Source organism: Prevotella brunnea (assembly GCF_008016795.1).
Taxonomy (GTDB): domain Bacteria; phylum Bacteroidota; class Bacteroidia; order Bacteroidales; family Bacteroidaceae; genus Prevotella; species Prevotella brunnea.
Map to the genome: position 1 here is coordinate 1 of NZ_SDIK01000054.1, position 57,671 is coordinate 57,671.

At 41.6% G+C, this 57,671-nt stretch carries 43 protein-coding genes and 1 pseudogene (1 of these 44 running past the window's edge); 25 read left to right on the plus strand and 19 right to left on the minus strand.

The window, feature by feature from the left end:
* Nucleotides 1–506: transposase (locus tag ETF27_RS07165; protein WP_240048149.1), on the plus strand; the 506-nt coding region annotated here is incomplete at its 5' end.
* Nucleotides 507–997: 491 nt separating this feature from the next.
* Here the strand turns inward: ETF27_RS07165 and ETF27_RS07170 are convergent.
* From ETF27_RS07170 to ETF27_RS07185, 4 genes are all read right to left on the minus strand, one after another.
* A complete protein-coding gene (locus tag ETF27_RS07170; RefSeq protein WP_130828646.1) occupies nt 998–1,924 on the minus strand; it encodes a DUF4465 domain-containing protein in 927 nt (308 codons plus the stop codon).
* Between the two features lie 619 nt (nt 1,925–2,543).
* On the minus strand, nt 2,544–3,116 hold the full coding sequence (locus ETF27_RS07175) for a GNAT family N-acetyltransferase (RefSeq protein WP_130828645.1): 573 nt from the start codon (nt 3,114–3,116) through the stop codon (nt 2,544–2,546).
* Between the two features lie 6 nt (nt 3,117–3,122).
* On the minus strand, nt 3,123–4,607 hold the full coding sequence (locus ETF27_RS07180; RefSeq protein ID WP_130828644.1) for a phosphohexomutase domain-containing protein: 1,485 nt from the start codon (nt 4,605–4,607) through the stop codon (nt 3,123–3,125).
* Between the two features lie 55 nt (nt 4,608–4,662).
* Nucleotides 4,663–5,241, minus strand: coding sequence for a DNA-3-methyladenine glycosylase I (locus tag ETF27_RS07185; RefSeq protein ID WP_130828643.1), 579 nt, complete (start codon nt 5,239–5,241; stop codon nt 4,663–4,665).
* 96 nt (nt 5,242–5,337) lie between these two features.
* On the opposite strand from ETF27_RS07185, the gene ETF27_RS07190 reads away from it, so the two are divergent.
* Nucleotides 5,338–8,037, plus strand: coding sequence for a 3'-5' exonuclease (locus tag ETF27_RS07190; protein WP_130828642.1), 2,700 nt, complete (start codon nt 5,338–5,340; stop codon nt 8,035–8,037).
* A gap of 856 nt (nt 8,038–8,893) precedes the next feature.
* Here ETF27_RS07190 and truA read toward each other — a convergent pair.
* From truA to ETF27_RS07205, 3 genes are read right to left on the minus strand one after another with little or no spacing between them, the layout of a single operon-like run.
* Nucleotides 8,894–9,676: a tRNA pseudouridine(38-40) synthase TruA gene (truA, locus tag ETF27_RS07195; protein ID WP_130828641.1), complete on the minus strand. Its 783-nt coding sequence runs from the start codon at nt 9,674–9,676 to the stop codon at nt 8,894–8,896.
* A 25-nt stretch (nt 9,677–9,701) separates the two neighbouring features.
* The gene (locus ETF27_RS07200) at nt 9,702–11,255 is read right to left on the minus strand and encodes a ComEC/Rec2 family competence protein (protein ID WP_158635982.1); all 1,554 of its coding nucleotides are present in this window, start codon (nt 11,253–11,255) and stop codon (nt 9,702–9,704) included.
* Nucleotides 11,256–11,294: 39 nt separating this feature from the next.
* On the minus strand, nt 11,295–11,783 hold the full coding sequence (locus ETF27_RS07205) for a 3'-5' exonuclease (RefSeq protein WP_130828639.1): 489 nt from the start codon (nt 11,781–11,783) through the stop codon (nt 11,295–11,297).
* A 239-nt stretch (nt 11,784–12,022) separates the two neighbouring features.
* Here ETF27_RS07205 and ETF27_RS11815 point away from each other — a divergent pair.
* From ETF27_RS11815 to ETF27_RS07220, 3 genes and pseudogenes are all read left to right on the plus strand, one after another.
* Nucleotides 12,023–12,184 (plus strand): annotated as a pseudogene (locus tag ETF27_RS11815) (IS110 family transposase); the annotation flags it as partial.
* Nucleotides 12,185–12,409: 225 nt separating this feature from the next.
* Nucleotides 12,410–13,240 carry an EFR1 family ferrodoxin gene (locus tag ETF27_RS07215; protein WP_130828638.1) on the plus strand — a complete coding sequence of 277 codons (831 nt, stop codon included), beginning with the start codon at nt 12,410–12,412 and terminating at the stop codon, nt 13,238–13,240.
* Between the two features lie 15 nt (nt 13,241–13,255).
* Nucleotides 13,256–15,022: a M6 family metalloprotease domain-containing protein gene (locus ETF27_RS07220; RefSeq protein WP_147785634.1), complete on the plus strand. Its 1,767-nt coding sequence runs from the start codon at nt 13,256–13,258 to the stop codon at nt 15,020–15,022.
* A gap of 127 nt (nt 15,023–15,149) precedes the next feature.
* On the opposite strand, the gene ETF27_RS07225 is transcribed toward ETF27_RS07220, so the two are convergent.
* Nucleotides 15,150–15,821 (minus strand): YggS family pyridoxal phosphate-dependent enzyme, encoded by a 672-nt coding sequence (locus ETF27_RS07225; protein WP_147785635.1) that lies wholly within the window; start codon nt 15,819–15,821, stop codon nt 15,150–15,152.
* A gap of 38 nt (nt 15,822–15,859) precedes the next feature.
* Nucleotides 15,860–16,342: a DUF4494 domain-containing protein gene (locus tag ETF27_RS07230; RefSeq protein ID WP_130828635.1), complete on the minus strand. Its 483-nt coding sequence runs from the start codon at nt 16,340–16,342 to the stop codon at nt 15,860–15,862.
* Nucleotides 16,343–16,548: 206 nt separating this feature from the next.
* Between ETF27_RS07230 and ETF27_RS07235 the strand changes: the two genes are divergently transcribed.
* Nucleotides 16,549–17,796, plus strand: a complete 1,248-nt coding sequence (locus ETF27_RS07235) for an ABC transporter permease (RefSeq protein WP_130828634.1) — start codon at nt 16,549–16,551, stop codon at nt 17,794–17,796.
* Between the two features lie 609 nt (nt 17,797–18,405).
* On the opposite strand, the gene ETF27_RS07240 is transcribed toward ETF27_RS07235, so the two are convergent.
* The 3 genes from ETF27_RS07240 to ETF27_RS07250 all read right to left on the minus strand — a co-directional run bounded on the left by ETF27_RS07240 (nt 18,406) and on the right by ETF27_RS07250 (nt 24,162).
* Nucleotides 18,406–19,107: a hypothetical protein gene (locus ETF27_RS07240; RefSeq protein WP_130828633.1), complete on the minus strand. Its 702-nt coding sequence runs from the start codon at nt 19,105–19,107 to the stop codon at nt 18,406–18,408.
* A 227-nt stretch (nt 19,108–19,334) separates the two neighbouring features.
* Nucleotides 19,335–22,895, minus strand: coding sequence for a pyruvate:ferredoxin (flavodoxin) oxidoreductase (gene nifJ / locus ETF27_RS07245; RefSeq protein WP_130828632.1), 3,561 nt, complete (start codon nt 22,893–22,895; stop codon nt 19,335–19,337).
* A gap of 82 nt (nt 22,896–22,977) precedes the next feature.
* Nucleotides 22,978–24,162, minus strand: a complete 1,185-nt coding sequence (locus ETF27_RS07250; protein WP_130828631.1) for an ATP-binding protein — start codon at nt 24,160–24,162, stop codon at nt 22,978–22,980.
* Nucleotides 24,163–24,305: 143 nt separating this feature from the next.
* On the opposite strand from ETF27_RS07250, the gene ETF27_RS07255 reads away from it, so the two are divergent.
* Complete coding sequence (locus ETF27_RS07255) at nt 24,306–25,367, plus strand: hypothetical protein (RefSeq protein WP_130828630.1); 1,062 nt, start codon at nt 24,306–24,308, stop codon at nt 25,365–25,367.
* 246 nt (nt 25,368–25,613) lie between these two features.
* Here ETF27_RS07255 and ETF27_RS07260 read toward each other — a convergent pair whose 3' ends face one another.
* The 5 genes from ETF27_RS07260 to ETF27_RS07280 all read right to left on the minus strand — a co-directional run bounded on the left by ETF27_RS07260 (nt 25,614) and on the right by ETF27_RS07280 (nt 32,793).
* Nucleotides 25,614–26,726 carry a porin gene (locus ETF27_RS07260; RefSeq protein WP_130828629.1) on the minus strand — a complete coding sequence of 371 codons (1,113 nt, stop codon included), beginning with the start codon at nt 26,724–26,726 and terminating at the stop codon, nt 25,614–25,616.
* 546 nt (nt 26,727–27,272) lie between these two features.
* The gene (locus ETF27_RS07265) at nt 27,273–29,420 is read right to left on the minus strand and encodes a peptidylprolyl isomerase (RefSeq protein WP_130828628.1); all 2,148 of its coding nucleotides are present in this window, start codon (nt 29,418–29,420) and stop codon (nt 27,273–27,275) included.
* 99 nt (nt 29,421–29,519) lie between these two features.
* Nucleotides 29,520–30,779, minus strand: a complete 1,260-nt coding sequence (locus ETF27_RS07270; protein WP_130828627.1) for a hemolysin family protein — start codon at nt 30,777–30,779, stop codon at nt 29,520–29,522.
* A 7-nt stretch (nt 30,780–30,786) separates the two neighbouring features.
* Nucleotides 30,787–31,419: an LPS export ABC transporter periplasmic protein LptC gene (gene lptC, locus ETF27_RS07275; RefSeq protein WP_130828626.1), complete on the minus strand. Its 633-nt coding sequence runs from the start codon at nt 31,417–31,419 to the stop codon at nt 30,787–30,789.
* Nucleotides 31,420–31,485: 66 nt separating this feature from the next.
* On the minus strand, nt 31,486–32,793 hold the full coding sequence (locus ETF27_RS07280) for a hypothetical protein (protein WP_147785636.1): 1,308 nt from the start codon (nt 32,791–32,793) through the stop codon (nt 31,486–31,488).
* A gap of 138 nt (nt 32,794–32,931) precedes the next feature.
* Between ETF27_RS07280 and ETF27_RS07285 the strand changes: the two genes are divergently transcribed.
* The 3 genes from ETF27_RS07285 (at nt 32,932) to secA (ending at nt 37,913) form a co-directional block, all read left to right on the plus strand.
* Nucleotides 32,932–34,125, plus strand: coding sequence for an Lnb N-terminal periplasmic domain-containing protein (locus tag ETF27_RS07285; protein ID WP_130828624.1), 1,194 nt, complete (start codon nt 32,932–32,934; stop codon nt 34,123–34,125).
* On the plus strand, nt 34,118–34,471 hold the full coding sequence (locus ETF27_RS07290; RefSeq protein ID WP_130828623.1) for a hypothetical protein: 354 nt from the start codon (nt 34,118–34,120) through the stop codon (nt 34,469–34,471). Before ETF27_RS07285 ends, ETF27_RS07290 begins: the two co-directional genes overlap by 8 nt.
* 85 nt (nt 34,472–34,556) lie before the next feature.
* Nucleotides 34,557–37,913 carry a preprotein translocase subunit SecA gene (gene secA, locus ETF27_RS07295; RefSeq protein WP_147785637.1) on the plus strand — a complete coding sequence of 1,119 codons (3,357 nt, stop codon included), beginning with the start codon at nt 34,557–34,559 and terminating at the stop codon, nt 37,911–37,913.
* Nucleotides 37,914–39,039: 1,126 nt separating this feature from the next.
* Here secA and ETF27_RS07300 read toward each other — a convergent pair.
* Nucleotides 39,040–39,855 carry a DUF5715 family protein gene (locus tag ETF27_RS07300; protein WP_130828619.1) on the minus strand — a complete coding sequence of 272 codons (816 nt, stop codon included), beginning with the start codon at nt 39,853–39,855 and terminating at the stop codon, nt 39,040–39,042.
* Between the two features lie 108 nt (nt 39,856–39,963).
* On the opposite strand from ETF27_RS07300, the gene ETF27_RS07305 reads away from it, so the two are divergent.
* From ETF27_RS07305 to ETF27_RS07375, 15 genes are all read left to right on the plus strand, one after another.
* On the plus strand, nt 39,964–40,929 hold the full coding sequence (locus ETF27_RS07305; protein WP_130828618.1) for a PhoH family protein: 966 nt from the start codon (nt 39,964–39,966) through the stop codon (nt 40,927–40,929).
* 4 nt (nt 40,930–40,933) lie between these two features.
* Nucleotides 40,934–41,884 carry a phosphoribosylaminoimidazolesuccinocarboxamide synthase gene (locus ETF27_RS07310; protein ID WP_147785638.1) on the plus strand — a complete coding sequence of 317 codons (951 nt, stop codon included), beginning with the start codon at nt 40,934–40,936 and terminating at the stop codon, nt 41,882–41,884.
* A gap of 87 nt (nt 41,885–41,971) precedes the next feature.
* The gene (gene ubiE / locus ETF27_RS07315) at nt 41,972–42,706 is read left to right on the plus strand and encodes a bifunctional demethylmenaquinone methyltransferase/2-methoxy-6-polyprenyl-1,4-benzoquinol methylase UbiE (protein WP_147785639.1); all 735 of its coding nucleotides are present in this window, start codon (nt 41,972–41,974) and stop codon (nt 42,704–42,706) included.
* Between the two features lie 15 nt (nt 42,707–42,721).
* A complete protein-coding gene (locus ETF27_RS07320; RefSeq protein ID WP_147785640.1) occupies nt 42,722–43,471 on the plus strand; it encodes a shikimate dehydrogenase family protein in 750 nt (249 codons plus the stop codon).
* Between the two features lie 31 nt (nt 43,472–43,502).
* Nucleotides 43,503–44,669: an AIR synthase-related protein gene (locus ETF27_RS07325; RefSeq protein ID WP_147785641.1), complete on the plus strand. Its 1,167-nt coding sequence runs from the start codon at nt 43,503–43,505 to the stop codon at nt 44,667–44,669.
* Between the two features lie 14 nt (nt 44,670–44,683).
* Nucleotides 44,684–45,793 carry a peptide chain release factor 1 gene (gene prfA, locus ETF27_RS07330; protein WP_147785642.1) on the plus strand — a complete coding sequence of 370 codons (1,110 nt, stop codon included), beginning with the start codon at nt 44,684–44,686 and terminating at the stop codon, nt 45,791–45,793.
* Nucleotides 45,794–45,842: 49 nt separating this feature from the next.
* A complete protein-coding gene (pyrF, locus tag ETF27_RS07335; protein ID WP_130828612.1) occupies nt 45,843–46,664 on the plus strand; it encodes an orotidine-5'-phosphate decarboxylase in 822 nt (273 codons plus the stop codon).
* 48 nt (nt 46,665–46,712) lie between these two features.
* Nucleotides 46,713–47,933, plus strand: coding sequence for an HD domain-containing protein (locus tag ETF27_RS07340; protein WP_147785643.1), 1,221 nt, complete (start codon nt 46,713–46,715; stop codon nt 47,931–47,933).
* Nucleotides 47,934–47,976: 43 nt separating this feature from the next.
* Nucleotides 47,977–49,017 (plus strand): UDP-3-O-(3-hydroxymyristoyl)glucosamine N-acyltransferase, encoded by a 1,041-nt coding sequence (gene lpxD, locus ETF27_RS07345; RefSeq protein WP_130828610.1) that lies wholly within the window; start codon nt 47,977–47,979, stop codon nt 49,015–49,017.
* 6 nt (nt 49,018–49,023) lie between these two features.
* Nucleotides 49,024–50,409, plus strand: coding sequence for a bifunctional UDP-3-O-[3-hydroxymyristoyl] N-acetylglucosamine deacetylase/3-hydroxyacyl-ACP dehydratase (locus ETF27_RS07350; RefSeq protein ID WP_130828609.1), 1,386 nt, complete (start codon nt 49,024–49,026; stop codon nt 50,407–50,409).
* A gap of 10 nt (nt 50,410–50,419) precedes the next feature.
* The gene (lpxA, locus tag ETF27_RS07355; protein WP_130828608.1) at nt 50,420–51,190 is read left to right on the plus strand and encodes an acyl-ACP--UDP-N-acetylglucosamine O-acyltransferase; all 771 of its coding nucleotides are present in this window, start codon (nt 50,420–50,422) and stop codon (nt 51,188–51,190) included.
* A gap of 7 nt (nt 51,191–51,197) precedes the next feature.
* The gene (miaA, locus tag ETF27_RS07360) at nt 51,198–52,112 is read left to right on the plus strand and encodes a tRNA (adenosine(37)-N6)-dimethylallyltransferase MiaA (RefSeq protein ID WP_130829713.1); all 915 of its coding nucleotides are present in this window, start codon (nt 51,198–51,200) and stop codon (nt 52,110–52,112) included.
* Between the two features lie 47 nt (nt 52,113–52,159).
* Nucleotides 52,160–54,667: a transglycosylase domain-containing protein gene (locus ETF27_RS07365; protein ID WP_130828607.1), complete on the plus strand. Its 2,508-nt coding sequence runs from the start codon at nt 52,160–52,162 to the stop codon at nt 54,665–54,667.
* 2 nt (nt 54,668–54,669) lie between these two features.
* Nucleotides 54,670–56,451, plus strand: a complete 1,782-nt coding sequence (locus tag ETF27_RS07370) for an AAA family ATPase (RefSeq protein WP_130828606.1) — start codon at nt 54,670–54,672, stop codon at nt 56,449–56,451.
* Between the two features lie 5 nt (nt 56,452–56,456).
* The gene (locus tag ETF27_RS07375) at nt 56,457–56,957 is read left to right on the plus strand and encodes a hypothetical protein (protein ID WP_130828605.1); all 501 of its coding nucleotides are present in this window, start codon (nt 56,457–56,459) and stop codon (nt 56,955–56,957) included.
* Between the two features lie 398 nt (nt 56,958–57,355).
* On the opposite strand, the gene ETF27_RS07380 is transcribed toward ETF27_RS07375, so the two are convergent.
* Nucleotides 57,356–57,671 carry part of the coding region annotated (locus ETF27_RS07380; protein ID WP_240048151.1) for a transposase on the minus strand (this coding region is incomplete at its 5' end). Its footprint extends 113 nt past the window's final position, so 316 of the 429 annotated nt are shown.

Here is a 57,671-nt window from a genome sequence, read left to right on the forward strand (position 1 = left end):
ATGCCGTCTGTGCAGCCTTTCCCGGTGCCGCACACCAGTTCTGCGTGGCACACGTCAAGCGACAGATACTCAGCGGCGCATCACATAAAGACAAACCGGTAATGGCGCAGCAGCTCAGTGAAGTGTTCCAATTGGAGAACAACGAGATGAATTCCTTGCAGGGATACGAACAATTCATTACCTTTGTCGAGAAATGGGAAAGGAAATATCCTGCACTAAGAAAGTACAAGGCTGAACGCAACAGTGCCTACTTCACGTATATGGACTTCCCGCCCCAAGTGCAGAGGTGCATATATACGACCAACTGGATTGAAAGGCTCAACAGGAAGTACAGGAGAACCATCCAAATGAGGACATCCATGCCATCAGAGAAGTCTGTCATCTTCCTCCTGGCAGCCGTGGCGATGGAGGAAACAAAGACAACATATGAAAGAAGAATATATCAATTCAAAAACTGGAAAGAAAAGAACAAAATAACAGTGGAAGTACAGAGAAAGGAAAGATGAATTACACACTTTTAAGGACACTACCGCTTTTGAAAAGTGAAAGCTAAGCTTTGGATAGATGAATAAAGAAAATTTAGGACACTATTGAGCTTTTCCCATATCGCCCGAGGAAGAATTTTCGCGTTTTCAACGACCTGCGCAAATAAAGAATATGTTTGTTTTTGTCCTGCCCGGATAGACAGGAGTTGATATGAGTGCATAGCGTATGGTGGGGGGTAATCAGTAAACTGCCGAATAACAAACCCACATCATTGAATTTTTCTAATGGCGGTCATTAGAAAAAAGAACTAAAGTGGGCTCTAATGATCGATTGGGGTTTAAGTTTTTCGCTTCGTTTGCAAAGTTAATACAGATATTTTAGAACCAAAAAAGATATAGTTCTTTTCTTGTTATGGTGTCTTGAAGTCAATAAAAATCCCACTATCCAAATAAGGTAGTGGGATGTATAATGCTTAATCCGTGTTTTGCATCGCCGCGGATAGGTCTTTATCTTATTTTATCATTTCCTTGCGAGTTGTTCCATCGCTCATCTTCACGATGTTCAAGCCGTGTTGCGGGGCATTCAACCGAACGCCGTTGGCATTGTAACGAGCCACCTCCATAGCATTGGAATCCTTGCTGACAACACCTTCAATGCCTTGAGTCGGAGAAACCAGCAACGTAATGTTATCAATGCAAGCACAAGGAGGAGTTTCGGATGCGCTGCCGTTGAAAGAGAATATTACATAGTCAATGTTTTTATCCATGAAATCCGCGAGATCAACCCATGTCCAATCTTTAATGTATTGCAACGAACCATCCTTAAATTCAGCCATCGTCACTTCTTTTTGTGCAAGTTTTGTGTCGTCATCATCTTCGGTTTCTCCGTATGCAAATCCCTCTATAACCAGCTTAAAGTAATCTCCGTCTTTGTTTAATGCAGGTGTGTAAGAATCGCCATTTAACATCTTTTCAAGGGTATAAGCTGAATTGTTGACATATAAACCTTTGATTTTTGTATCCTTTGCCAACTCGATAAATGTGTTGTTTCCGTTAATAATGCCAAAGGTTTCCGAATTGTATCCTCCTCCTTTTACATTATTATAGTAGTTGTAAGGATATTTTGCCGAATTGTCTGTTCTTTTTGAGATCGCAATACCGGTAAAGGACTCAATGTTGTTTTTCGAGTCCAAGGTGTAATCAAGTTGGAAAAGAAGTGGTCCTTCATAATATTTGCAATCATAAGTTGTAAGATCCTTGAGAAATGGATTTGTCACACCTTTTCCCTTCTTTTCTCCCAAATAATATCCATCAGCATTTAAGGTGATACCATCCAAGTTCTCGAATCCCTTTGCAACTTCCGTTAAGTCGTTCTGTGCCATGACCGGCATAGAGAAAACAGCCATGGCTGCTACCATTGAGTAAAAAATCTTTTTCATACGCTAAATAATATAAATTATAGTTTGATTGTTAATATTGATTAGGTTTGCCTGCTTACTCTTTTTTCAAAATGGCATTTTTCGCTAAGCCTCTCTTTGAAAGCAGACTGCTTACCATTTTTACTTAACATAAGTCTGCTCTTCTTTCATCGAAAAGCAGGTACGAGCGTGTTTTTGTAGCTCTGTGTCTGCATTAAAGTTTATTGGCTCTGTTTGCAAAGTTAATATAAAATTTTTAATGTGCAAAAATGTTGTGTTTTTATTTCTTCTACATTATAAATGAACTGTCTTTGTTGAGACACTTTCGCTCATCGAACCTCAAAAAGAGCAAGTAAACGAGTTTTTATATTCTCTTTTGACAAGCAGAAATCAGGTGTTTTTTAACTCTGCCTCATGCGAAACCATTGAAGCCATATCATCGACGCGAACAAATGCTTATCTCTTGCGGGGAGGGGATGAGCTTTTACCTCGCAAGGGCTTACCTTTCCAAAAGCGAAAACTCACGTTTATTAATTTATCTGCCTTATTTCTTTCTTTTGTCCCTACATCCTCTGTTCTTGGAACAGTTTCGAGCTTTGTGTACCAAGAAGAGCAGAAGAGTTATTTGACTTTACAAATATCAAATGGGGTACAACAGATGTCGCATGGGATGTCCGCCCCATTCGTTATCATCCACATATTGAAATCCGAGCCGCGAATACAGTTTTTCAGCTTTGGGATTGCCTTTATCAACGAGTAAGCCGGTCGGGAGATGGAGCATTCTTCCCTTTTCGATAGTGGCAAGGAGGAGTTTCGAGGCAATTCCTCGTCCACGACAGTTTTTATCCGTGCATAGCGAGTCTATGTAAAGTTCGCCACTTTGCGTCTCGTCCGGCATATCTGAATGGTCTATGCCGAACGATTGTTTTGCTCCTTCAATGAAAGCGCGTCGCAATTCGTGAAGTTTTGATCCTTCATAGCTAACACAAATACCCACAATTGTGTTGTCTTTTGTTTTAGCTACTAACGTGTTACGATAAGAATATTGAGAGTCCTCTTGTTCAACAAGCCGTTTCATCAGTCGATGGAAATCTTGCAAGGAGTGATGAGATCCGGCAAACCATTTGCAGCACTCGTGATTCATCGCCTCCATGATCATCTTGGCAATCATGGAAGCCTCTTCAGCGCGTGCGTTCACGATGTTTACAGTCATTGGTTTTTATTTCTTTAGGTCGTCAAACGCAGAGAGCAATTCTATGATTTGTTCCTCTATTCGCTGCACACCGCCTTTTACGTCCGATTCTATGTTGAGCGGTAAAACGGGATCGTGTAATGATTGGCGTAGCAAGAACCAGCCTTTTTCATTCTCTGCAGTGCAAGCCACGCGCACCCCCTCATAGTTAGGCATTACTATTTCCCATCCTTTATGTTTTCCAACAGATAGCTTCAACTCGTTAAGCACTTTTATGCCATAGTCCTTAAAGTCGTCAGCGGTTATCTTGAATCTTATCTCCTCACTTTCTTCGGGCTCTTTTAAGTCGGTAATCAAGTCTTGAAGTTTCTTGCCCTCTGTCTGCATTCGCGCTACCTCAATGAGCAGTTTTGCCACAAGATAGGCACCATCGTCAAGGAAATGGTTTTCTTTGAGCGCGGCATGCCCCGATGTCTCAATGGCAAGCCATGCTTCCTTACCTTCTTTGTTTAACCGCAACGCCTCGTTAATCACATTCTTATATCCCCTGCGGAAACGATGATGAATACCTTTTCTTTTAGAGATGAATTCCGAAAGTCCTTCTGACGTAACCGAATCGGTAACAATCGTACTGCCCGGGTGTTCGCGTAATATGATGGATGAGATTAGCGCAATGAGTGCGTTTCGGTTGATGGGCGTTCCGTTCTTATCTACAATGGCGGAGCGATCCACATCGGTATCGAAGATAATGCCAAGATCGGCTTTACTATCCGTTACCGCCTTACAAACGGACTCCATCGCATTTTTGTCTTCCGGATTGGGAACATGGTTCGGGAAATGTCCGTCCGGTTCTAAAAACCGGCTTCCTCGTGTGTCGGCTCCTAATTCCTCCAACACCTTGTGGGCAAAAAAACCACCTGCTCCATTCCCCGCATCAACAATGATTTTCATCCCTTTCAAAGGCTGAGTGCCAAGATTGGCACCATGCCGGATATAATCTGTGAGAAATCTGCTGTAGTTTTCCATGAAATCCACTTTCTGTATGTTTCCTTCTTCTCGGGTTTCTGTCTCCAGAAATTGTGGCGCGAGCTGCAAAAGGCTTGTGATGTCCGACTTATTTAATCCACCTTCGGAGGTAAAGAACTTCAATCCATTCCTGTTCCAAGGTAGATGACTGGCAGTAATCATAACCGCGCCGTCTATCTTTAGATTTGCATCAATGGTGGACATGAACATCGCGGGAGTCGAAGCCATACCGAAATCCAACACTTTGGCACCTGTTTCCGCTACTCCCATTGCGAATGAACGCAACAGTTCAGGACCGGAAATTCGAGAATCACGCCCTACGGCTATCGTCGGTTTTGTCTTTCCGTTCTTTTCCTTCAACCATGTAACAAAAGCCTTTGCCAATAATTTCACCACCTTTGTGGTGAGATTTACGTTCTCCCCTTCAATGCCTTCCAACGCTATGCCGCGAATGTCAGAGCCATTCTGTAGTTTTTTCCAATCCATTATAGTGTTGTTTTTCCTTTTATAATATCTTTATCTTCACTGCTTTGCAAAGATACTAAAAAGATTTGAGATTATGCCATCTGTCATGGTACTTAAAGCAATATTCAAAATGATCGTCAATGATGCCTATTGCTTGTAAATAGCTGTAGATGATGACAGTTCCGACATATTTGAACCCTCTCTTTTTCATGTCTTTTGCTATTTTGTCGCTTAACGCGTTGCGTGCGAAAGTCTTGTTTCTATGAGAGGGATAAACCATTGACTTTCTCTTGGTGAAGTTCCATATATAATGATCGAATGTGCCAAACTCCTCCCTGATTTTTATGAATGCTTTCGCATTGGCAGTCATTGCCTCTATTTTACTTTTGCTACGAATCATTTTCTCCGTATTCATCATGCGTTCCGTATCTTCGACAGAGAACCGCGCCACTTTCTCGTAATCAAAGTCGGAAAAGCATTTCCTCAATACATCTCTTTTCTTCAAGATAATCAGCCACGATAGTCCACACGACATGCTCTCCATTACCAAAAGCATAAAAAGTTCCCTATCATCATGTACAGGTACTCCCCATTCCTCATCATGATACTTTTGGAGAAGCGGCTCTTTTTCAGCCCATTTACATCTGTTATTCATTGACACATTGCTTATTTTGCTTACAAAGATAATGGATAAGAATGATAATTCAGAAAAAATATTTACTTTTGCAAAGGACCATACAATCAACCTGCCATGCGACCAAACGACATTTATACATTGGACAGCAGTCAAATTCCCGTAGTGAAAGCCGGCAGTGGCTACCATCTTGTTCTTGCCTCCCCGGGCTGCGGAAAGACACACATTTTAGCAGAGCGCATTCATTATGCACATGAACAAGGCGTGAGGTATGAAGATATGCTTTGTCTAACCTTTACAAATCGTGCGGCGCGCGAAATGCTCAAGCGTATCCATGTCGTGATGGATGATACCGAGATGGAGGCGTTAAAGGTGGGGAACGTGCATCACTTCTGCTCTAAATTCTTATTTGAGGGGGAATATGTGGCTGCCGATACTGCCATAATCGATGACGAAGAGGCTGTTGCCATTATTGCCGATTACAGAAATGAAAGCGAGGATGGAGTGTTGTCAGACTACAAACGATATAAGACTTACCAGGAAATTATCTTCTTTTCGCACCTGATGTATCAGATGGAGCATGCCCATCCGTGGCAGTATTTTCTTCATCCGGAATCTTTCACCGATGATGACCGCGATGCGTTGAAGGCTATTTGCCGACTGCAACGCAGGGAATATAACCAAAGGGTGGTGGCGGAGATATATCACAATGCGCAGCAATTCCTTGATGATGCAGATGCGCCGGACTTAGATTGGCGACTTGCCAACAAAATGCGATACTTGCTTTGGAAAATGTATTACGCTTCTTGTTATGAACAATACAAGACGCAACACCATCTGCTCGACTTTGAAGACCTGTTGCTTCGCACTTACGATATTTACGTCAGCGATGTGGGGTGCAAACGATACTCATGGATACAGGTTGATGAGGTGCAAGACCTCAATGCCATGCAGCTTGCCATTATTGATTTGCTCACGGAGAAAGAAAAACCCACAGTGATGTATCTCGGCGATGAGCAGCAAGCCATATTTTCGTTTATGGGAGCAAAGATGGAAACTTTGACACTCCTCAAAATGCGGTGTAAAGGAAACATCCATCACTTGTTGAAGAATCATCGCTCTCCTAAGTATTTATTGGACGTGTTCAACGATTACGCCGAAAAGCAAATGAATATCGACCGCGAACTCTTGCCCGTTACCGATAATGAAATGGCACTCCAATCGGGCGATCTGAGCATTCTGCCAAGCAAGACCATGGAAACCGAATTGGAAACTGTTGCCCAAAAAGCCTTGCAATTCCATGAAGCGAACAAGAATGATACAACAGCGGTTATCGTAAGTTCCAACGCTGATGCCGACAAAGTAAGCAAAGCGATGAACAGAATCCAACTTAGCCATTTTAAGGTGTCCGGTCGCGACCTTTTCGACACAAAAGGGGTGAAATTGCTTTTGGCACATTTGAACATATTGGCAAGCGAACACAACTCCCTTGCTTGGCAGCGCATATTGAAAGAGACGAAGGTCTTTCGTTCCAACGCACTTGCCGGTAGATTTGTTTATAAACTCAAGCAACTTGCCATTTCACCCATCGATTTGTTGCTCTACGAGGATAATACCTATGTCTCCGACTTTCTTCATACTTATCAAAATGAGGAAATCGTTGTGTTCGACACTGAGACAACGGGATTGAATGTTTTTGAAGACGATATCATAGAAATTGCGGCAATGAAGATACGCAACGGTGAAATCACGGACGAACCGCTTGATCTCTACATCCAAACCGATCGCCCCATATTGCGACTTCTGGGAGATAAGGAAAATCCTCTGTACGAGATTTATCACGCGAAACTCAATCAGGGCAAACTGCTCTCATCCCAAGAGGCTTTGCAACGCTTCATCGACTACGTGGGAGATGCCGTGTTATTGGGGCATAACGTGAATTACGATTACAACATCCTGGATTACAATTTTCGTCGGAACTTAGGACGTTCCATGCGCCAATATTCAAATCGCTATTTCGACTCCTTGAAACTGATGCGACTTCTCGAGCCAAATCTCTCGAATTACAGGTTGGAATCGCTCCTTAAACATTTTCAACTTGTGGGCGAGAACTCTCATCGTGCCATTGACGATGTGGGGGCAACGGTGAGTCTTGCTCGCCTTTGTTTCGAGAAGGCGAAACGAATGGTCACATCACAAATTTCCTTTCTTCATCACCCAAAGGTGCAACCATACATTCGCACCTTTCGTTTCGCCTATCGAGATTTGTTTGTTGAGGCTTATGACAGTCGATATGCGTTGTGCGACGGAAGCGATAGCGCATTGGTGAAGAACATGAAAATTGCCTATGAATATTTCCATAAAACCGGCACAATAGCAGAAATAGAACGACTGGGCTATATATTTCGTTTCTTGGATATGGATATGATAACCGACGAAAGCGTACCCAATGCCTTAATAGAGCAACTGAATAGCTACATGGCAGATATCAACACGTTGAAAGAAAGCGACTTCTGCAACAGTGTAAGTATTCGGGAACGAGTCTATGTTACCACGGTTCATAAGGCAAAAGGATTAGAATTTGATAACGTCATCGTGTTCGATGCTGCCAATGGGCGCTATCCCGGTTCATTCAATAAGAACAAAAAGAACGATGAAGAGGATGCACGGAAATTCTATGTTGCCATGTCGCGCGCCAAACGTCGCCTTTGCATTGCCTATGCCCTGACAAGCAAAGATCGTTACGGTGGTATTCACAATCGCGAACTTACTCCTTTCATGGATGCCATCCGGCAGTATTTTGACGTGAAGTGTTGAGAACCGCACGGCAGTTTTAATCTTGTACCGGGTATATACATAACGCAATCGGGCAGGATAAATCTTTGGCAAACCAATAACCGGGAATATTTTTTATTGTGAAATATCTTTACAGCTCCCTCTTTCCCTTTCGCTTTTTCGCGATGCGTAATCCTTTTCTTTGCAAATTCTCAAATTATCGCGTTTCATGTAATTGTCTTATTTTCAGCGGTCTATATTGATACGGCATATCAAAACTTATCTTTCCCACCTTTCTCTCTGTATATTCCTTTCTAAAAGCTTAGCTTTCGTAACGCAATCGCTTACGTTTTGAATACCGAAAGCTTAGCTTTCGCGCATCAAAAGCTTAGCCATTGTGCATTCCCTCCGGTTTTCTTGTCAGAGAAATTGCTTTTTATCGTCTTTTTATCTTTCTTCCTTTTCTCTTTTTCCCTTATCCGAAATGTTAAAAACTCGCACTTTTTCTTTACAAATCATGCCTACCTGATTAATGCTTTTATTTTCCCATTTTCTGTTTTTCACGTCCAAAGACATTCTGGCTTGAAGTATGACGTGTGAGTCATAAAAAGTATGAATGCGAATGATTATCGTTTAAAAATTAAGGATGACCACCTTTTCCCCTCGTAAATTTTCAATCGCCCGGATTTATCTTAACTCTCGTGTTATGTATCGCGATTTTCCTTTCGCGCCGCTATCTTTATGGTATTCGTAATCAATCAACTATCAGAGTATTACGAACAAACAGAGATGCATACGGAGAGAAGCTGTATTGCCTCTTGGGGAAAAGTATGTTCGTTTTTTGAAAACGTATAATCGTTTTGTTGCGGAATGCAGATGATGCCAGAGATAGTGTCAGCTATTCGTTTATATTTGAAGTGGGATAAGTAACATCCCATAGGAAGAGTGCATTTCCCGGGACACTATCTCCGGCATCACCGCGTTCACCTGTATCGACTATTCGCTTAAACTCGTTGATGCTCAACCGTCCGCGTCCTACATCAATTAGTGTCCCCACAATTGCGCGAACCATATTCCGCAAAAAACGGTTGGCAGTAATGATAAAGCACCAATTACCATCTTTACAAACATCGGCAGCACCAATCGGTGAAGTTGTTTCACACCATTTGGCAAAAGTCACGGTGCAAATCGTCGTGCGCACATCTGCTCCAGCTTTACAAAAGCACTTAAAATCTTTCTCACCCAAGAGATATTGTGCAGCCTGATTCATTGCCCTAAAGTCGAGATTATAATGTAATTGATAGGAATATTTCCTCAAGAACGGATTTTTCGTACAATGTAGGTAATAGTGATAAGTACGGGATGTGGCTGAAAATCTCGCATGCAGTTCACCATCAACCGGATAAACGTTAGCCACCGATACATCATGGGGAAGCAAACGGTTGAGCTTATAAATCAATTGCTTTGTATTGATGGGATTTTCAAAATCAAAATGCGCTGTCATCTTACGGGCATGAACACCGGCATCTGTTCTGCCGGCACCGGTAACAGACATCGCCTGCCTTAAAAGCGTGGACAAGGCGTGTTCCAAAACCTCCTGAACGGATATACCGTTAGGTTGGATTTGCCACCCATGATAATGGGTTCCGTCATAGGAAAAATCGATAAAATATCTCTGCATATTCGACATGCAAAGATAATAAAATTTAACGGAACTCCAATCGATCGCTAAAAAAACTCGATAACAGCCAACAAATCAACAAAAAGACATAGATGAGAAAAACCTGAAAAGCGGAAGGGTTGATATTCTCGATACTTGCGCCGGGTAAAGAGGCAATATGATGTAAGGTGGAATTCAGAAAGCCTGAGATACCGGTCATCAATCTAAGAATGAAAAAGTAAATATCAGGAAAAGCATAAGTTGCAAACATTGCCACTGCCAAATAAAGAATAATCAACGCGCAGGGAATGGCAAATAGGTTCGTGAGAAAGAAATAACAGGATATTCGCTGAAAATAATGGGCGACCAAAGGTGCTGTTCCCAATTGAGCCGCAATCGAAACAACCATTATGCTCCACAGCCATCTTAACACCCAAACTTTTTGAAGTATCGCGGTCGGAATGAGATGATAAAGAATAGGAAAGAACAACGAGATGGACAACACTGCCATGAACGACATCTCAAAACCAATGTCATAAAGGCTCATCGGATGTACTACCAACATAATGATTGCTGCCAACGCCAAAGTGTTTACAGATAGTTTGTCGCGCTTCAATAAGGATATGGCTGCAAATATTGTCAGCATCAAGGCAGAACGAACCACAGAAGGCGAGAAATCCACGATGGCGACATACGCCCAAACAGCCATTAAAGCAATCAACTCCTTGACAGCCAAGTTCCGAAGGAAATTCATTCCGGGAATTCCACGAAACAACGAGAGCAAAAAGAGAAGCGCACCATAGATAATACTTAAATGCAGACCTGAGAGAGCCAACAAATGGCTTGCCCCGGCAACAGAATAATCATCTTTTACATTTTTGGACAACAGTGACTTATAACCTAAGGTCATCGCGGAGACCACTGCTAAATCATCATTCTTCCCACACGCACTCTCATATTGCCGTAGAAGTTGATGTCGAAAACGTTTCACAAGAAGCGTAGCTCTTTCCCAATGACTTAAACTCCTCAAATCAAGCGAGACTTTCTCCCAGTTGTTAAAATAAATAAAGGTGGTGAAAACGTATCCTTGTGTCTTCATCCATGTGGCATAATCGAAATCCGAACCCGGAAAATTAACCGGTTCTTCCATTCGCGAGTATGCCTTAATTCCGTCACCGACATGAAGATGTTGATAACGGTTTGAGACAGTATCTCTTAATATCGATGCCTTTACCTTAATAAGTTTGTCATTGTTCAAGACTCCCAAGTCCGCTTGCACTACCTTTCCATGCCTTTCCGGTTCACTCAAGACAACGGCATCGTAAAAAATCGGATGGGAAGGCAATGAAACATTAGCAAACTCATTTTCATTCGCCATCAGAAAACCACCTAAAAAGAATATGGAAAAGTACAACAAGCCACTTTGAGCAAATTTTAACCTGCGGAACAAATAAGAAAACAGTAAAAACGCAATGAAACATATCAACCATGCCAAACAGGAAATCTCACCTATGAAATTCCTTGCAACAATCATACCGGGTATGAGTACCGCCACAACCTTGACAAGCGGATATAACTGCATTTCGGCTGTTAAGTTCATGCGTAATTTCATTAAGGTAACTAACGAGCTCGAGACAGCTTACAATATCTTCATGGCTATAGCTGCACAAGCCTCAGCATCAGCCAAAGCATGGTGATGGTTTGCCAAATCATATCCACAGTGCGTGGCAATGACATCAAGAGAGTGCTTGCCACCATGCCATAATTTGCGCGATGCGACAAGAGTACAATAGAACTCATAATCGGGATAATCCATCTGATATACTCGAAAAACAGCTTTTAAGCAACTCTCGTCAAAAGCTTTGTTGTGTGCCACAAGAGGTAGCCCGGCTATCTTTGGCTCAATTTGTGCCCACACTTCCGGAAAATTGGGAGCATCTTGAGTATCAACCTCGCAAAGACCATGAACCAAACTACACCAGTAAGTATAATATTCCGGTTCCGGCTTAATTAATGAATAAAACTCATCCGTAATTACTCCGTCACGCACAATGACTATTCCAACAGAACACACAGATGAACGCTCATTATTGGCTGTTTCAAAATCGATTGCCGCAAAATCTTGCATGATTAATTATCTATTTTCTCGTTTCTCTTCGTTTTTTATTGTTACAAATTTACATAAAAATCACGATATATAAGCCAGTGGAAATAAAAAAAAACGGAAAATAAATTCCCGCCCCCTCCCTTTTGACTGTAAAAGTGTCAAGACCAACATAAGTTCTTTATCCTAAATGCGTGATTTGATGCTCAAATATCACGTACAGGGGGGGGATGAAAAGCACGAGTGTATATTCAGTGAGCTGGGTTCGCGAGAGCTTTGTCCCACCAGAGCTCATACAGCAATTGTGGCAGTACGACTTTGATGGCGAGATTGTTCGTAAGCTGAGCAAGCTCGATGCTGTAGTGCAGTGCTGCAACATACGGACCAGCAACTACGTCTCAAGTGCGAACAGCAAGAGTTACAAGATCTGTCATGTGGGATTGTCCCGAAAAACGGCTGTTTTAGTTACTTTGATAAAAAGTTATTTCAGGTTTTATAGAGGAAAGTTAAGAAAAAAATCTCTTGCCAAACATCTGAAATTCATTCTTTTCATAGACTCACAGCCGGAATAATATCGAATATCAGATAAAGTCAGCAAAAAGCACCTTATAATATTTACATCTCTCATAGTAATTCCGTATCTTTGCAAAATGATATTCTATTTCTCCGGAACAGGAAACAGTCGCTGGGTAGCCAAAGAAGTGAGCACACAAATCGGCGAACGGCTTATTAACATTCAAGACGCTATCAAAGAGGATTGCGGATTCTCCCTTGAAAAGGAAGAAAGGTTAGGCTTTGTGTTTCCCATTCATGGTTGGAGAATTCCAAATATCGTAACTGCTTTCTTGGATAAGCTGAAGCTAACATCCACCGTTTGTGATGAATGTTATTCTTTCTGTATCGTAACTGCCGGTGATACCATAGGAAGGACAATGGAAAGATTTGAAAAGAAATTCTTAAAGATCAATACCAACCGCAAACTAAGCCTACATGCGGTCGCCTCGTTTATCATGCCGGAGAGTTATGTGGGACTACCCGGAATGGATGTTGATACGAAAGAAAAAGAGAAAAACAAGATAACACTTGCCCAACATGAGCTGAAACGCTTTATAGAGACAATAAGCGAAAGACGATCGAAAACAAACGAAAAGTCTTTGGGGTGGAACGAATTGCACAGAGGACCCTTTCCCGATTTCTTCTCCGGTATTATAGGAGCGTTCTTCCAAAAGGTTCTCATTACCGACAAGCCCTTCAGGGTAGTTGATGAGAGGTGTGTCAAGTGCGGAATATGCGCAAACGTGTGCCCGGTGAACAATATCGTGGGAGAGCTTGGCATGAAACCAACTTGGAAACACAACAAGAAATGCCTGACATGCTTCGCTTGTTATCACCACTGCCCGCACCATGCCATTGAATTTGGACATCAAACAAAAAACAAAGGTCAATATTTCTTTGGAAGAAGAAAATTACACAGCAATTAATCAACATTTGGAAATATGAAAAAAGCTATCATCTTAATTTGCCTTATCTTATCCACCATAGGAGTAAAAGCAAGCAAAGCCATTTCCACACCATTTCAAGTGCGCCAACCCGATGGAACTATTCTAACATTGATGCTACATGGGGATGAGCACTTTAGTTGGATAACGACTCCGGACAATGCTCTTGTGATAGAGACTCACAAAGGTTATTACATCGCAAAAATAAACGATTACGGAGAATTAATGGCAACAAACCAGCTCGCACACAATGCTTCAAACAGAACCGATTTGGAAAAGCGATTAATACAATTGCAAAACAGAAGCAGCTTTTTCAACACAGCGGAAAAAGCGATGAGAACAAGGAGAGCCATGGAAATAGGAACAACTACACCACCCTATTTCCCACATACCGGAAATCCGAAAGTTTTAACAATATTAGTTGAATTTTCCGACTCGACTTTCTACATGTCCAATCCCAAAAAGAATTTCAATCAATACTTAAACTGTGAAGGGAAGCCGGAGAAGTTTGACGCTTTCGACAATCGAAACTTCGGAAGCGTAAGACAATACTTTAAGGACATGAGTGGTGGGAAGTTTACACCTCAATTCGATGTGATAGGTCCCATCCGCCTTTCCAAGCCTTTAAGCTATTATGGTGCAGATGGCAAAGGTGGCAATCCCAAAGATTTGAATATCAGAGAATTGATAAAGGAAGCATGCTCGGCTGTTGATGACAGTGTAAACTTCAAAGATTACGACAATAACAATGATGGAATCGCCGATTTGGTCTATGTTATCTATGCGGGCTACTCACAATCGGTTGGTAATCTTTCAACGGATATATGGCCAAAGTCATCGTGGTTGAGCGAAGACTTTAAGCTTGATGGTGTTTCCATTAAAAGGTTCGGCGTCAGCAATGAATTGAATTACACCAGACGTCTGAAAGATAAAAATGGTAAAAAGATAAAAGTTATTAATGGAATAGGTCTTTTCTGCCATGAGTTCTCCCACACCATGGGCTTGCCTGACTTTTATCCATATAATCAAGCAGCTCAAATAGACAATCAGACAATGGAGTTTTGGGATTTAATGGACGGAGGAGAATACACAGATGCGGGTTATACTCCCACCCCTTATACTCCTTGGGAGAAGGAAGTCATGGGTTGGAAGAATATAGAAACACTTGCAAATGACACTGCAAAAATAACTCTCAAGGCAGACGAAGCTCTGAAAATAACAAGCGATGACGCAAGAGAATATATTGTCTTGCACAATATTGCCAACCAAGGGTGGCACAAAGCTCTCTATAAGTCCATCGGTCACGGAATGCTTGTATATAGGATCAATTACGAAAGGGGAAAAGTCAATATGTTCGACCATGTAAACGACACTCCCGGAAAACCGGGCATGACAATAGTGCCTGCCGATGGCTTGCTGATTACTTCCTATCACAAAGAAATCGCCCATAAAGATTACGTGGCACATCATGCCGGCGACCCATTCCCGGGAACTTCGGATGTTCACTCAATAGAGAATATAAAATTGAATCACAGTACTCTCAATAAACCGATTTACAACATAAAGGAAACCAACGATGCCATTACTTTCGAGTATCTGAAGGACCTCACAGCAGCCGGTATAGAGAAAAACGAGTCCGCCCAGACTGCGAAGCTAAAGAAAGACATGAAGATATATAACCTCAATGGTAAGTTCATGGGTATCAATCGGAATGAACTGCTACACGGTGTCTATATACAAAACAACGAAAAGTTCGTAAAATAAGGGTAATCATAACCAATCCCCATACACCACCTAAAGGATATGGGGATTGTTTTTTGTGCAAATCTTACAGATCGGAAACTTCTCCATTATTCATCATAACGAAAGCCGAAAAAGCACACCACGTTTCTTAATACACTCTCGGACCGAAGATTGCCGTACCAACTCTCACCATAGTGGAACGACACTCTATGGCGATGGGATAGTCATTGCTCATTCCCCAAGACCGCTCCTTAAATTCAGGGTCATCGGCAAAAAATGTTTGCTTAACCTCATCAAAAAATTCCGCTGCCCGCAGCATTTCTCGTCTTATCTGTTCCCTATCATCGGTATTGGAAGCCATCATCATTAAGCCGGAGATGTGCACATTAGTAAATTGCCTCCATTCATCACCTTGCAAAAGGCTGCGGCAAGCATCCAAACTAAACCCATACTTCGTTTCCTCCTCAGCTATGTGCAGCTCCAACAAAACATTGATGATGCGATTGTTCTTTAGAGCTTGCTTATTGATTTCCTTGAGAAGCTTGAAAGAGTCCACTGCCTCTATCATCGATATGAAAGGAGCAATATATTTCACTTTGTTAGTCTGCAAATGACCAATGAAATGCCACTCTATATCCCTTGGGAGCTGTTCTACTTTTCTTGATAATTCCTGCTCATGACTTTCACCAAAAACTCTCTGACCTTCGTTATAAGCTGCCTCAATATACTCTTTTGGATGAAACTTGCTGACAGCCACTAACTTCACTCCTTCAGGTAATTCAGCTGAAACCTTCCGTAAATTCGATGCAACATCAAACATAAACTCTATGCCTCCTTATCCTTTTTTTTTGAATTGATTTATTCGTATTCCGGTTTTTCTTTCTCAGAAGCCGATACATTCTTATGTTCAAACACATCCATTATCTTTGTTTCCGTAACGGCAACTATATCGTAATCAATCATTGTCTTGTTCATTACTTCATCCACATGTTTTACGGCACCATTAACGGAATGTGCCTGAACAAGATAAGTTATGGTTGAACGCTTTTCTTTCTCAGTTTTCTCATCAATGGTAATAAAAGATAGTCTTGTCTTAAACCATTTATCATCAGTGTCGATATCACTAAAGAAAATTTCCCCATAACTTGCTGGGGAGATAGCTTTCACCTCAAACTCACCACTAATATAATGCGACATTTCTTTCGTAATGGTACTTTCGGCTTCCGAAAAGCTCAAGGCATCCACGGTATAAGCTTCAAGCACTTTTTTATTCTGACCGTCTTCCATAATCTTATCGTAACGAACTTTGGTTTCAAACCAAGAACTTGTCTTACTTCTCATACTTCAACTTTTTTAATTTTATCCACCATCGTAATTTCTTGCGAAATATAAATAATCATTATGCAAATGTAATAAAAAAGTATGGGTTTAGCGTTGTTTTTTGCATATAAAATAAAAAAAAACTCTATCTTTGCATCATCAGATAAGAAAGGGTGCTCATCGCGAAAAGAGCGATTGACGCGAACTCATCGAAATAATAAGATATTATGAATTTTCCCTTATTCATCGCAGGAAAGATTTATCGAAATGAAGACAAGGCACGAAAGGTGTCCAAACCAGCCATCCGCATCGCTACGATTGGTGTAGCGGTAGGACTTGCCGTAATGATTGTGTCGGTAAGTGTGGTCTTGGGCTTTAAACACACCATTAGAAATAAAGTCATCGGATTCGGAAGCCATATCACTGTTGCAGATTTCATGTCGTTGCAAAGCTCGGAGAACTACCCTATCGCAGTCAGCGACAGCTTAATGGGTGCTTTAGAAAAAGTAAACGGCGTGAAACATACGCAACGATTTGCCTACTGTCAAGGGATATTGAAAACCGATGACGACTTCCTCGGTGTAACGCTAAAGGGAGTTGGACCGGAATTCGACTCAACATTCATCCATGAAAACATGGTGGCGGGCAGTATTCCGACCTTTTCCGACAAGAACAGTCAGCAGAAAATACTCATTTCAAAAAATATTGCCAACAAACTAAGCGTGAAAGTCGGAGATAAAATCTTCGCCTACTTCGTAAACGAACAAGGGGTAAGAATGCGAAAGTTCGCTATCTGTGGCATCTACGAAACCAACTTGAAACAATTTGATTCGCAAATTTGTTTGACCGATTTATATACCACCAACAAATTAAATGGCTGGGAACCGGATCAGTGCTCCGGTGTTGAACTGCAAATAAAAGATTTCAACCAACTTGAGCAAACGTCAATAAACGTACTGAGCCAAGTAAAGAACAAGGTGGATAAATATGGCAGCACCTATTCTTCAGAAACGGTAATAGAACAAAACCCACAAATCTTTTCATGGCTGGACTTAATGGACTTGAATGTCTGGATTATCTTGGGTTTGATGGTGGCAGTGGCAGGAGTTACCATGATTTCCGGACTACTGATCATCATCTTGGAACGAACACAAATGATAGGCATCATGAAAGCCATCGGAGCAAACAACCGCCAAATAAGGCACGTCTTTTTATGGTTTGCTACTTTCGTTATCGGGAAAGGACTGCTAATTGGCAACCTTTTGGGCATCGGATTGATACTTTTTCAAGAACACACCAAGTTCTTAAGACTCAACCCCCAAACATATTATGTCGATACGGTTCCAACCGAAATAAACACGATTCTGATTATCGGATTGAATATTGTTACCCTATTAATATGTGTTTTTGTACTCATTGCGCCAAGCTATTTAATCAGTCATATTCATCCCGCCAAATCCATGCGATACGAATAAGCCGAATAACAAAGCGCAATACTTTTTTTATACTTCAAGAATTATTTTAGAGGCATACAATATCAGCGAGAAGACACAATCTAAATCCGGGAAACAGGAGGCAAACCACAAGGAAAAACATTTACATCTCCAACCTTTTCATCCTACCACATAAAGCACTGATATTCAAAAAGATAGATTTCAGTTGTCAAAAGCTTAGCTTTCACATCGCAAAACCTTAGCTTTTGCATCGCAAAAGGTAAGCTTTTGCATCGCGAAAGCTTACCAATTAATCCGCTATAGTAATTCGTTTTTACAAAAGTAGATAATAGATTTCATTTGGCAAACTTCATTTTTGCATGCAAGCGCACGAGCATGGGACAAGAAACCGCTTTAAAAAGTTGGAAATCTCATTTGTTTTTGTTGCTTTATGGCTGAATATCAAAAGTTCTAAAACAAAAATAAACGATGATTACCAAAAGTTTTTCACAATGCTCAGGGAAACTCCCGAAACATTCTATGTTATTCACAAGTTCTCATGGATGAGTAAATAAAAAACAGGAGGAAAACACACCTGATTTACAGCATCGCGTTTACCTCCTAAATTCCCATTAAATCAAAAACCGATAATTACAACCCCAAGCCTTTCACGGCCTTTCCGGCTTCATCGATAGCTTTATGAGCCTTTTTTTCTGCCTTGTTAGTTGCATCATTTACCTTTTTCGATGTTTCGGCTCTTGCGTCTTTTACCTTCTGTTCCGCTTTCTCTTGAGCCTTAGCGGAAACATTTTCTATATTTTTCTTCACAGCCTCGACATTTTCCTCTCCTTTTTGTGCGGCGTTGTCAAGTGCCTTGGTTCCAGCATCCTTCAGACCATCGGCAGTATTTGTCAAGTCCTTCAGCAAAACATCAGGATTAGCAGAGGTTACAGTTTCTATCGCCCCATTAAGCGACTTGGATAGTGCTGAATTGCCTGCATTCGCTACAATGTTCTTAATGCTTTCCGAATTGGACTTTACCCATGATTGAAGCATTGACAAATATTCTTTTGCTTTTTCCGGATTGTTCTTTGCCATTTCAACTGCCTTGGCTTTCGCGCCCCGGATAGCAGAAATGATTCCATTTGCATCCTTAGTGTTCAGCTTCTCTGTAAGATTCTTAACCAATGCTTTGGCATCTTCGGGAACTTCAGACGCTAAGGCATTGACGGAGTCGGCTACTGAAAGTTCTGTAGAATCGGTCTCTGCATTCGCTGACGGATTGGATTTGTTACCACAACCGGCAAATGTCACTGATGCAACAACAATTGCCAAAATAAATACCTTCTTCATAATTTTGAGTATATAGTTGATTACATGTCAAAGGTAAAGAAAAAAAACATGTTAGAGACATACTTAGCAAGTTTTAACTTAATTCGATACGCAAAATTCTACAAGAAAAAAATTGAGCATTGATACAGAACAATGAAAAAACAAGAAAGTAACAAACTAAAAAGGGGAACTTCCCAATGGAAATTCCCCTAATTTTCAGTATTGATACGCAACAATACTGTCGCGAATTATTTGCTCCAATCCTCCTGAGTCTTACGAACATAGCTCTTATAACGGATTTTTGCCATTTCCTCAGCGGCATTGAAGAGTTCTTGAGCTTCGTCAGGATATGCCTTCTTAACAGAGAGATAACGCACTTCACCCATCAAGAAGTCTTGGAACTTGCTCCAATCCGGTTCTTTGGAATCGAGAGTGAATGGGTTCTTGCCCTCGTCAGCCAATTGTGGGTTATAACGCCACAGATGCCAGTAGCCACTTTCAACGGCACGAGCCTCCTCTGCCTGACTCTTGCCCATACCTCCCTTAGCCTTCAAGCCATGGTTGATACAAGGAGAGTAAGCGATGACAAGAGATGGTCCGGGATATGCCTCGGCTTCGCGGATAGCCTTCAGAGTCTGAGCTTGGTCAGCACCCATGGCAATCTGAGCCACATATACATAACCGTATGTCGTAGCCATCAAACCAAGATCCTTCTTGCGGATACGCTTACCTTGTGCGGCAAACTGTGCAATAGCACCGAGTGGAGTTGATTTAGAACTCTGACCACCTGTGTTAGAATAAACTTCGGTATCGAGAACCAAAATGTTTACGTCTTCACCAGAAGCAATTACATGGTCGAGACCACCGTAACCAATATCATAAGAAGCGCCATCGCCACCGATAATCCACTGTGAACGTTTCACGAGATAATGATCCAACGTCTTCAGCTCAGCGCAGATGGGGCAACCAGCTTCAGCACCTTTGGCAATCAATGGTTTCAATACTGCGCTTGATGCTTTTGAACCATTAGCATCATCCTTGGTGCTAATCCATTCGTTTGCAGCCTCCTTGAAGTCAGCCGGTGTATCTTCTTTCGCGATTACTTCGTTCAAGAGAAGCGTAATGCGATTACGCATCTTCTTATTACCAAGTGCCATACCTAAGCCAAATTCGCAGAAATCCTCGAACAAAGAGTTGTCGAATGCCGGTCCCTGACCTTGCTCATTGGTAGTGTAAGGAGTAGAAGGCAGAGATGCGGAATAGATGGAAGAACATCCTGTTGCATTGGATATCATCTGGCGATCGCCAAAGAGCTGAGAAACCAATTTTACGTAAGGTGTCTCACCACAACCTGCACAAGCACCTGAGAACTCGAATAACGGTTTAGCGAACTGAGAGTTCTTGACATTGCTCTGAACATCTACGAGGTGTTGTTTCGACTTCACGTTCTTTGTGAGATAGTTCCAGTTTGCTATCATCTTTTCATCGCGAGTAAACGGAACCATCTTCAATGCTTTACCCTGCTTATTGCCGGGGCATACATCAGCACAGTTACCACAACCAACACAATCGAGCACGCTTACCTGAATGCGGAAGTGCATACCTGCCATCGGCTTTGGAACTTTCATATCCAAGGTCTTATCGTCGAAACCTTTCAGCTCTTCATCATCGAGAACAAACGGACGAATGGCAGCATGAGGACATACATAAGCACACTTGTTGCACTGGATACAATTCTCAAGTGTCCATTCAGGATGGAACGCTTCCACGCCACGCTTTTCGTATGCTGCGGAACCATTATGCATTGTTCCATCAACCATATCATATCTGATAAAGTCGGAAACCTTCAACAAATCTCCGGCCTGTGCATTAATAGGACGAACAATTTCCTTGATGTATGCCGGCGCGTCATCTGTAGTATCTTCAGCATCATCGGGAAGATTGACCCAAGATGGATCAACGGTGAGTTCATTGTATTCGCCACCACGATCAACAGCAGCATAGTTCTTTTCAACGACATCTTGACCTTTCTTACCATAAGACTTAACAATGAATGCCTTCATCTGCTCAACAGCAAGGTCGATTGGGATAACTTCGGTGATGCGGAAGAAAGCACTCTGAAGAATGGTGTTGGTGCGATTGCCAAGTCCAATCTCTTGTGCGATCTTCGTTGCATTGATATAGTAAACGGTAATGTTGTTCTGTGCAAAATAGCGTTTGATTCTGTTAGGAATGAAATTAACAAGCTCCTCACCATCAAAGATTGTATTCAGGAGGAAAGTGCCATTCTTCTGCAGACCACGAATAACGTCATACATTCTCAAGTAAGCCTGTACATGACAAGCCACAAAGTTAGGAGTGTTTACCTGATAAGTGGAATGGATGTGCGAATCGCCAAAACGAAGATGAGAACAAGTGAAGCCACCCGATTTCTTAGAATCGTAAGAGAAGTATGCTTGGCAATACTTATTAGTGTTGTCGCCAATAATCTTAACCGAGTTCTTGTTGGCACCTACGGTTCCATCCGCACCAAGACCATAGAACTTAGCCTCAAAAATACCTTCGCCACCCATAGGAACCTCTTCAATCATAGGAAGAGAGGTGAAAGTTACATCATCAACAATACCCACTGTAAAGTGATTCTTTGGTTCTGGCAATTCAAGATTGTTGAATACGGAAATAATATGCCCCGGAGTAGTGTCTGAAGAACCAAGACCATAACGTCCACCAACAATCAATGGCTTGTTTTCAACATCATAGAAAGCGCTCTTAACATCAAGATACAAAGGCTCACCCTCTGCACCCGGTTCTTTCGTACGGTCGAGAACTGCAATACGTTTTACCGTCTTTGGAACTGCAGCCAGCAAATGCTTAACGGAGAACGGACGATAAAGATGTACGGAAATCATACCAATCTTCTTGCCCTGCTTCATCTGGAAGTCAATCGCCTCACGAGCAGCCTCAGTTGCGGAACCCATTAAAATAATGATGTTTTCTGCATCTTTAGCACCATAGTAGGAGAAGAGATGATACTCACGACCGGTGATATCCTTTATCTTTGCCAAATAATCCTCAACAATTTCCGGAATCTGATCGTAATATTGGTTACATGCTTCACGATGAGTAAAGAATGTTTCTGGGTTTTCCGCCGTACCACGTGTTACCGGACGTTCTGGGGAAAGCGCGCGATCGCGGAATCGTTTGATGTCTTCCGGGTCGATGAGTTTAGCGAGTGCCTCCTGATCTATTTCCTCTATCTTTTGGTATTCGTGAGATGTACGGAATCCATCGAAGAAGTTAACGAAAGGAATGCTGGTCTTCAAAGTTGCGAGATGAGGAACAGCTGTCAAGTCCATTACCTCCTGAACGGAACCAGAGCAGAACATAGCGAACCCAGTCTGGCGACAAGCCATAACGTCTGAATGATCGCCAAATATACAAAGGGCGTGAGTTGCTACAGTACGCGCTGAAACATCAAACACACAAGGAAGCATCTCACCGGCAATTTTATACATATTGGGTATCATCAACAGCAATCCTTGAGAGGCTGTAAACGTAGTGGTGAGTGCACCTGCCTGAAGCGAACCGTGGACAGCTCCGGCAGCACCACCTTCAGACTGCATTTCTTGAACAGTTACAGTTTGCCCAAATAGGTTCTTACGACCTTTGGCAGCCCATGTATCAACATGCTCAGCCATTGGCGATGACGGTGTGATAGGATAAATAGCCGCTACTTCTGAGAACATATAGCTCACGTGAGCAGCTGCTTCATTACCATCACATGTGATAAACTTTTTTTCTTTAGCCATTTTGTAATTTATTAAATGAATTTTATAATGTTTTTGGTCTTTTCATGTAGGCCTAAATTCTCTCTTTTCAATTTTATTCCTCTTAGTATAAGAATCCCAAAAGCCACAATGGGATTTTATTATCTTTTCCAACTTCAGTATTATAGCGGGCATATATTGTGTCTGAATTGAGACGTATCCTTGCATTGTCCACATTGCAAACCTTGAATTTTTGTGTCCGGTCTATAAGATAGCTTCCCGACTTATTCCCCATATTTACAAGATGTTCTTTAGAGAGTACATTTACGAAAAATGTTTCCATCACATCTTGTTGTTCCACCTGTATGGGGTAGATGGCATAGATTAGATTTGTGTTGTTCATCATTACTTTAGCGGGCTTCTTTGGAAACTCTTGCCCGATGGGATAAATGATGTTGATAAGTCTTGCGTCTGCCAAATATTTTATATAATTCATCACAGTGGCACGACTTGTGTTGATTTCCTTGGCCAAATTACTGATATTGGGTGCTTTCGGACCTTCCAATGCGAGTAAATAGAAGAGTTTCTTGATTTTTGTAAGATACTTCAGTTCTATTTGCTTAATAAGCAAGATATCTACTTCAGTCATCATATTCATGGTCTTCAATAGATTCTCCGAGAAGTTTCTATTTTCAAGAAAGAAAGGATAAAAGCCATGATGTATGTAATCCTGGAAATATTTTAGGGGGCGAACTTTGGGTAATATTTCCTTAACGATATGCTCGTGGTTTTGAAGTATCTCCTCAAGGCTGTATGGCTTGAAGTTATTTCCGGTCTGCAAGTTCAAAAATTCACGGAAAGAAAAGCCACTAAGGTTATAGCTTTTTACTATCCCATTCAGTTCCGGATTTTCTTCTTTCAAGCGCATGACGCTTGAGCCGGTAAAGATAATTTTCAATTTCGGATAGTTGTCGAAGCATTTTCTTAGTTCACTACTCCAATGCTGTTGTTTGAAAACTTGATCTATCAGCAATACTCTCCCACCTTGATTGTAGAAATCACCGGCAAAATCGGCAACTCCTCGACCTTGGAAATAGAAATTATTCATATTGATGTAGAGGCACTGACGATCCCTACTCGCAAAATTCTCCTTGGCATACTGAAGCAAAAAAGTAGTCTTCCCTACCCCTCGAGTTCCTTTAATTCCAATCAGGCGATCATCCCAATTTATCTCATCCATTAGAACTCGATGAACCGGAGCATAATTATGCTCAACAAGATAGGCGTGAGTACGGAAGAATGCATCCATCTGCTTATGATTTATTACAATTGCAAAGATAATACTTATTTCGTTAATTTGCAAACTCTATATAGCAAAAAACAATTTTTAATTTTTATTTTGAGTTATGTCCACTTTACTTTACCTTTGCAAGCCGAAAGAAACGAATACTGATGAAACTCTATATTTTCAATCCTGAACATGATTTGGCATTGGCGCAAGCTAACAAATACTTCACGGCTCCAAAGGCTGCCATGAAACTTCGTTCCGATTTGGCTTACATTCCTGCCCTTTGGGCTGATGACAATTCCCTCATATTGGTTGAAAACATTGAGGAAGCCATAAAACAACCATTGGTACAAAGCAGAAATGTGATATTCACTGATGGGATGGGCTTGCGATATTATCTTAACAAGATTACCGAAATCGTCCCATGGGGTTGGGATATATGCGTGAAATATCGATTATGGAGTTTGGGCATTCCCGACCATTTACTTCCAGACAATTCGCAATTATCTATCTATAAGGAGCTTAGCAACCGCAAAACCTCCATATGGCTGTTTGAGAATTTACGCAAAAACATCAATCATGCAGAGTTTGTAGGAAACCCCAGATATGTTACTTCGTTGGCGGAGATAAAACAATTGGCTTCACAATACAAGCGAGCGGTGTTGAAAGCTCCATGGAGCAGCAGTGGAAGAGGCGTAAGATTTATAGACTCACAGATTGACACGCCTCGATTGAATTGGGTCAAGAACGTAATTTCATGTCAGGGAGGAATTGTCATAGAGCCTCGTTATGAGAAAATACAAGATTTTGCCATGGAGTTTCTTATTGACAGTAAAGGTGCTAATTTCCTTGGGCTATCATTGTTTTCCACGACCAATGGCTCCTACGTGGGCAATGTTTTGACTTCGGAGGAAGAAAAGCAAAAGATACTATCAAATTATGTCCCTTTGCCATTGCTGGATAACCTAAAAGAGCAGCTTACCATCACGCTTGCTGAATGGTTTTCCAATAAATATAACGGACCATTGGGAGTTGATATGATGATCGTGAAAAAACAATCTTCGGGAGACATTGAACAAATCTACGCAATACATCCCATGGTAGAGATAAACCTTAGATACACCATGGGGTATGCTGCGCTCGCGTTTTCAAAAATAAAAGGCAATATGCACAAAACCATGCAGATTGCCTTTTCTGATAATCACTATTATTTGAAAATCACATAACCGGGATGAAAGCTACCGAGAATAAGCCCATAACACAAATCCCACGATGACAAGAGCGAAAGCGCTTACTACCGCTAAAGTTATTCTGAACAATAATCTCCGTTTTTGCTTGGCAGACATGTATCTCTTCGAATCAAAGCTGCTGTATTGATCATAGTGTTTCCGTTTATGTTTAGAATTTTCTGTTCTTACCATTTTTATATAGGGTTGTTTATAGAAACATTGTCAAACAAGATTAAGTCGTCGTTAAAATCTGAAGCTCAACTGACAATCAATTATTGAATAGTTAGGGTCGGCAAGAGCGCGGTTGTGAACATAAGCGTATTCACTCGTCAAAACAAGATTCTTGTTGAAATGATAGTTCAAGCCAAACTCATACAGCGTTTTTTGCTTTTCTGCCCCATCAGATGGCTGGTACATATCGTAACGTGCTTTCACATGAAGCTTATTCTTTATGATCGGAGCTATCACCAATGCGTAAACAGCCTGTGCCTTATCGCCGTTGTTGCTTAGTGTGCAGTCCGAAGCATTGGCATCATTGGTGTTTTGAAGTGTTTTAGCGAATGCTGCTCCCGTAGAATGGATATACTCAGAACGGAAAGTCCAATCATCTTTGGCATATTCTGCAGAAAACGCATATCGTCTCTGTTGCAGTTTGCGAATACCGGTTTGTTCTCCGCTTGCGTCTATCCAAGAGCCTTTGCGAGCGTATGAACCAGTCCATCCAAACCAACCTAAACGCATTCCGGCAATCGGCATTACCCAGACACCTCCGATGACATTCTTCTGCTGATCAACATCTTTCATATTTATCCCCTGACCATTGAACACACCGACCTGATAATGAACGAGATTTCTGCCTTCTGAGTTTTTCAAGAAGTCGCCTTGGAACTGCAAACCAATATCTCTTCCATTCGATGCGTGCTGCCCCGAACGATCGCTGAAACCAGCCAGTTTCAATGTACCTTGTGAATAGGACATGAAGCCTTGCTCTATGGGGTGCATTGGGTTCTCAAAGGTAAAGGGATTCTTAAATTGACCCACTTTCACGCGAAAACATGGATATTTCTGCCATTCCGCAAAGAGATCAACCACTCGTGGAGAAGAGCCCAAGGTAGAGGTGTTGCCATTAAACTGAATTTGTGCTTTCCAATACCAATCATGCAGGATGCGACCATCAAGGGCGACACGCGCCATCCTAAGGTTGAACGAATTAGATTTGGCGTTATCCTGGCTGCTGAACTGATACTGGGCCATGCCATAACCGGATAATTTCACGTTGTTAATCCATTTTACCGATTGTGCCTGAACGTTGAGCATTCCTAAGGTCATGGCAGCAATCACGAAATATTTCCTCATAAGTGTTTATTAATAAATGTGTGAAATTTGAAAATTGATTTTGCAAAGTTACAATATTTTTTCACAAAAAGACAACAATGAGTTAATTTTTGTTCCAAATATATTAACTGACATGGGTAAACGAATGGAAAAGCAAGAGAATGAGTAAAACAACGAACAACTGATTTGGCACTTTTACAACAATTTTCAACAAAAACTGTCGAACCATTAAAAAATTACCACTTAGTGGTAAAGCCATTACCAATCAGTGGTAATTGGATTACCGGTCAATGGTAACCAGATTACCAACCAATGGTAATTTCATCATTTATGTTCCATCGAAGTGAGTAGTCGTTATCTCTTCCGGAAATCGCTTGTTAATTTTTGCTATTGTTTTCTGCTTTGTTTGTCATAATAAAGTTGTAAGTTCTAACTCTCTCAACCCTCCCTCTCGCTCCGTACCGAGCAACTTGTCATGCGTGCTAAGTCTCAAATAAAAAGCAAAAAAGAGTGTACCGATCTTTTAGCCGATACACCCTTCATTATTATGGATTTTGTTCTTATTTTTTAGAAGAAGATATAACGATTATCAACAACCTTGGCCTGCAAAATCAAATCTTGCATAAAATTACCTACATATTGCATATTCTGTTGTACACATTGCTGCATTTGCTGCAATTCGTTATATTTAGAACCGGGACGCATTGCCTTCTTGACAACTTGGAAAACGTAAACTCCTGCATTTCCCTTAACGGGAGACTTGCTGAACTTTCCTGCAGGTGTGGCTGCCACTGCTCCGGATACAGCCGGTTCGGCGGCTCCCGTGGCAGAGATGAACGCCGGCGCCGCGAATGTTACCTGATGTACCATACTAACCTGTGCGCCTTTCGCTTGTGCCGCTGCGATACTGTTCACACCTTTCAACTTCGCCATAAGCAATTCTGCTTTTTTATCTTTCAAGACCTCTCGCCTGAGAATTTCTTTCACCTCGGCATCATTCCAGTCGCGGTAACCTTGCGCATGAACATTTGTCAAGGCAACCACCATGAAGTGGTCGTTATCGCCGCATTCATACAAAGGCGATATGTCGCCGGTCTTAGCTTCAAATATCCATTTCAAGGCTTCGCGCGTAGAGCGTATGCCAACGACATTATGTTCTGATGTAGAGATATTCTTTTGCTCTTGAACCATATAGCCATATTTGGGCGCATTTTTCTCCATCTCGGCAAGAGTCGTGCTCTTCGCTACGAACTCTGAGAATTTATTAAACGCTGTGCTACGTGTATCTTTGGAGAAATCTATCACTTTCTTAATAACAGCTGCCACGGTCTTTGTCTTCATAGCACGTTTATCCAAGACCTGAAGAATGATGTTACCTTGCGACAAGGCTACATTTTGAATATCATTCACGTTTCCATTCATGATGGCATTGATTACCTCCCGATTCTCATTGCTCATTGTCGGAGCATTTTCATATTGCTGCCCTGTGAACCACACTTTTTCACCCTCTTGTCCATATTTTTTAGCTATGACTTCAAAATCAGCACCCGCAGCCAATGCTTTTTGAATGGAATCGGCCTTTGTCTTGGCAAGTTCCGGTGTTGCAGCTGCAATTTGAATTTGGCGGAACTGGACGGAATCGGGCAATTGTGATTTGCTCAACACCTTAATAATATTAAGTGTGTTGTCTTGCTTATTTTCCGTTACTCCCGTTGTTCCCACGCTCAATGAGTCAATCTTGGAAGCAATGTCGGGATACGCACGATAAGCATCGCTGCTTACCGGCAAACCAAGATAAGGTATCTCGCTACCACTCTTACTGATAACCTGTGTGGGGTCGGAAGCGACTGCCAACTGCTTTTGCAGATTGTTCATTTCCTTGATAATCGAGTTGCGGTCGGAAGCACTTGCCTTAATTTGGAAATCAACATATTTAATATCACGTGTTTCCACTGTCTGACGGAATGCCGGTTTCAACTCCTCATATTTCGCTTTTAAGTCTTCATCGGTAATCTTAACTTCCGCATCTTTTACGGAGTTGTATGCGAAAGAAGCCAACTGAACTTCAGCCTCTTCGTTTTGTTCATTGAATGCCATCTTGGCTTCAGCTTTATTAGAGAGTACACAGCTTGCCACCAATGCTTGATATTTCTGTCCTAACAATTGTGCTCTCAGATTCTTCTCAACAAACATCCAATAGTTATAAACCAACTGCATTTGCTCGGCTTGCTGTGGATTGGCATTTTTCGATTTGTTATACTCATCCAGGAATTGTTTCAATGCATTCACGTCAAAACGACCTGTCTGCTGATTCAAGAATGGAGTTTGTGCCAACATCGGGTTCGTCCCCTCATTTAACACAGCTTGCAACTCATCTTCCGTTACGGTGAGTCCCACTTTCTCGGCATCAGCCTGTAACACCTTATTACTAATCAACTGCTGCCAAACTTGGTCTTTCACCTGATTCAACTCATCCTCCGACAAGTTATCGCGTTGCATGGTAAATTTGATGGCATCTTGATACTCATCAACCATTTTCTGAAAGTCCTGTACGCTGACTTTCTCACCTAAGATTTCGCCAATTTGTTGTCTGGCTTCTCCTTTAATTCCGTTACAAGAACGGAAAGCTTCTTCAGCAATAAATGCAAAAAGACCCAAACCGATAATAACAATCAGTGTGATTCCTCTGCGTCTGATTTTTCCTAATGCTGCCATATTTATTTTATATTTTAATTTTTTATGCTATCGTTTGGCAAATTGCCTACAAAAATACAAAGAAAAAGAGAATTAAAGTAATTTTTACCCGGAAAAATGTTAAACATGAACTTTTAGCTTCACTAATTCTATCTTAGTCATGGTACTCTTAATGATCTTAAATTCCAAATTGCCTATCTGTATTACTTCATTTAACTTTGGAAAACTTCGATAACTGTGAAGTATCAGTCCGCCTAAAGTCATATAATCATCGCTTTCGGGTAATTGAAGATTGAACATATCGTTTATCTTGTCTATTTCCAATCGGGCAGAGAGAAGATACTCGTTTTCGCCCATTTGCTTGGCAATATACTTAGAGCTGTCATGTTCGTCTTCTATTTCTCCGAATATTTCCTCCACTATATCTTCCAAAGATACAATTCCGCTGGTTCCCCCAAACTCATCCACGACAACGCCCAAACTTTTCTTTTGTTGTAGGAAAATTTGCATGAGCTTCTGAGCTGTCATGGTTTCTGGAACAAATGGCATCTGCCGGATATGGGTTTTCCAATCTTTGGGATTCTTGAACATCTCGGAAGAATGGATGTAGCCTTCTATATGATCGATGTCGTCTTTATAGACAATTATCTTGGAATTTCCACTTTCTATGAACATTTGTCTCAAATCATTTGTGCTACACGACTCTTCCACCGCATTGATCTCCGTTCTGGGAACCATGCAATCCCTGACTTTCGTATCCGTAAATTCCAACGCGTTTTGGAAAATCTTAACTTCTTCTTCGATTTCATTATCCGCATTCGCATTCTCAATAGAACTTTGTACCAAATAGTCCAAATCCACCTTGGTGAAAGTTCCATCATTTTTCACTTCTATCATGTTCACTCCAATGGAACGAAGCATGATGCGAGAAAGGAATGTGGAAAACCGACTTATCGGCCACAACAAAATAAAAAAGAAATAAGCAAGGGGGGCAAAGAAAGTGAGCAGTTTGTTGGGGTTGCTCTTGAAAAAAGTTTTGGGTAAGAACTCACCGGTAAAAACCACGATGATGGTTGAGAAAACAGTACACAGAAAAACTTGTGTGGCAGAATCGAATGAGGAGAATAGAGTCTTATTAAAAAGGTCGGCAAAAAGAATTCCATACAACACAAGAACGATATTGTTTCCCACCAACATGGTTGAGACAAATCCATTGGGATTGTGAAAGAAGACCTGAATACATCTTTGTGCCAATCCTTTCTTTTCTTTATCCATCTCCGCAAGCATTCTATTGCTCGACACAAACGCTATTTCCATTCCGGAGAAGAACGCAGACAGTACCAACGATATGATTATACCTACTATCAAACTTATATTCAACTTTTATTTATCGTTTTAATATGGAACCTCTCAAATCTTTTTGGGCAAGGGTATCTAAAGTCAATTGCGATTGATCAGACAAGGGAGATTGACCAGCAGTGGGCATAAATTCGTTTTTCTTTAGAATACTCCATCCTCTGGTCTGCCGAATCTCATAATTCATCATTTGCTCATCACTGGTAAACCAATTACCCTCAAGTTCTTTGTCCGGTGCTTTCAAATAAGAATAAGAATAAGACCATATCTTATGGTTCTGCTCATCCCACGACAATTCGTTGCTATAGAAATGAACGCCCTGCGCGGTTAATATCCTCACTCGTCCATTCAACTTCCAAATCCGATCCTTATCATAATAAACAGCAGTGTCGCACTGAATAAACCCAATAACGTGCTTCTTCAGGTCGAACTGGGTAAGAAGTAATCCCTTGTTGAAAGTCCAACGAGAAGGATTCTTATTCTCGTTTACTTCCCATTCCTCTGCCACAATCCTGTATTTGATTACTCCGGAGTCGGAAACAAGCGTATTTACACCATAAGTCGTCATCACAGCAACGGAATCTTGTTCACGAATAGCTGGTGCTGTATGCTCATGTTTCTCTGAACAAGATGCCATTGCCAACATTAAAGCAAAAGCTATCATTATAAAAGTGTTCTGAAAATGAGCAATCCACATTTTTACTGTTGATATACCTTGCGCCAACTATGTTTAATTCACCTTGAATTTAGCAAACCATCGCTCGTTGAAAGTAAGTCCGATATTGATGCGAAACATATTCTCTTTTACGAGTCCTTTAGCAGTTTGGTTCACCCATTCTCCACTGATGTTCAGAATACTTCGATTGTTGTATCCGTTCATGATGGGAATACCTAAACCTAAACTCGCAGACAATTCGCGAGGTCCATTCTCACCATTAATCTTCAAATACGGAGTGGTGTAACTAACGCCTGCCCTGTAATGAATTCTGCTAAAAATACTTCTATAACGTTCTCCTTTACAATATTCACCACCAAAAGTGAACTTATGCCTATCCTTGAACAATCCGGAAACTTTGGAATAAGACGTAACATTGTCTGAGACCTTCAACTGTGGCATTTCAATTTCTTTCCATTTTTGCAATTGATAATCAAAGCCCAATTTTAGGGTGTTGTTGTAATTATACAAGAGTCCCGCGCCAATAGTGTGAGGAATTTGCAACGCGTCGTTAACAAAGAAGTGTGTCGTATCAGCAACAGAGGTTTGTGAGTTCGTGTTAATAATATCACAATTTGCATCGGCATTAAGTTTATGCCCTAAGGAGTAAGCAACGCCAAGTGTAATCGCGTTTCTTACTGATAATTTCTTTGTATATTGCAACCCGAAATCAACTTTATAATTTCTTACCTCAGCAGAATATATCTTGGACAAAGTATTGACATAATTATCACTATAACTATTTATAATCCTGCGATCCAATGTCCCCCACAGATAAGAGGCATTGACACCGATTGACAACCCCTTAAGAGGTTCCCAACCTAATCCGAGATAAACCTGTCGTAATCCACCATTGCCAGAGAAAGTATTGGTATAAGTGGCATCGGGTGATGAGGGATGTATTCCATCATTGATATTCCCGGTAAAACTATAGTTATATCCTATATTTGAATAAGGCATCAAACCGAAACTAACACCTAAATGCTTGAATGCTCGAAAGCCGGCTACTACATACTCTAAATTGCCGTTCTTGGCATTTTTCTTTTGACCATTTTCCTCAAAATTAGTCAGTTGCAAACTTACGCCTGCATCAAAAATAAATGAGAGTGAGTCTAACGCCGAGTAAGAAGCAGGGTTCTGATAGTTAATCTGATTGTGTTCATGGAAGCCATACGCCAATCCATTCATGCCACGATTAAAGCCAGTGGACTGTGGCGCCAGTGTACCCAAACCAAATTTGCTATAGGGTGAGTTGGTTCCGCTCTGTGCCCACCCGGTCATAACAAATGCCAGCAAAAGAGAAGCGGCAATTATCTTTTTCATCCGATTTTTATTATCAAAGTATAAACGGCGCAAAGTTATTAAAAAAAAATGATATCAAGGAAAAACTATATGGTATTTTGTTTTTTTATAAGCTTTCTTTGCTGTATCATTCTTTTTAAGTACCTTTGCGACGCATAAATGAAGAGACTATTTATATATATGGTGACAGGATGCTTGCTTTCGGTTTTCCAACTAAATACCGAAGCGCAAGTTCTTACTTATTCCGACTCTGTGGAAATATCCCTGCTCACCTGTTCACCCGGCAAAGAGATATGGGCGCAATACGGTCATACCGCCATCAGATACAACGACTTAAAGAACAATAATGACTTAGCGGTCAATTATGGATTGTTCTCTCAAGATCAACCTTATTTCATCCTTCGATTTACTTTCGGGCTCACCGATTACAGAGTAGGAATAGAGCCTATGGAAGATTTTCTTGCATTACACGCTTATCAGGGGCATGGAGTTATAGAACAAGTCTTAAACCTAACGAAAGATGAGAAGTTTAATATTTACAAAGCCCTTGAAGAAAATCTCAGACCGGAAAATGTTGTCTATCGTTACAATTTTTTTTATGATAACTGCACTACAAGAGCCGGACAGATATTGTTGAGCAACATTCACGGAACAATTCAAACAAAAGAAGTTTCTACCCAAAACAATAATACGTTTAGGGAATGCATACATGAATGGAATAAGAGTTTTGTATGGTCGCAATTTGGTGAAGATTTACTCTTGGGAGTAAAAGCAGATATACCTTTTAAGAATAAAGAAAAAGAGGATAACTTCTTACCAGACAATTTAAGAAAATCGTTTGATGTCACAATGGTTAATGGCAGACCATTGGTAAAAACCACACGACGACTTCTCCAAGAACCGGCAAATATCAATAATAAGGAGTTTCCCCTTTCGCCATTGCAAATATCTATCATCTTTGCTATTATTGCTACAATAATTCTTGGCATACAATGGAAGAAAAAGCGTATGTATCTATGGTGGGATTTGATTCTAATGACGGTTTCCGGGATCATCGGACTGCTACTCTTCGCAATGATATTCTCAGATCATCCTTGTGTGAACTTAAATCTCATTATTTTCATTTTCAATCCACTATGCTTGATTTTCCTCGTTCCGGTTGTTCGGAATGTAAAACCAGGCGAGAAGCATTGGTGGTGGATTGTTTGGAGTATATCGATTTGTATAGGACTTTTGGGAACTTACTTTCAGAGAATTCCTCTACCGGTAATCATTGTGGCATTATTCTTGCTTATGAATGGCATTATGCATGGAATAATCTTCACCTCAAACAAGAAAATCGACAATGAATAAATACATTACCGCACTACTTGTGGCATTGACCGCAACTGGCGTTGAGGCACAGACCTATCGTTCTGCCATTGAAGTGGCATTGGGTAATTGTACACTTGAAGAATTATACAATAAGGCGGAGTTTCAAGACATAAAGACAGAGATTTTATCCGTAATCGAAGCTTACAAAAACATTGAAGACGAAAAGTGGAAAGAGTCTCCAACCTGTCTATTCACAATCTTCAACAAAGAGAAATTCGATAAAGATTTTCACTTTACCCCATTGAACTACGACAACAAATTTTATACACTCCACCCGTCTATTTGTTCATCCGTTATCATACGTGCACCGGGAAGAACAAAATGAAACAAACACGGTTTCATCCGTTGTTACATTCACAAACATTTGAAATATAAAGAATCCATAAACTTATTATTCTTAAAACGAAAAAATGAATTTTAATAAAATACTGAAATCACTCTTTGGCGACAAATCCACCCGAGACATGAAACATATCCAGCCTTTCGTGGAGAAAATAAAGGCAGCATATCCGGAAATCAAAGCTCTCAGCAATGACGAGCTGCGTGCCAAGACAAAAGAAATACAAGATTTTGTACAAAGTGCCGCAAAGGAACAAAGAGAAGAAATAGCCAAGTTGCGTGAGACGATTGAAGCAACTCCCATTGACGAGCGTGAAGCGATATTCGACAAAATAGACAAACTCGACAAAGTGGCACTCGACAAGTACGAGGAGGCGTTGAACGAAGTAATGCCCGTTGCTTTTTCCATCATCAAAGACACCGCACGAAGATTTGCCGAGAACGAAGAAACTATTGTTACCGCAACAGATTTCGATCGCGAATTGGCGGCAAACCCCAACAAGGACTTCATCACCATAGATGGAGACAAAGCCATCTATCATAATCATTGGACCGCGGGAGGCAACGACCTAAAATGGGAGATGATACATTATGACGTACAGCTTTTTGGAGGTGTGGTTCTGCATCAAGGCAAAATTGCCGAAATGGCAACAGGTGAAGGAAAGACACTTGTGGCCACGCTACCGGTATTCCTCAATGCCCTGACCGGGAACGGCGTACATGTGGTAACAGTGAACGACTATTTGGCAAAACGCGACTCGGAATGGATGGGTCCACTTTATGAATTTAACGGATTGTCTGTGGACTGTATCGATAAACATCAACCCAATTCTGAAGCGCGTCGCAAAGCTTATCAAGCTGACATCACTTTTGGCACCAACAACGAGTTTGGCTTTGATTATCTTCGCGACAACATGGCAGTATCGCCCGCCGATCTTGTACAACGCCAACACAATTATGCCATTGTCGATGAGGTGGACTCTGTCCTAATAGACGATGCCCGCACACCACTTATCATCAGTGGACCTGTGCCAAAGGGCGATGACCAGATGTTTGAAGAGTATCAGCCATTGGTGGAAAGACTCTTTGAAGTTCAACGCAAACAAGCAACGGAGCTTCTATCCGAGGCACGCCACAAGATTGTTGAAGCATCACAACTTACCGATGACAAAGCACGCCAAGCCATGCTCGAAGAAGGTTTCTTGGCACTCTATCGCTCGCACAAAGCACTTCCTAAAAACAAAGCCTTGATAAAATTCCTCTCGGAAGAAGGTATCAAATCAGGTATGTTGAAGACAGAGGAGTTCTATATGGCAAACAACAACCGTGAAATGCCAAAGGCAGTGGAACCACTCTACTTTGTTACGGATGAGAAACTTAATTCTTGCGACCTCACCGACAAGGGAGCCGCTTGGCTCGCTAAGCAGGTTCAAGACGAAAAACTTTTTGTCCTGCCCGACATCACCACCGATTTGTCATTGCTCGAGAAAGAAAAAGATGACAAGAAAATAGACGAACAAGAATACATCGACAAGAAAGATGCCATGATGACAAATTATGGTATCCAAAGCGAAAGAGTTCACACGTTGCAACAATTGCTCAAAGCCTACACCATGTTCAACAAGGACGATGAATATGTGGTACTTGACGGTGAAGTGAAAATCGTTGATGAACAAACCGGTCGTATCATGGAGGGACGACGATGGAGCGATGGTTTACATCAAGCCGTAGAGGCAAAAGAGCATGTGAAAGTGGAAGCGGCTACCCAAACATTTGCCACGATCACTCTGCAAAACTATTTCAGGATGTATCATAAATTAGCCGGCATGACCGGTACCGCTTCAACTGAGGCGGGAGAATTTTGGGACATCTACAAATTGGATGTTGTGGAAATTCCCACCAATCGCCCCGTTCAGCGACACGACATGGAAGATCGCGTCTATAAGACAGCTCGCGAGAAATATTCAGCTGTCATAGAAGAGATTGAAGCAATGCGCAACAGCGGGCGTCCCTGTTTGGTTGGTACAACTTCCGTAGAGATAAGTGAATTGCTGAGCAAGATGCTGACCATGCGAAAGATACCTCACCAAGTGCTCAATGCCAAACAACACTTGAAAGAGGCGCAAATCGTAGCAGAAGCCGGTCGTTCCGTCAATGGATTAGGTGCGGTAACCATTGCTACGAACATGGCTGGTCGCGGTACCGATATCAAACTGACACAGGAAGTAAAAGACGCCGGTGGTTTGGCTATCATTGGTACAGAGCGACATGAGAGTCGTCGTGTCGATCGCCAGCTGCGTGGTCGTGCCGGTCGTCAGGGAGACCCGGGTTCATCCGTTTTCTACGTTTCGCTGGAAGACAAACTAATGCGTCTTTTCGGTTCGGAACGTATTGCGAAAGTGATGGACAGATTGGGATTTGAAGAAGGCGAGCGCATAGAGAGTTCCATGATATCAAGTAGCATTGAACGTGCCCAGAAAAAAGTGGAAGAAAACAACTTCGGTATCAGAAAACGCCTACTCGAATATGATGACGTTATGAACAAGCAGCGTACCGTCATTTATGAAAAACGACGCCACGCGTTAATGGGTGAGCGCATAGGCATGGATATTTCCAACGTGATTTGGGATCGCTGTCTTAACATTGTTGAGACGAACGACTACGAAGGTTGTCAAGAGGAGTTTCTCAAAGTCCTTGCCATGGAATGTCCATTCAGTGAAGACGAGTTCAATACCATTGCTCACGCAGAACTTGCCGAACGGAGTTTCCAAGCTGCCATTGGCAATTTTGAGCGCAAGACAGAACGCATCCAAACTGTGGCATGGCCCATCATTAAGCAGGTTTACGAAGATCAAGGTGCCATCTATGAGCGCATCATGGTGCCTATAACCGATGGAAAGCGCGTTTATAATATTCCTTGCGACCTGAAAGAAGCCTACGAGACGGAGGCGAAGTCGGTTGTCCGCCAATTTGAAAAGGTTATTTTACTCCATTTAATCGACGATGACTGGAAAGAGAACCTACGTCAGCTTGACGAGCTTCGTCACTCTGTGCAGAACGCGTCGTACGAGCAGAAAGACCCCTTGCTGATATTTAAGTTAGAGAGTGTAAAACTCTGGGACAACATGATAAACGACCTCAACAATCGCACCGGCAGCGTACTGATGCGAGGTCAAATTCCGGAGATGCAACCCGAACAACAAATACAGGAAGCTGCGCCGGAAGAGAGATCACAACGCTATACGGAACAAAAAGATGACTTGATTGACAGAAACCAACAGGCAGCCGCCCACCACGACACTCGCGAGGGTGCCAGACAACCCAACCGAGTTCCTTATCGGGCTGAGAAGATGCCTCGTCCGAACGATCCATGTCCCTGCGGTAGCGGAAAGAAATTTAAGAATTGCCACGGAAGAAACATAAGATAAAAATCTTAGAACTTCCGTCTGATGATAAGAGGGTATGCTCACATGGCATACCCTCTTATTTTTCAAAATGATCACACAGCCAATGAGAGGCGGTTTTATTCAACAATTCAACAAATAGACATTAAAAATACAATTTCACAAACAATTATTAGGAAATATGAGATATTTAGTGTATATTTGCAACAAGAAGTCGAGAATGTGTCGCCATTCTATAAGTCTAATATGTTGAACGGCTTTCGCGACATGGTAAGCCTAAGGAGGAAATAACTATGAAACGCAGACCAAAAATGTACAACGAACGCGAGTACGAACTTGACAATATGTATCAAGAAGATGACCGCCAAGTAGAATTAACCAACGATGACGACTGGTATTAACTGTCTCGAACTCATCGTAGCGATGATCGCAGGGTTATTCATAAGCCATTAGGTTTTGAAGGGGGGGCGACCCGATTCAAATGAAGAAACGTGGCTGTGCCGGCTTGGGTACAGCCACGTTTTTATCATTCAATTAAAATACACCTTCATTGATCGTAGTGAAAATACAGAAGCGACTATATCGATTTTTCAATTTAGATTTCTCAGCATCAATTAAACTCTTCTAATCAAGGCAATATAAATTGTCCTAAAGTTCAACTAAATTAATGATTGCTTGCAAATATTTTTACAATGAGAATTTTTCAAATAGAGGTAAAAAGGGTGAGATTTTTTCACAGAGAACTAAGCAAGCAAAATGAAAACGACAAAAATGAAGAGGCATCGTCTTCAAAAGCTAAGCTTTTACCATGCCATCGCCTTGATTATCGGTTCTAAACGCCATGTTTTGTTCGCCAACAGCTAAGCTTTTGAGAACCAATGGCTAAGCTTTTGCAAACCAATAGCTAAGCTTTTGAAACCCGAAGAATCACCTGTTTTTCAAACACAACTGATTATCAATGGATTAAGAAACGCACCTATTTTTCGCATAAACACAAACGAAGTCGAACAAAAATTAAAACATGCACTTCATTTCAACCGACAAATGTGAACATTTCTTATTTTATTGTCCTTTTTATCGGTTGTTGATTTCAAGTAACTGAAACCGGCTTACTGTTTCACTTTCGCAAGCCGGCAGGGCATTGAACATGTTATCTGACCGTGATATGGAAGCATCCTTGTTTCTTCTCATACTTTATGTAGCAACGCTCCTGCTTCCGCATGTCGTTCAACACCTCGCACAGCACCCATTTCAACGTGTCATCACGAACGGGACGCGATATGGCACCATACTTATTATAAGCCACATCGAAAGTCGTTCCACGCAGATGGCAACTGTTTTCGGTGGCATTACCATTATGACGCCGAAGCTTCTCCACATCTTCCTTTGTGCGCAACACACTTGTAACATACAACTTGTTAAGGGGAATACCCTTTATCTGCAAGCTGTCGAAGAAATTCCGACCGATGTCTTGAAGCAATATCGCGGCTCTCGGAACAAGATAAGGAATGCTGCTCGACAACTTTCTCACTTCATAATAAGGATTGGCAGCTATGTAAACCAGTTCACGTTTTCTATTCTCCGCATCTTCACGATTCCTTACGGGAGGCACTCCATGCAACGATGCCGCAGCCCATTGGACGTTTTGAGAGTCAGGAAAACTCTCCTCATAACTCGCCACGCTCCAGATTTTATGCCGTCCCTCCTTACCATCAGCTGTAAAAAAGCGGGATGTCGCGCGCTGAGCAGGATCAATACTTTTATCGCCCATATTTCCCTCGAATTGCACATTTTCATTTTTATCTTTGGAATGGCGAACGTCAGAGAGTCCACTCTCATGTGTGGAGGACGAACGCCTCACCTTAACAACGGAGGGATAAATGAGACGAGTCAATGCCAAAGCCGCCGTTACGACAAGAAATATTTTTAGAAAGCCATTCTTCGTTATTTTATACTTCTTCTTCATTTGGCAAAGGTAAGCATAAATTGAGAATAATAAATTATGAATTAAGAATTATTTGCAAGGTTCGCTATTTTATATTAACTTTGTGCCCTATAAATTACAAGAGAAAAGTTGATAGAAAAGCATATTATTCTTGAAGACATCGACCCGGTGGTTTTCTATGGGGTGGGCAATTCGCATCTACAGATAATCAAGTCGCTACACCCTAAAATAAGGATTGTGGCAAGAGACAATGTCGTCAGGGTGCTTGGCGACGAAGAAGAGATGGCAAAGCTGGAAGAACACATTGAGAAAATGCGCCGGCACATTGTGAAATACAACACCATCCATGATGAAGATATTCTTGACATCGTCAAAGGAAGAAAATCAAGAGAAGAGGCAATAAAAGGCGTTTTGGTTTACTCCATCTCCGGAAAGCCCATAAAAAGCCGCTCGAAGAATCAACAAGAATTGGTGGATGCTTTTGAAAAAAATGACATGGTGTTTGCCGTTGGTCCTGCCGGAACCGGAAAGACTTATTTAAGCATTGCCTTGGCGGTTAAAGCTCTTAAGGAGAAAACTATCAAACGTATTATCCTATCGCGCCCCGCGGTGGAAGCCGGAGAGAAATTAGGTTTTCTGCCGGGCGACATGAAAGAAAAAATCGATCCGTACCTCCAACCATTATATGACGCTTTGGAGGACATGATTCCGACGGTGAAACTTCAAGACATGATGGACAAGCACGTTATTCAGATTGCCCCATTAGCATTCATGCGCGGACGAACACTCAACGATGCCATTGTTATCTTGGACGAGGCTCAAAACACCACACCGGCGCAAATAAGAATGTTCCTGACTCGTTTGGGATGGAACTCAAAAATGATTATCACCGGAGACATGACTCAGATAGACCTTCCCCACAACCAAAAGAGCGGATTGAAAGAAGCTTTGTCCATCCTTTCGGACACAGAGGGAATTTCGGTCATCAACTTAGACCAAAGAGATATCGTAAGACATAAGTTGGTAACAAAAATCGTTACCGCCTACGAAGCCTACGACAAGAAAATATCAAAACAAAGCGACTCTAAAAATTGAAGAAATGAACGCATTAACAAAAACTGATTTCCATTTTGATGGACAAAAGAGTGTTTACCACGGTAAAGTACGTGATGTTTACGACATCAACGACGACCTTATTGTAATGGTGGCTACTGACCGTATTTCAGCTTTTGATGTCGTATTACCGAAGGGAATCCCATTCAAAGGCCAAGTTCTCAACCAAATCGCCGCAAAATTCTTAGACCAAACCGCAGACATCTGTCCCAATTGGAAGTTGGCAACGCCGGATCCGATGGTAACGGTAGGCTTGAAGTGCGAAGGCTTTCGTGTGGAAATGATTATTCGCTCCATCCTTACCGGTTCGGCATGGAGAGAATACAAGAAAGGTTGCAGAGAGCTGTGCGGAGTGAAGTTGCCCGACGGAATGAAAGAAAATCAAAGATTTCCGGAACCAATCATCACCCCTACGACGAAGGCTGACGAAGGACATGACATGAACATATCGCGCGAGGAGATTATTCGCCAAGGACTTGTATCGGAAGAAGACTACAACATCATCGAAGATTGGACGCGGAAACTCTTTGCCCGCGGTCAGGAAATTGCGGCAAAGCAGGGATTAATCCTCGTTGATACAAAATACGAATTTGGCAAACGCGATGGGAAGTGCTATCTCATTGATGAAATCCACACACCTGACTCCAGTCGCTACTTCTATGCAGACGGCTACGAAGAAAAATTTCGCAATGATGAGCCTCAAAAGCAGCTATCTAAAGAGTTTGTGCGCCAATGGCTCATAGACCACAATTTCATGAACGAGCCAGGACAGGTGATGCCGGAAATAACCGATGAATATGCGGATAGCGTCAGCAACAGATACATTGAGCTATACGAGCACATCACCGGTGAGAAATTCCAACGTGCCGACAATCATGAGGATTTGGCACTGCGCATCGAAAACAACGTGAAGAACTATCTAAAATCTAAGAAATAAACATCAAACCATCCGACCTTGCCTCACGCCGAAATACCAACAAAAAGATATGACGGGGTGAGGCAAAGCCGATAATGACGGAAATGCGTGTATAAACAAGAAAAAATAAAACCATATAACGGTTCCGGAGAAAAAGGAAAACTTGTAGAGGAAATGTTCGACAACATTGCCCCGACTTACGACACGCTGAATCACAGATTATCATGGGATATTGACAAGGGGTGGAGGAAGAAAGCGATAAAACGGCTTCTACCCTATCACCCAAATAAAATTTTGGACATCGCAACCGGAACAGGCGATTTTGCCATCCTCGCTGCCCGAATGTTAAAACCGCAATCGGTAACGGGTGTTGATATTTCTGAGGGAATGATGCAAATAGGCAGGGGCAAAGTGAGACAAGAGGGAATGCAAGATATCATTTCGTTCCACAAGGAAGATTGCCTGAACTTATCATTCACTGCTGAAACTTTCGATGCAGTAACGGCTGCTTTCGGAATTCGCAACTTTCAGGACTTGGAAAAAGGGCTGAGCGAAATGTACAGAGTTTTGAAAACCGGCGGACATTTATGCATCATCGAACTGACTACACCGGTTCTTTTTCCCATGAAACAACTCTTTCGATTTTACTCGACCTACATTCTACCCGGCTATGGACGGCTCGTTTCTAAAGACGAGAGTGCTTACGAGTACCTAAACAAGACAATAGCTGCTTTTCCACAAGGAGAGACGATGATGGAAATTCTCAAGAAGATCGGTTTTTCCAGTACATCGTTTAAACGCTTAACTTTTGGAGTCTGCACAATGTATTTGGCTGAAAAATAAAAAACATTCTTTGTTATGGATAAATACGGACTTATAGGCTTTCCGCTTGGACACTCATTCTCAATGGGATATTTTAATGAAAAGTTTGAGAGTGAAGGAATTGATGCGCAATACATCAATTACGAAATTCCGGAACTTGACAACCTCCTTGAAATACTTAATTCCACTCCGGAACTAAAAGGGCTTAACGTTACCATTCCGTATAAGAAAAAGGTGATGAAATACTTGGATTACATCAGTCCGGAAGCAAAAGCCATTGGAGCTGTTAATGTTATAAGAGTGGAACACAAAGGTTCCAAAACCTTACTGAAAGGCTATAACAGCGATGTAACAGGATTTACGAAGAGTATAGAGCCATTATTGGAACGCTACCATAAAAAAGCCTTGGTATTGGGCACCGGCGGCGCAGCAAAAGCCATACACTACGGACTAAAACAACTTGGGGTGGAACCTCGATATGTATCCAGACGGAAGAGCTTGGAAGGATTGACATATTATGACATATCACCAAAGATCATAAAGGATTACAACGTAATTATCAATTGCACCCCATTGGGGATGTATCCGAATATAGAAGAATGTCCGAAACTCCCATACGAGGCTATGGATGGGCATACATTATTATACGATTTAATTTACAACCCGGACGAAACCCTTTTCTTACAGAAAGGAAGAGCACACGGAGCCGTAGTGAAGAACGGTTTGGAAATGCTGCTTCTACAAGCTTTCGCATCTTGGGCATTTTGGAACGGTACAGAATATTAAAGATTTATTTTTCAACTATTCGACAAAGATTATGAACAACAGATATGCAATGCGTGGCGTCAGCGCGGCGAAAGAAGACGTACATAATGCAATAAAAAACATAGACAAGGGGCTTTTCCCACAGGCTTTTTGCAAAATCATACCCGATATTTTGGGAGGCGATCCGGAGTATTGCAATATCATGCATGCCGATGGAGCAGGAACAAAATCGGCATTGGCTTATTTATATTGGAAAGAAACAGGCGATTTAAGCGTATGGAAAGGCATTGCCCAAGATGCCATCGTGATGAATACGGACGACTTGTTGTGTGTGGGTGCGGTAAACAACATACTGGTGTCTTCTACCATTGGCAGAAACAAAATGCTCATCCCCGGAGAGGTAATCTCCGCCATCATCAATGGTACGGACGAACTATTGGCAGAAATGAGGGAAATGGGGATTGGAATCTATCCCACAGGAGGCGAAACGGCGGACGTAGGCGACTTGGTGAGAACCATCATCGTGGACTCTACGGTAACTTGTCGCATGAAACGTTCGGATGTAATTGACAATGCCAATATTCGCCCCGGCGATGTCATAGTAGGATTAAGTTCAACGGGACAAGCTTCTTATGAAAAGCACTACAATGGTGGAATGGGCAGCAACGGTCTGACGAGTGCCAGACATGACATCTTTGCAAAATATCTTGCGGAAAGATATCCGGAGAGTTACGACCATGCCGTACCTAACGAACTCGTTTACAGTGGGAAATACACACTGACCGACAAGGTAATGGGTAGCCCCATCAACGCCGGAGAGCTGGTTCTCTCTCCTACTCGCACATACGCGCCGGTAGTCAAACGAATTCTCGATGAATGCAAGCCGGAGATACATGGCATGGTACATTGCACCGGGGGAGCACAGACAAAAGTGCTGCATTTCGTTGGTGAAAATTGCAAAGTGATAAAAGACAATATGTTCCCGGTTCCTCCGTTGTTCAAAGCGATTAAGGAGAGCAGCGGCACCGATTGGAAAGAAATGTATCAGGTGTTCAACATGGGGCATCGCATGGAAATTTATGTAAGCCGAGAAGTTGCAGAGCAAATCATCAATATCAGCAAATCGTTCAACATCGATGCACAAATCATCGGACACATAGAAGAAGGTAACAAGAGTTTGACCATTGAATCCGAGCACGGTAAATTCGAATACAAATAAAAAGTAAATAGCGCATGGCAGAAAACAACATATTAGAGAAATTAGATGGTCTCGAAGCCAGATTTGAAGAAGTTTCCACTCTCATTACCGACCCGGAAGTGATTGCAGATCAGGAGAGATATGTTAAACTCACAAAGGAATATAAAGAACTTAACGACATCATGAATGCTCGTAAGCGATACATAACTTGCCTGACAACCATTAAAGAAGCCAAAGATATTCTCGCCAACGAGAGCGATCCGGACATGAAGGAAATGGCAAGGATGGAACTAAACGAGAACGAAGAACTGCGCCCTGACTTGGAAGAAGAGATAAAGTTGCTTCTTGTGCCCAAAGATCCTGAAGACGATAAAAATGTACAGATGGAGGTTAGAGCCGGAACCGGTGGAGACGAGGCGGCTCTCTTTGCCGGCGACCTTTTCAGTATGTATAAGAAATACTGCGACAAGAAAGGATGGACATTGTCGGTAACAGCTGCTTCGGAAGGTGCAGTGGGAGGTTTCAAGGAAATCGACTTTGCCATTTCAGGAGATGGGGTTTACGGTGTGCTGAAATACGAATCAGGAGTTCATCGAGTTCAACGCGTCCCAGCCACAGAAACCCAAGGTAGAATGCACACATCGGCTGCCACGGTGGCAGTATTGCCTGAAGCTGATAAATTTGAAGTGAACATCAATGAAGGCGATATAAAATGGGATACGTTCCGTTCGAGTGGTGCCGGTGGACAGAACGTAAACAAGGTAGAATCAGGCGTGCGCCTACGTTATCCGTGGAAAAACCCTAACACGGGTGAAGTGGAGGAAATCTTGATAGAATGTACTGAAACACGCGATCAACCGAAGAACAAAGAAAGAGCATTGTCGAGACTGCGCACTTTCATCTACGACAGGGAGCATCAAAAATATGTAAACGATATCGCCACCCGACGCAAGAGCCTTGTCTCTACAGGTGATCGCTCAGCTAAAATCAGAACATACAACTATCCGCAAGGTAGGGTTACAGACCATAGAATTGGTTATACAACGCATGATTTGCAAGGTTTCATGAATGGAGACATTCAAGACATGATTGACGCATTGACCGTTGCAGAAAATGCAGAAAAACTAAAAGAATCGGAACTATAATCATTAACCTCTCTCATCTTTTCATTAAGATGGGAGATATTTTTATATTATGAACAGAAAACAATTAGTTGAACACATCTTTACGAAGAAAACCTTTTTGTGTGTAGGTTTAGATACCGACTTGAACAAGGTTCCTGCATTTATTTTAAAGAATGAAGATCCAATATTCACATTTAACAAACGCATCATTGACGCAACCGCTCCTTATTGCATCGCCTATAAACCCAATTTGGCGTTTTACGAATGCTACGGATTGAAGGGGATGCATGCTTTTGAGAAGACAATTCAATATTTGAAATCTAACTATCCGAATCATTTTATCATCGCTGATGCTAAACGGGGAGACATTGGGAATACATCGAGAATGTATGCTCAAACATTCTTTGGAGAATATGACATCGATTCCGTTACCGTAGCTCCTTATATGGGAGAGGACTCCGTAAAGCCTTTCCTCGAATATGATAACAAATGGGTGGTATTGTTGGCTTTGACCAGCAACAAAGGAAGCAAGGATTTTCAATTTTTGGAAGACAAAAAAGGAACTCGACTTTTCGAACACGTTCTGACAAAATCTCAAGAATGGGGAACACCTGACAATCTCATGTATGTGGTAGGTGCCACTCAAGGACGTTTGTTTGAAAACATAAGAAGATTTGTTCCGGATAATTTCCTTTTAGTGCCGGGAGTTGGCGCACAAGGAGGAAGTCTGCAAGAAGTCTGCAAATATGGAATAACAAAAGATTGCGGACTAATCGTAAATTCCTCAAGGGGAATAATCTATGCTGATAATGGCGAGAGCTTTGCCGAAGAAGCTGCCAAGAAAGCTAAAGAATTGCAAGAAGAAATGGAAAAAGAACTTGCAAGACTTTGACTTTCAAAGGCTCGTATTCTGTTTTGAACCACGGCATCACCTTTAACAATGAACGATAACAAAATAATCAGCGACCCGGTTTTTGGCTTTATACGAATACCAAGAGGAATTCTACTTGATATTATTAAGCATCCGCTGATGCAACGGCTCTCAAGAATCAAACAACTCGGAGTAACTTCCGTTGTTTATCCGGGTGCTCAACACACAAGGTTTCAACACTCATTAGGTGCTTTCCATCTGATGGGTGAGGCTATATTATCGCTTCAGCAAAAAGGTGTATTCATTTTCGACAGTGAGGCAGAAGCCGTTCAAGCAGCTATCCTCATGCACGATATAGGGCATGGTCCGTTCTCTCATGTTCTTGAAAACACATTGATTCAAGGAATATCGCACGAGGAAATATCACTCATGATGATGGACTATATTAATAAGGATATGAATGGAGAGCTGTGTTTGGCAATAAAAATTTTTAAGGACGAGTATCCCAAACGTTTCCTGCACCAACTTATTAGCAGTCAGCTGGATATGGATAGACTGGATTATCTTAGGAGGGATAGCTTCTTTACCGGCGTAACGGAAGGAAATATAGGGTCGGCAAGAATTATCAAGATGCTGAATGTGGTGAACGACGCACTTGTGGTGGAACAAAAAGGAATTTATTCCATTGAGAACTATCTCACCACAAGACGCTTGATGTATTGGCAGGTCTATTTGCACAAAACAGCCGTTGGATATGAAAAGATTCTTATCAACACATTGTTGCGAGCCAAGGAGTTGGTAAGAAAAGGGAAAGAACTCTTTGCCTCCCCATCGCTTCAGTTCTTTCTTGAAAATGATGTTGATACCAATTTCTTTCATCAGAATTCGGAAGCACTTCAAAATTATATTGAATTGGACGATAACGACCTTTGGTCCGCGCTGAAAGTTTGGAAGAACAATGAGGATACTGTCTTATCTACTCTTGCCTCTGACTTTATTAATCGAAAATTATTTAAGGTTGAGATACATGAAGGACCTATTTCGAAATACGCCATCGAAGAACAAAGACATAAACTCTGCAGTGCACTCAACTTAGATTACGAGGATACAAAGTACTTGGTGTGTAATGACACAATTCAAAAAGACATGTACGACATTAACGACGATCACATAAGCATCCTATCAAAAGATGGTCAACTAAAAGATATTACAGAAGCTTCTGAAATTCTTAATATTGATCTTCTATCAAAAAAAATTCGCAAATATTACTTATGTTATCATAGAATATGACAAAAGTTTGTTATCTTTGCAAAATTAAGCACAAACAGTAATAATGGAATTTACCGCAAAGCAAATCGCACAATTCATACAAGGACGCATAGAAGGAGACGAAAATGCGCGTATCAATTCTTTCGCGAAAATAGAGGATGGAAAGAAAGGTGATATATCATTCTTGGCAAATCCCAAATATACGCACTACCTCTACGAAACTGACAGCACCATTGTTTTGGTGGATGAAGACATCAAAACAGAGAAACCGACCACTACCACGCTAATTCGTGTAAAAAACGCAAGAGATTGTGTAGCAAGACTATTACAACTCTATGAGAGTATGAAGCCTAAGAAACAAGGTATTGATCCTTTGGCGTTTATCTCACCAAAAGCAAAAATTGGTAACAATGTATATATAGGGGCGTTTGCATACGTTGGGGATAACACGATTGTTGGCGATGGAGCACAAATCTACCCACACGCAACCGTGATGGACAATTGCACATTGGGAAACAATTGCATCATATATCCGAATGTCAGCATTTATCATGAATGCAAGTTGGGTAACAATGTCATCATTCACTCCGGAGCTGTAATCGGTGCCGATGGCTTTGGTTTTGCCCCTAACCACGAAAACAACAACTACGATAAAATCCCACAAATAGGAATAGTAACCATAGAAGATAATGTTGAGATAGGTGCGAATACTTGCATAGACCGCTCAACGATGGGAAGCACCTATCTGCGCAAAGGAGTTAAGATAGATAACCTTGTTCAAATAGCCCACAACAATGACATAGGGGAAAATACAGTCATGAGTGCTCAAGTGGGCATCGCAGGCTCAACCAAAGTTGGGCAATGGTGTATGTTCGGAGGACAGGTGGGAATAGCCGGTCATATTGAAATTGGCGACAAAGTTTTTCTCGGTGCGCAATCCGGAGTTCCCGGTAACCTCAAAAGCAATCAAACGCTGATAGGAACTCCTCCCATGGAATCAAAGCCATATTTCAAGTCTCAAGCAATATTCAGAAAACTACCTGAAATGTACAAACAACTAAATGCTTTACAAAAAGAAATAGAAGAACTGAAAAAGAATAAGTAACTGATAATGGAAACTACAAAGCAGAAAACGCTCAAGGGAAGTTTCTCTCTCTTCGGCAAAGGATTACACACGGGATACAGCCTGACAATTACCTTTAATCCTGCACCGGATAATACAGGCTACAAAATCCAACGAATAGATTTAGATAATCAGCCCATCATAGACGCAGTTGCGGAAAACGTGATTGACACTCAAAGGGGAACAGTCATCGCTCGCGGAGATGTTCGTGTAAGTACTATTGAGCATGGCATGGCTGCTCTATATGCTATGGGTATTGACAACTGCCTCATACAAATAAACGGTCCGGAATTTCCTATCTTGGATGGGTCATCAGCCAAATATGTAGAAAAGATTAAAGAAGTTGGCATCGTTGAGCAAAAAGCCCCTAAAGACTACTACATCATACGCAAAAAGATTGAAATCAAGGATGGAGATTCCGTCATTACAATATTTCCCGATGAACAATTCTCTATCACGGCGATGTGTTCTTTTGAATCGAAGTTCATAAGCAGCCAATTCGCAACTTTGGACAGTATAGATGAATTTGCTTCAGAAATAGCTCCGGCACGAACTTTTGTCTTTGTAAGAGACATTATGCCATTACTGAAAGCTGACATGATCAAAGGAGGGGATCTTGACAATGCGATTGTAATCTACGAAAAACAAGTAGAGCAAGAAAGATTAAACCAATTGGCAGACCTGCTTAAAGTGCAGCGTATCGATGCCAATGCCATAGGATATATTCAGCACAAACCACTAATGTGGGACAATGAATGTACCAGACACAAACTGCTTGATATCATTGGCGATGTAGCTTTAATCGGTAAGCCTATCAAGGGGCGTATTGTAGCTACCCGACCGGGGCACACTGTCAATAATAAATTTTCAAGACTCTTACGCAGAGAAATACGCAAACATGAAATCCAAGCTCCAATTTACGACCCAAATGAAGAACCACTGATGGACAATATCCGCATCAGGGAGTTACTCCCCCACAGATACCCCATGCAGCTGGTTGATAAAATAATCGCGATGGGCTCCACCAGTATTGTAGGCGTAAAGAACGTAACAAGCAACGAAATGTTCTTTCAGGGACACTTTCCACAAGAACCGGTAATGCCCGGTGTTCTCCAAATAGAAGCCATGGCACAATGTGGCGGAATCTTGGTGTTATCGCAAGTAGAGGAACCGGAGCGATGGTCAACCTATTTCTTAAAGATTGATGATGTAAAATTCAGAAAGAAAGTTGTCCCGGGCGACACGTTACTTTTCAGAGTAGAATTGTTATCTCCGGTAAGACATGGCATCAGCTCAATGAAGGGCTATATGTTTGTAGGCGATCAAGTTGTTGCGGAGTCTTCTTTCACAGCTCAAATTGTTAAAAACAAATAAAAGCCCCAAAATGAACAAAATAAGCCCAATGGCATTTATTCACCCAAATGCCCAACTTGGAGAAAACAACATTATCGGTCCCTTTTGTTACATAGATGATAATACCATCCTCGGCGATAACAATATACTCCAAAACAGTGTAACCATCAACTATGGTGCAAGGATTGGGGATGGCAATGAATTCTTTCCGGGTGCAAGTATTTCCACAAAACCACAAGACTTAAAGTTTCAAGGTGAAGATACAATTTGCGAAATTGGCAACCACAACTCTATCCGTGAGAATGTTACCATATCGCGGGGTACCGCCTCCAAAGGAACAACGATTGTTGGCGATTATAATCTTTTCATGGAAAACATGCACATCGCTCACGATTGTATCATAGGCTCGCACATCATTGTGGGAAACTCCACGAAATTCGCAGGAGAAGTAACAATAGATGATTTTGCAGTTATCTCCGCAGCTGTTCTTTGCCATCAGTTCTGCAAAATTGGCAGAAACGTAATGATTCAAGGTGGAAGCAGATTTTCGCAAGACATACCTCCATACATTTTAGCGGGCAGAGACCCCATAAGATATACCGGTATCAATATCATCGGGCTTCGCCGGAGGGGATTTAGCAAAGAACAAATCGACCAAATACATAACGCATATCGTATTCTGTACAGCGAAGGCACAAGAGCAGAGAATATGCAGAAGATAAAAGACACCATGGAACTGACGCAAGAAGTAAAAAATATTATCGACTTTGTGGAAACTTCCGAACGAGGAATCATTAAATAGCATACGATTGGAGCCACAGACCCTGATAGTTGTAACCGGTCCCACCGGTGTGGGAAAGACCGATTTGGTACTGGAAGTGGCTGAAAGCCTAAACATTCCAATTATAAATGCCGATTCAAGACAGATTTATGCCGAGCTGCCAATAGGTACCGCAGCACCAACAAAAGAACAATTGGCAAAAGTAAAACATTATTTTGTTGGAAATCTTCATATTACCGATTATTTCTCGGCGAGTTTATATGAAGAAAAGGTATTGGAACTGATGGCTCAACAACCACAAACGTCTTTCATCCTTAGTGGCGGTTCCATGATGTACATTGATGCGGTTTGCAACAGCATAGACGAAATGCCCACGATAAGTGATGCGGTTCGAACCGAAATGAAACGGAGACTTGAAAAAGAAGGATTAGAAACTCTTGTCGATGAATTAAAATCCCTCGACTATGAACATTGGAAAATTGTTGATCGGAAAAACCCGAGAAGAGTAATTCACGCATTGGAGATTTGTCATCAGTCAGGCACGACATACACCTCTTTTCGCAAAAGAAAGAAAAAAAAGCGTCCTTTCAAAATTATCAAGATAGGTCTGAACAGACCACGAGAAGAGTTATATGCCCGAATCAATCAAAGAACCCGCAACATGATTGCTGAAGGACTGATAAAAGAGGCTTTGAACGTTTATTCTTACCGACATCTCAATGCGCTCAACACTGTGGGATACAAAGAAATGTTTGATTACCTTGACGGGCTGACCACTTTGGATGAAGCAATTCTCAAAATTCAAAGCAATACACGAAGATATGCGAGAAAACAGCTCACATGGTTAAAAAAAGACACTTCCATGAGATGGTTTGAACCAAACGACGTTGAAGAATTGTTAAACTACATTACAAATAATCTTTCTTCATACCAAATCCATTAAATTTGCATTGTAGAAAACTACTCAATGACAAGAATACGTTATAGACGATGAAAGGTATTTTGAATTTCATAAAGCAATTATTTATGGGAATACGCCAATTCTTCCCTTGGTACAGGAATCTATATAAAGGCAGAAAATGGTACACTAAGACTGCTCTCGCAGTGGTGTCATTGATAGTTTGTGTCTTTTTATACTTCGGAATGGTAGATATTAACTTCTTATGGCTATTTGGAAAATCTCCGGGATTTATAGACATCAAGACACCACAAACTTTTGCCGCTTCAGAAATTTACAGTTCAGACTCAGTATTGATAGGTAAGTTCTTCAAGGAGAATCGCTCTCCCGTGAAATATGAGGAGGTAACACCTCATTTTTGGAATGCTTTGATTAGCACTGAGGATGAAAGATTTTACAGCCACCATGGAGTAGATTATTTAGGTTTGGCAGGTGCATTGAAAGATGCCGTTACCAAAGACGGTGCTCGCGGAGCTTCCACCATCACCCAACAGTTGGCAAAAAACATGTTCCGAGTTCGTACTCAATATTCAACCGGATTATTGGGCAAAATTCCGGGTATCAGAATGTTAATCATGAAAAGCAAGGAATGGATAATTGCCCTCAAACTCGAACTCATCTATTCCAAGAAAGACATCTTGACGATGTATGCCAACACCGTGGATTTCGGTAATAATGCTTATGGTATTAAGACTGCCGCAAGAACCTATTTCAACACGACGCCGGCAAAACTGACACTTGATCAGGTTGCAACACTGGTGGGAATGTTGAAAGCTACCACGTATTACAACCCCATCACCAATCCCAAGAACTCTTTGGAGAGAAGGAACACCGTTTTATACAATATGGTAACACACAACAAGTTATCAAGAACAGAATACGATGCCATATCGAAAATACAAACGAAATTGGACGTTCACGTGGAAGAGAACTATGACGGACAAGCACTCTATTTCAGGGAATATATAGCCAACTACTTAAAAGATTGGGCAAGCGAAAACGGCTATGACCTCTACAGCAGCGGACTTAAAATCTATACCACGATAGATACGCGTATGCAAAAATATGCGGAAGAAGCTGCCATGAAACAGATGAAAAAAATACAAAAGGACTTCAACAATCATTGGAGTGGGCAAGATCCGTGGCGAGACGAGAATGGAAAATTAGTACCCGGGTTTATCGAAAGTATCGCTGAAAAACAACCTTTCTATAAAAAGCTGTTAGAGAAATATCCCAACCAACAGGACAGCGTGCTTTATTATCTGAATAAGCCACACACTGTTCAACTCTTTGACTACGAAAAAGGCTATATCACAAAAGAAATATCGTCATTGGATTCCATAAGGTATATGGTGAAATTCATGCACTGTTCCATGGTGGCTATGGAGCCTCAGACCGGTGCAGTAAGAGCATGGGTGGGCGATGTGGATTTCAAGACATGGAAATACGACAAGGTAACAGCTGCCCGACAACCGGGTTCTACCTTCAAGCTGTTTGTCTATTCGGAAGCGATGAACCAAGGACTGACACCTTGCGATAAGCGACGCGATGAATTTATCAGCATGCAGGTTCCCGATAAAAAAACAGGACTTATAAAGACATGGACTCCCGGTAATGCCAACGGAAGATATTCCGGCGATTCCGTTACGCTAAAGACAGCGTTCGCGAGAAGTATCAATACCATCGCGGTGAGACTGGGACAGGAAATGGGAATTAAAAACATCATCAGAACCGCCCAAGACATGGGGATAAAGAGTCCGTTAGATGACGAGCCTTCGCTGGCTTTGGGATCAAGCGATGTAAACTTGCTGGAAATGGTCAATTCCTATTGCACGGTTGCCAACGATGGAGAATTTCACGAACCCGTGGTCGTAACAAAGATTGTAGATAAAGATGGAAATGAGGTCTATGTGGCACCCAACGAGACAAAACAAGTGATGCAATACAAGAGTGCTTTCTTCATGCAACAACTATTGAAAGCCGGTATCACTGACGGCAGAGGCACGAGTCGTTCCTTGAGCCAATATATCATTGGCGATACCGATTGGGGAGGAAAAACCGGTACTACAAACAACCACTCTGACGCTTGGTTCATGGCGGTAAGTCCCAAACTTGTTGTGGGGGCATGGGTCGGAGGAGAATATAGAAGCATCCATTTCCGAACCGGTGCGTTGGGACAAGGTTCCAAGACAGCTTTGCCCATTTGTGGTAACTTCATCTATTCCATTCTACGGGACAACAAATTCAGAAAATATCACGCAAAATGGATAAACAATACCGACGAAATTGACGCTGAGATGTATAATTGCCAAGAGGTACAACCAAGACGCCATGAAGTTGATAGTCTTGAACTTTACCTAAGGGAAAAGAGAAAAGAGACGCAAGAATCTGATGAGGACGAAGACAATACACAAGAAAGCGAAAGCAATCCGAACATTGTACCCGAAGAAGACGCGCAACGATCGATACCTGCACCAAATGTTCCCAAGCATCCGATGCCACCAATCACCAAGCCCAAAATAGAACCCATTGAAAACTAATAATGTCGAAAAACAAAATTGACATTAATGGCATAGAACTGAATAATGAGGATTTTCAGAAGGCACTCCAAATTATTCAGTTCACGCATAATTCTCTTTTTCTGACCGGCAGAGCAGGAACGGGAAAATCGACATTCCTGCACTACATCGCCGCGACTACCAAGAAAAAGCATATTATATTAGCCCCAACCGGCATCGCGGCCATTAATGCCGGTGGATCAACACTGCACAGTTTCTTCAAACTTCCCTTTCATCCCCTTCTCCCAAACGACCAACAATACTCCGTAAGAAATATACGGAACGCCCTAAAATACAATTCCGACAAACAAAAACTTTTGCGCGAGGTGGAACTTATCATTATTGATGAAATCAGTATGGTAAGGGCTGATATCATCGACTTTATCGACAAAGTACTTCGTGTTTACAATCGCAACATGCGAGAGCCGTTCGGTGGGAAACAAATGCTGTTTGTCGGAGACATTTATCAATTGGAACCTGTTCTGAAAGAAGAGGACAGAAAATTGCTTCAAGCATTTTATCAAAGCAGCTACTTCTTCGACGCAAAAGTGTTCCAACAAATTCCACTCGTCAGCATAGAACTACAAAAAGTCTATCGACAAAACGACCCCACTTTTATTTCCATTCTCGACAGAATTCGCACGAATCAAATCAACAATAAGGATTTGGCTCGTATCAACGAACAGGTATGCCCGAAAGAAAAAGAAGAACCGGTTGGAAAAGAAAAGGACAACGATTTGTCCGTTACCCTATCTTCGAGACGCGACACTGTAGATTGGATAAACTCTCAACAACTTGACCTGCTTCCCAACGATAAAGTTACTTTTTTCGGAAATATCACAGGCGAATTTCCAGAAAGCAGCCTTCCCACATCCATGGAATTGGTGCTCAAGGTGGGAGCACAAATCATGTTCATCAAAAACGATATAGAAAAGCAATGGGTTAATGGAACTCTCGGCACGGTTAGTGGCATTGACGAGGAAGATGGGCTGCTCTACATTCATACAGAGGAAAACGAAGACCTACAGGTGGAAAGAGAGACATGGGAAAATATCAGATATCGGTTCAATGAGGAAGAACAAAAAATCGAAGAGGAACAGATAGGTACATTTGAACAATTCCCCGTTAAACTGGCATGGGCGATAACCGTACACAAAAGTCAGGGACTTACGTTTAAGAACGTAACCATAGATTTTACCGGAGGGGTTTTTGCCGGAGGACAGACCTATGTTGCACTCTCGAGATGTAAGAGTTTGGAAGGAATCACCTTGCGTGAACCCATAAAAAGAAATGACATATTCGTAAAATCCGAAGTAGCACATTTCGCAGAGCATTTCAACAATAGGAGCATAATAGAAAAAGCACTGGTGCAAAGTAAAGCCGACAAAGAATATTTCGATGCCAACGCATCGTTCGAGCGGGGAGATTTCGATTCATTCTTAAAAAACTTCTTCTTGGCCATACACAGCAGATATGACATTGAAAAACCCATTGTCAAAAGGTTTTTAAGGCGTAAACTACAAATCATCAATCGACTAAAGGATGAGAACAAAGCACTTAAAGAGCAACAAGTCCGACAAGCCCAACTCTTGAAAAGATTATCAGCTGAATACGTAGTCATGGGTAAAGATTGTGAAAAGGAAGGAATGACTTCCGCTGCCATAAACAATTACAAAAAAGCTTTGGAACTTTATCCCGACAACCCATCAGCCAAGAGAAAATTGAAAAAGCTTCTTCCGAAAGAGACACAAAAAAATAAATCCTGAAACAAATGCACAACTCACCCGGTTCATATATCACACATATCATCTCACTTTTCGGAATTGCGTTGCTCACAGCATGCAACGGTCAAAAAGTGCACAATGTTCCAACCGGAGATACTGTCGCAGCTGAAGTATTTGCCCCCATAGAACAAGACACAATCGTTCGCATAAATCTTCAACAAATTACCAAATTGGCATTTCCCAAATACAAAATCAAGAAAGCAGAACCGATTCTCCCCGACTCCATCAGCATCGCCGCCGATGAGGAAACCGTTAGCGGAGGTAATTACAAAGCCACATTGGTGCTCGACTCCGTCCCCTCAAAGGCTTTTTACGCAAGAATTGAAAACGCGGCAAAAAAGGACACCTGCTGGACTATTAACAAGTTCGCGTGTATCTACGATTGTAAAGACAAAAATAACGGAAAGTATCAAGTGATTGTAAGCAAGGACACGCCACTCATCTACGTTACACACCTCAACGCAGACATGATAAAACAGAAAAAATAATTTTGTAAAAAATCTTCACCCCTTATATTCAAGTCCTTTGCTTTTGCCGTGTAAAAGAGCTGTTTTTAGGCAGCAAAAGAGCATCAACAAGATTGCATCAAGTCATGAACATTTGACGTATTTTATTCCGATGCCGAATAACACATATCCCTTTATGTCCTCAATCCGTATTCAGGTGATGGCAAACAGACGCTTGATAGTGAATATTCTACTCGACCATCATTGTGAAATTATATTACAAAAACTGCATCCGAGACATGCTTCGTAATTTACTGATAATCAGAAGGATATTAATTGCTATTTAAAAGCTTGCCTTTTGCACTCCAATTCATGACCTTTGGCAATGCAAAAGCTTACCTTTTACGGAGCAAAAGGTAGTGTCCTTAAAAGTGTGTAATTCATCTTTCCTTTCTCTGTACTTCCACTGTTATTTTATTCTTTTCTTTCCAGTTTTTGAATTGATATATTCTCCTTTCATATGTCGTCTTTGTTTCCTCCATCGCCACGGCTGCCAGGAGGAAGATGACAGACTTCTCTGATGGCATGGATGTTCTCATTTGGATGGTTCTCCTGTACTTCCTGTTGAGCCTTTCAATCCAGTTGGTCGTATATATGCACCTCTGCACTTGAGCCGGGAAGTCCATATACGTGAAATAGGCACTGTTGCGTTCGGCCTTGTATTTTCTTAGTGCAGGATATTTCCTTTCCCATTTC

What these genes read in the sequence shown, in the direction of transcription:
- ETF27_RS07240 (WP_130828633.1), bottom strand. Translation starts at nt 19,107, where the DNA reads ATGAAGAAGGTATTTATTTTGGCAATTGTTGTTGCATCAGTGACATTT.
- ETF27_RS07310 (WP_147785638.1), top strand. Translation starts at nt 40,934, where the DNA reads ATGAACGCATTAACAAAAACTGATTTCCATTTTGATGGACAAAAGAGT.
- ETF27_RS07190 (WP_130828642.1), top strand. Translation starts at nt 5,338, where the DNA reads ATGCGACCAAACGACATTTATACATTGGACAGCAGTCAAATTCCCGTA.
- secA (WP_147785637.1), top strand. Translation starts at nt 34,557, where the DNA reads ATGAATTTTAATAAAATACTGAAATCACTCTTTGGCGACAAATCCACC.
- ETF27_RS07220 (WP_147785634.1), top strand. Translation starts at nt 13,256, where the DNA reads ATGAAAAAAGCTATCATCTTAATTTGCCTTATCTTATCCACCATAGGA.
- truA (WP_130828641.1), bottom strand. Translation starts at nt 9,676, where the DNA reads ATGCAGAGATATTTTATCGATTTTTCCTATGACGGAACCCATTATCAT.
- ETF27_RS07370 (WP_130828606.1), top strand. Translation starts at nt 54,670, where the DNA reads ATGTCGAAAAACAAAATTGACATTAATGGCATAGAACTGAATAATGAG.
- lptC (WP_130828626.1), bottom strand. Translation starts at nt 31,419, where the DNA reads ATGATAGCTTTTGCTTTAATGTTGGCAATGGCATCTTGTTCAGAGAAA.
- ETF27_RS07235 (WP_130828634.1), top strand. Translation starts at nt 16,549, where the DNA reads ATGAATTTTCCCTTATTCATCGCAGGAAAGATTTATCGAAATGAAGAC.
- ETF27_RS07170 (WP_130828646.1), bottom strand. Translation starts at nt 1,924, where the DNA reads ATGAAAAAGATTTTTTACTCAATGGTAGCAGCCATGGCTGTTTTCTCT.
- ETF27_RS07340 (WP_147785643.1), top strand. Translation starts at nt 46,713, where the DNA reads ATGAACGATAACAAAATAATCAGCGACCCGGTTTTTGGCTTTATACGA.
- ETF27_RS07285 (WP_130828624.1), top strand. Translation starts at nt 32,932, where the DNA reads ATGAAGAGACTATTTATATATATGGTGACAGGATGCTTGCTTTCGGTT.
- ETF27_RS07250 (WP_130828631.1), bottom strand. Translation starts at nt 24,162, where the DNA reads ATGGATGCATTCTTCCGTACTCACGCCTATCTTGTTGAGCATAATTAT.
- ETF27_RS07215 (WP_130828638.1), top strand. Translation starts at nt 12,410, where the DNA reads ATGATATTCTATTTCTCCGGAACAGGAAACAGTCGCTGGGTAGCCAAA.
- ETF27_RS07265 (WP_130828628.1), bottom strand. Translation starts at nt 29,420, where the DNA reads ATGGCAGCATTAGGAAAAATCAGACGCAGAGGAATCACACTGATTGTT.
- ETF27_RS07350 (WP_130828609.1), top strand. Translation starts at nt 49,024, where the DNA reads ATGGAAACTACAAAGCAGAAAACGCTCAAGGGAAGTTTCTCTCTCTTC.
- ETF27_RS07375 (WP_130828605.1), top strand. Translation starts at nt 56,457, where the DNA reads ATGCACAACTCACCCGGTTCATATATCACACATATCATCTCACTTTTC.
- ETF27_RS07280 (WP_147785636.1), bottom strand. Translation starts at nt 32,793, where the DNA reads ATGAAAAAGATAATTGCCGCTTCTCTTTTGCTGGCATTTGTTATGACC.
- ETF27_RS07365 (WP_130828607.1), top strand. Translation starts at nt 52,160, where the DNA reads ATGAAAGGTATTTTGAATTTCATAAAGCAATTATTTATGGGAATACGC.
- ETF27_RS07230 (WP_130828635.1), bottom strand. Translation starts at nt 16,342, where the DNA reads ATGAGAAGTAAGACAAGTTCTTGGTTTGAAACCAAAGTTCGTTACGAT.
- ETF27_RS07260 (WP_130828629.1), bottom strand. Translation starts at nt 26,726, where the DNA reads ATGAGGAAATATTTCGTGATTGCTGCCATGACCTTAGGAATGCTCAAC.
- ETF27_RS07200 (WP_158635982.1), bottom strand. Translation starts at nt 11,255, where the DNA reads ATGAACTTAACAGCCGAAATGCAGTTATATCCGCTTGTCAAGGTTGTG.
- pyrF (WP_130828612.1), top strand. Translation starts at nt 45,843, where the DNA reads ATGAACAGAAAACAATTAGTTGAACACATCTTTACGAAGAAAACCTTT.
- ETF27_RS07225 (WP_147785635.1), bottom strand. Translation starts at nt 15,821, where the DNA reads ATGTTTGATGTTGCATCGAATTTACGGAAGGTTTCAGCTGAATTACCT.
- ETF27_RS07175 (WP_130828645.1), bottom strand. Translation starts at nt 3,116, where the DNA reads ATGACTGTAAACATCGTGAACGCACGCGCTGAAGAGGCTTCCATGATT.
- prfA (WP_147785642.1), top strand. Translation starts at nt 44,684, where the DNA reads ATGGCAGAAAACAACATATTAGAGAAATTAGATGGTCTCGAAGCCAGA.
- ETF27_RS07185 (WP_130828643.1), bottom strand. Translation starts at nt 5,241, where the DNA reads ATGAATAACAGATGTAAATGGGCTGAAAAAGAGCCGCTTCTCCAAAAG.
- ETF27_RS07205 (WP_130828639.1), bottom strand. Translation starts at nt 11,783, where the DNA reads ATGCAAGATTTTGCGGCAATCGATTTTGAAACAGCCAATAATGAGCGT.
- lpxA (WP_130828608.1), top strand. Translation starts at nt 50,420, where the DNA reads ATGAACAAAATAAGCCCAATGGCATTTATTCACCCAAATGCCCAACTT.
- nifJ (WP_130828632.1), bottom strand. Translation starts at nt 22,895, where the DNA reads ATGGCTAAAGAAAAAAAGTTTATCACATGTGATGGTAATGAAGCAGCT.
- ETF27_RS07300 (WP_130828619.1), bottom strand. Translation starts at nt 39,855, where the DNA reads ATGAAGAAGAAGTATAAAATAACGAAGAATGGCTTTCTAAAAATATTT.
- ETF27_RS07320 (WP_147785640.1), top strand. Translation starts at nt 42,722, where the DNA reads ATGGATAAATACGGACTTATAGGCTTTCCGCTTGGACACTCATTCTCA.
- ETF27_RS07180 (WP_130828644.1), bottom strand. Translation starts at nt 4,607, where the DNA reads ATGGATTGGAAAAAACTACAGAATGGCTCTGACATTCGCGGCATAGCG.
- lpxD (WP_130828610.1), top strand. Translation starts at nt 47,977, where the DNA reads ATGGAATTTACCGCAAAGCAAATCGCACAATTCATACAAGGACGCATA.
- ETF27_RS07255 (WP_130828630.1), top strand. Translation starts at nt 24,306, where the DNA reads ATGAAACTCTATATTTTCAATCCTGAACATGATTTGGCATTGGCGCAA.
- ETF27_RS07325 (WP_147785641.1), top strand. Translation starts at nt 43,503, where the DNA reads ATGAACAACAGATATGCAATGCGTGGCGTCAGCGCGGCGAAAGAAGAC.
- ETF27_RS07290 (WP_130828623.1), top strand. Translation starts at nt 34,118, where the DNA reads ATGAATAAATACATTACCGCACTACTTGTGGCATTGACCGCAACTGGC.